Source organism: Pseudomonas germanica, assembly GCF_019614655.1.
Classification (GTDB): domain Bacteria; phylum Pseudomonadota; class Gammaproteobacteria; order Pseudomonadales; family Pseudomonadaceae; genus Aquipseudomonas; species Aquipseudomonas neuropathica.
In genome coordinates this window covers 3,295,981-3,353,159 of record NZ_CP071586.1, presented here as the reverse complement: position 1 = coordinate 3,353,159, position 57,179 = coordinate 3,295,981, and the positions used below count along the sequence as shown (strand labels likewise).

The 57,179-nt window shown below is 58.7% G+C and carries 54 protein-coding genes, 2 tRNA genes and 1 pseudogene (1 of these 57 running past the window's edge); 21 read left to right on the top strand and 36 right to left on the bottom strand.

The features are described 5' to 3' along the window. Positions 1-44, bottom strand: partial view of an MdtA/MuxA family multidrug efflux RND transporter periplasmic adaptor subunit gene (locus J0G10_RS15015; protein ID WP_220558816.1) — the beginning only. It extends 1,264 nt beyond the left edge of the window; only the first 44 of its 1,308 coding nucleotides appear in the window; it begins with the start codon at positions 42-44; the stop codon falls past the left edge of the window. Positions 45-219: 175 nt separating this feature from the next. After that, a complete protein-coding gene (gene tpx, locus J0G10_RS15010; protein WP_007914372.1) occupies positions 220-720 on the bottom strand; it encodes a thiol peroxidase in 501 nt (166 codons plus the stop codon). Positions 721-1,063: 343 nt separating this feature from the next. On the opposite strand from tpx, the gene J0G10_RS15005 reads away from it, so the two are divergent. Beyond that, positions 1,064-1,489: a YciI family protein gene (locus tag J0G10_RS15005; RefSeq protein ID WP_220558815.1), complete on the top strand. Its 426-nt coding sequence runs from the start codon at positions 1,064-1,066 to the stop codon at positions 1,487-1,489. Positions 1,490-2,144: 655 nt separating this feature from the next. Here the strand turns inward: J0G10_RS15005 and J0G10_RS15000 are convergent. After that, positions 2,145-2,513 carry a DUF6124 family protein gene (locus J0G10_RS15000; protein WP_095050713.1) on the bottom strand — a complete coding sequence of 123 codons (369 nt, stop codon included), beginning with the start codon at positions 2,511-2,513 and terminating at the stop codon, positions 2,145-2,147. A 645-nt stretch (positions 2,514-3,158) separates the two neighbouring features. Between J0G10_RS15000 and J0G10_RS14995 the strand changes: the two genes are divergently transcribed. After that, entirely contained in the window at positions 3,159-4,787 is a 1,629-nt protein-coding gene (locus J0G10_RS14995; protein WP_095050712.1) for a J domain-containing protein, read from the top strand. Then, the gene (locus J0G10_RS14990) at positions 4,784-5,779 is read left to right on the top strand and encodes a DUF3829 domain-containing protein (protein ID WP_095050711.1); all 996 of its coding nucleotides are present in this window, start codon (positions 4,784-4,786) and stop codon (positions 5,777-5,779) included. Before J0G10_RS14995 ends, J0G10_RS14990 begins: the two co-directional genes overlap by 4 nt. A 48-nt stretch (positions 5,780-5,827) precedes the next feature. On the opposite strand, the gene J0G10_RS14985 is transcribed toward J0G10_RS14990, so the two are convergent. From J0G10_RS14985 to J0G10_RS14970, 4 genes are all read right to left on the bottom strand, one after another. Next, positions 5,828-6,502 carry a DUF3313 domain-containing protein gene (locus J0G10_RS14985; RefSeq protein ID WP_093433003.1) on the bottom strand — a complete coding sequence of 225 codons (675 nt, stop codon included), beginning with the start codon at positions 6,500-6,502 and terminating at the stop codon, positions 5,828-5,830. A 904-nt stretch (positions 6,503-7,406) separates the two neighbouring features. Beyond that, positions 7,407-8,381, bottom strand: coding sequence for a hypothetical protein (locus J0G10_RS14980; protein ID WP_220558814.1), 975 nt, complete (start codon positions 8,379-8,381; stop codon positions 7,407-7,409). 219 nt (positions 8,382-8,600) lie between these two features. Next, positions 8,601-9,080, bottom strand: coding sequence for a DUF934 domain-containing protein (locus tag J0G10_RS14975; protein WP_095050709.1), 480 nt, complete (start codon positions 9,078-9,080; stop codon positions 8,601-8,603). Continuing rightward, complete coding sequence (locus J0G10_RS14970; protein ID WP_095126248.1) at positions 9,077-10,747, bottom strand: nitrite/sulfite reductase; 1,671 nt, start codon at positions 10,745-10,747, stop codon at positions 9,077-9,079. Before J0G10_RS14970 ends, J0G10_RS14975 begins: the two co-directional genes overlap by 4 nt. A 339-nt stretch (positions 10,748-11,086) precedes the next feature. Between J0G10_RS14970 and ccoN the strand changes: the two genes are divergently transcribed. Both ccoN and J0G10_RS14960 read left to right on the top strand, forming a co-directional pair. Continuing rightward, complete coding sequence (gene ccoN, locus J0G10_RS14965; RefSeq protein ID WP_220558813.1) at positions 11,087-12,514, top strand: cytochrome-c oxidase, cbb3-type subunit I; 1,428 nt, start codon at positions 11,087-11,089, stop codon at positions 12,512-12,514. A gap of 18 nt (positions 12,515-12,532) precedes the next feature. Next, positions 12,533-12,751 (top strand): CcoQ/FixQ family Cbb3-type cytochrome c oxidase assembly chaperone, encoded by a 219-nt coding sequence (locus tag J0G10_RS14960; protein ID WP_095050707.1) that lies wholly within the window; start codon positions 12,533-12,535, stop codon positions 12,749-12,751. Positions 12,752-13,160: 409 nt separating this feature from the next. Here the strand turns inward: J0G10_RS14960 and J0G10_RS14955 are convergent, their stop codons facing one another. Then, positions 13,161-13,652 (bottom strand): hypothetical protein, encoded by a 492-nt coding sequence (locus J0G10_RS14955; RefSeq protein WP_220558812.1) that lies wholly within the window; start codon positions 13,650-13,652, stop codon positions 13,161-13,163. A 212-nt stretch (positions 13,653-13,864) separates the two neighbouring features. Here J0G10_RS14955 and J0G10_RS14950 point away from each other — a divergent pair, with 212 nt between their 5' ends. Then, positions 13,865-14,557: an aspartate/glutamate racemase family protein gene (locus J0G10_RS14950; protein WP_007915496.1), complete on the top strand. Its 693-nt coding sequence runs from the start codon at positions 13,865-13,867 to the stop codon at positions 14,555-14,557. A gap of 1 nt (position 14,558) precedes the next feature. On the opposite strand, the gene J0G10_RS14945 is transcribed toward J0G10_RS14950, so the two are convergent. Next, positions 14,559-15,077 carry a GNAT family N-acetyltransferase gene (locus J0G10_RS14945; RefSeq protein WP_007915494.1) on the bottom strand — a complete coding sequence of 173 codons (519 nt, stop codon included), beginning with the start codon at positions 15,075-15,077 and terminating at the stop codon, positions 14,559-14,561. A 185-nt stretch (positions 15,078-15,262) separates the two neighbouring features. Here J0G10_RS14945 and J0G10_RS14940 point away from each other — a divergent pair, with 185 nt between their 5' ends. Next, entirely contained in the window at positions 15,263-16,588 is a 1,326-nt protein-coding gene (locus J0G10_RS14940) for an Ig-like domain-containing protein (RefSeq protein WP_220558811.1), read from the top strand. A gap of 556 nt (positions 16,589-17,144) precedes the next feature. Here the strand turns inward: J0G10_RS14940 and J0G10_RS14935 are convergent. From J0G10_RS14935 to J0G10_RS14875, 13 genes are all read right to left on the bottom strand, one after another. Continuing rightward, on the bottom strand, positions 17,145-18,125 hold the full coding sequence (locus J0G10_RS14935; RefSeq protein WP_220558810.1) for a LysR family transcriptional regulator: 981 nt from the start codon (positions 18,123-18,125) through the stop codon (positions 17,145-17,147). 187 nt (positions 18,126-18,312) lie between these two features. Then, a complete protein-coding gene (locus J0G10_RS14930; RefSeq protein WP_220558809.1) occupies positions 18,313-19,260 on the bottom strand; it encodes a peptidylprolyl isomerase in 948 nt (315 codons plus the stop codon). Beyond that, the gene (locus J0G10_RS14925) at positions 19,257-19,727 is read right to left on the bottom strand and encodes a YbjN domain-containing protein (protein WP_220558808.1); all 471 of its coding nucleotides are present in this window, start codon (positions 19,725-19,727) and stop codon (positions 19,257-19,259) included. Before J0G10_RS14925 ends, J0G10_RS14930 begins: the two co-directional genes overlap by 4 nt. Before the next feature lie 17 nt (positions 19,728-19,744). Then, on the bottom strand, positions 19,745-20,374 hold the full coding sequence (locus J0G10_RS14920; RefSeq protein WP_095126576.1) for a DNA repair protein: 630 nt from the start codon (positions 20,372-20,374) through the stop codon (positions 19,745-19,747). Between the two features lie 17 nt (positions 20,375-20,391). Next, positions 20,392-22,089 carry a putative porin gene (locus J0G10_RS14915; RefSeq protein ID WP_220558807.1) on the bottom strand — a complete coding sequence of 566 codons (1,698 nt, stop codon included), beginning with the start codon at positions 22,087-22,089 and terminating at the stop codon, positions 20,392-20,394. A gap of 39 nt (positions 22,090-22,128) precedes the next feature. Continuing rightward, complete coding sequence (locus J0G10_RS14910; protein ID WP_007915486.1) at positions 22,129-22,833, bottom strand: energy transducer TonB family protein; 705 nt, start codon at positions 22,831-22,833, stop codon at positions 22,129-22,131. A 3-nt stretch (positions 22,834-22,836) separates the two neighbouring features. Then, positions 22,837-23,262 (bottom strand): ExbD/TolR family protein, encoded by a 426-nt coding sequence (locus J0G10_RS14905; protein WP_220558806.1) that lies wholly within the window; start codon positions 23,260-23,262, stop codon positions 22,837-22,839. 11 nt (positions 23,263-23,273) lie between these two features. Next, a complete protein-coding gene (locus J0G10_RS14900) occupies positions 23,274-25,070 on the bottom strand; it encodes a DUF2341 domain-containing protein (RefSeq protein ID WP_095050698.1) in 1,797 nt (598 codons plus the stop codon). Positions 25,071-25,084: 14 nt separating this feature from the next. After that, the gene (locus tag J0G10_RS14895; RefSeq protein ID WP_220558805.1) at positions 25,085-26,683 is read right to left on the bottom strand and encodes a ShlB/FhaC/HecB family hemolysin secretion/activation protein; all 1,599 of its coding nucleotides are present in this window, start codon (positions 26,681-26,683) and stop codon (positions 25,085-25,087) included. A 56-nt stretch (positions 26,684-26,739) separates the two neighbouring features. Next, entirely contained in the window at positions 26,740-27,351 is a 612-nt protein-coding gene (locus J0G10_RS30305) for a transposase (RefSeq protein ID WP_080750810.1), read from the bottom strand. A 281-nt stretch (positions 27,352-27,632) separates the two neighbouring features. Then, the gene (locus tag J0G10_RS14885) at positions 27,633-28,841 is read right to left on the bottom strand and encodes a DSD1 family PLP-dependent enzyme (RefSeq protein ID WP_220558865.1); all 1,209 of its coding nucleotides are present in this window, start codon (positions 28,839-28,841) and stop codon (positions 27,633-27,635) included. Between the two features lie 74 nt (positions 28,842-28,915). Continuing rightward, on the bottom strand, positions 28,916-30,244 hold the full coding sequence (locus J0G10_RS14880) for a D-arabinono-1,4-lactone oxidase (RefSeq protein ID WP_220558864.1): 1,329 nt from the start codon (positions 30,242-30,244) through the stop codon (positions 28,916-28,918). A gap of 76 nt (positions 30,245-30,320) precedes the next feature. Continuing rightward, the gene (locus J0G10_RS14875; RefSeq protein ID WP_095050693.1) at positions 30,321-30,677 is read right to left on the bottom strand and encodes a c-type cytochrome; all 357 of its coding nucleotides are present in this window, start codon (positions 30,675-30,677) and stop codon (positions 30,321-30,323) included. Between the two features lie 349 nt (positions 30,678-31,026). Between J0G10_RS14875 and J0G10_RS14870 the strand changes: the two genes are divergently transcribed. The 4 genes from J0G10_RS14870 (at position 31,027) to J0G10_RS14855 (ending at position 35,200) form a co-directional block, all read left to right on the top strand. Next, positions 31,027-32,652: an NADP-dependent glyceraldehyde-3-phosphate dehydrogenase gene (locus J0G10_RS14870; RefSeq protein ID WP_095050692.1), complete on the top strand. Its 1,626-nt coding sequence runs from the start codon at positions 31,027-31,029 to the stop codon at positions 32,650-32,652. A gap of 130 nt (positions 32,653-32,782) precedes the next feature. Continuing rightward, a complete protein-coding gene (locus J0G10_RS14865; protein WP_220558804.1) occupies positions 32,783-33,133 on the top strand; it encodes a DUF3302 domain-containing protein in 351 nt (116 codons plus the stop codon). Between the two features lie 5 nt (positions 33,134-33,138). Then, a complete protein-coding gene (locus tag J0G10_RS14860) occupies positions 33,139-34,098 on the top strand; it encodes an HlyD family secretion protein (protein WP_095050690.1) in 960 nt (319 codons plus the stop codon). A 61-nt stretch (positions 34,099-34,159) separates the two neighbouring features. Further along, a complete protein-coding gene (locus tag J0G10_RS14855; protein WP_220558803.1) occupies positions 34,160-35,200 on the top strand; it encodes an FUSC family protein in 1,041 nt (346 codons plus the stop codon). Between the two features lie 3 nt (positions 35,201-35,203). Here the strand turns inward: J0G10_RS14855 and J0G10_RS14850 are convergent, their stop codons facing one another. Continuing rightward, a complete protein-coding gene (locus J0G10_RS14850) occupies positions 35,204-36,097 on the bottom strand; it encodes a DMT family transporter (protein WP_220558802.1) in 894 nt (297 codons plus the stop codon). Between the two features lie 136 nt (positions 36,098-36,233). Here J0G10_RS14850 and J0G10_RS14845 point away from each other — a divergent pair, with 136 nt between their 5' ends. Both J0G10_RS14845 and J0G10_RS14840 read left to right on the top strand, forming a co-directional pair. Continuing rightward, positions 36,234-36,671 carry an Lrp/AsnC family transcriptional regulator gene (locus tag J0G10_RS14845; RefSeq protein WP_095126569.1) on the top strand — a complete coding sequence of 146 codons (438 nt, stop codon included), beginning with the start codon at positions 36,234-36,236 and terminating at the stop codon, positions 36,669-36,671. 57 nt (positions 36,672-36,728) lie between these two features. Next, positions 36,729-37,046, top strand: coding sequence for a YceK/YidQ family lipoprotein (locus J0G10_RS14840; RefSeq protein WP_095126568.1), 318 nt, complete (start codon positions 36,729-36,731; stop codon positions 37,044-37,046). 42 nt (positions 37,047-37,088) lie between these two features. On the opposite strand, the gene J0G10_RS14835 is transcribed toward J0G10_RS14840, so the two are convergent. Together J0G10_RS14835 and J0G10_RS14830 are read right to left on the bottom strand one after the other, a co-directional pair. Further along, positions 37,089-38,444: a hypothetical protein gene (locus tag J0G10_RS14835; RefSeq protein ID WP_220558801.1), complete on the bottom strand. Its 1,356-nt coding sequence runs from the start codon at positions 38,442-38,444 to the stop codon at positions 37,089-37,091. A gap of 405 nt (positions 38,445-38,849) precedes the next feature. Continuing rightward, positions 38,850-39,521: a Bax inhibitor-1/YccA family protein gene (locus J0G10_RS14830; RefSeq protein ID WP_007915443.1), complete on the bottom strand. Its 672-nt coding sequence runs from the start codon at positions 39,519-39,521 to the stop codon at positions 38,850-38,852. Between the two features lie 122 nt (positions 39,522-39,643). Here J0G10_RS14830 and J0G10_RS14825 point away from each other — a divergent pair. Together J0G10_RS14825 and J0G10_RS14820 are read left to right on the top strand one after the other, a co-directional pair. Continuing rightward, positions 39,644-39,731 (top strand) — tRNA-Ser (locus J0G10_RS14825). A gap of 544 nt (positions 39,732-40,275) precedes the next feature. Beyond that, positions 40,276-42,648, top strand: coding sequence for an NERD domain-containing protein/DEAD/DEAH box helicase (locus tag J0G10_RS14820; RefSeq protein WP_220558800.1), 2,373 nt, complete (start codon positions 40,276-40,278; stop codon positions 42,646-42,648). Between the two features lie 119 nt (positions 42,649-42,767). On the opposite strand, the gene J0G10_RS30200 is transcribed toward J0G10_RS14820, so the two are convergent. Continuing rightward, a complete protein-coding gene (locus J0G10_RS30200) occupies positions 42,768-43,007 on the bottom strand; it encodes a YceK/YidQ family lipoprotein (protein WP_095126565.1) in 240 nt (79 codons plus the stop codon). A 330-nt stretch (positions 43,008-43,337) separates the two neighbouring features. Between J0G10_RS30200 and J0G10_RS14815 the strand changes: the two are divergent. Further along, a pseudogene (locus J0G10_RS14815) lies at positions 43,338-43,757 on the top strand (MFS transporter); the annotation flags it as partial. Next, entirely contained in the window at positions 43,732-43,941 is a 210-nt protein-coding gene (locus J0G10_RS29985; protein WP_095126564.1) for a hypothetical protein, read from the top strand. The pseudogene J0G10_RS14815 and the gene J0G10_RS29985, both read left to right, overlap by 26 nt. Before the next feature lie 9 nt (positions 43,942-43,950). On the opposite strand, the gene J0G10_RS14805 is transcribed toward J0G10_RS29985, so the two are convergent. Continuing rightward, positions 43,951-44,364, bottom strand: a complete 414-nt coding sequence (locus tag J0G10_RS14805; RefSeq protein ID WP_220558799.1) for a cupin domain-containing protein — start codon at positions 44,362-44,364, stop codon at positions 43,951-43,953. A 123-nt stretch (positions 44,365-44,487) separates the two neighbouring features. Further along, a complete protein-coding gene (locus J0G10_RS14800) occupies positions 44,488-45,387 on the bottom strand; it encodes a transcriptional regulator GcvA (RefSeq protein ID WP_220558798.1) in 900 nt (299 codons plus the stop codon). A gap of 107 nt (positions 45,388-45,494) precedes the next feature. On the opposite strand from J0G10_RS14800, the gene gstA reads away from it, so the two are divergent. From gstA to J0G10_RS14785, 3 genes are all read left to right on the top strand, one after another. After that, entirely contained in the window at positions 45,495-46,106 is a 612-nt protein-coding gene (gstA, locus tag J0G10_RS14795) for a glutathione transferase GstA (RefSeq protein ID WP_220558797.1), read from the top strand. A gap of 86 nt (positions 46,107-46,192) precedes the next feature. After that, positions 46,193-46,573: a RidA family protein gene (locus J0G10_RS14790; RefSeq protein WP_220558796.1), complete on the top strand. Its 381-nt coding sequence runs from the start codon at positions 46,193-46,195 to the stop codon at positions 46,571-46,573. 204 nt (positions 46,574-46,777) lie between these two features. Then, positions 46,778-48,766, top strand: a complete 1,989-nt coding sequence (locus J0G10_RS14785; protein ID WP_220558795.1) for a peptidase U32 family protein — start codon at positions 46,778-46,780, stop codon at positions 48,764-48,766. A gap of 113 nt (positions 48,767-48,879) precedes the next feature. Here J0G10_RS14785 and J0G10_RS14780 read toward each other — a convergent pair. Further along, positions 48,880-48,954, bottom strand: a tRNA-Gln gene (locus tag J0G10_RS14780). A gap of 319 nt (positions 48,955-49,273) precedes the next feature. Here J0G10_RS14780 and J0G10_RS14775 point away from each other — a divergent pair. Continuing rightward, a complete protein-coding gene (locus tag J0G10_RS14775; RefSeq protein ID WP_220558794.1) occupies positions 49,274-50,302 on the top strand; it encodes an alpha/beta fold hydrolase in 1,029 nt (342 codons plus the stop codon). Positions 50,303-50,506: 204 nt separating this feature from the next. On the opposite strand, the gene J0G10_RS14770 is transcribed toward J0G10_RS14775, so the two are convergent. From J0G10_RS14770 to J0G10_RS14740, 7 genes are all read right to left on the bottom strand, one after another. Beyond that, positions 50,507-50,863: a DUF6124 family protein gene (locus J0G10_RS14770; RefSeq protein WP_099759009.1), complete on the bottom strand. Its 357-nt coding sequence runs from the start codon at positions 50,861-50,863 to the stop codon at positions 50,507-50,509. Between the two features lie 118 nt (positions 50,864-50,981). Then, positions 50,982-51,347 carry a DUF6124 family protein gene (locus J0G10_RS14765; RefSeq protein WP_093433121.1) on the bottom strand — a complete coding sequence of 122 codons (366 nt, stop codon included), beginning with the start codon at positions 51,345-51,347 and terminating at the stop codon, positions 50,982-50,984. Between the two features lie 476 nt (positions 51,348-51,823). Then, the gene (locus tag J0G10_RS14760) at positions 51,824-52,849 is read right to left on the bottom strand and encodes a GlxA family transcriptional regulator (RefSeq protein ID WP_220558793.1); all 1,026 of its coding nucleotides are present in this window, start codon (positions 52,847-52,849) and stop codon (positions 51,824-51,826) included. Positions 52,850-52,899: 50 nt separating this feature from the next. Continuing rightward, positions 52,900-54,021, bottom strand: coding sequence for an agmatine deiminase family protein (locus J0G10_RS14755; protein ID WP_220558792.1), 1,122 nt, complete (start codon positions 54,019-54,021; stop codon positions 52,900-52,902). A 50-nt stretch (positions 54,022-54,071) separates the two neighbouring features. Further along, positions 54,072-55,175, bottom strand: a complete 1,104-nt coding sequence (locus J0G10_RS14750; protein ID WP_220558791.1) for an extracellular solute-binding protein — start codon at positions 55,173-55,175, stop codon at positions 54,072-54,074. A gap of 1 nt (position 55,176) precedes the next feature. Beyond that, entirely contained in the window at positions 55,177-56,085 is a 909-nt protein-coding gene (gene aguB, locus J0G10_RS14745) for an N-carbamoylputrescine amidase (protein ID WP_220558790.1), read from the bottom strand. Between the two features lie 4 nt (positions 56,086-56,089). Then, entirely contained in the window at positions 56,090-57,142 is a 1,053-nt protein-coding gene (locus tag J0G10_RS14740; RefSeq protein WP_099759003.1) for an agmatine deiminase family protein, read from the bottom strand. Positions 57,143-57,179: the final 37 nt, after the last annotated feature.

Below are 57,179 nucleotides of genomic sequence, written 5' to 3'. Positions count from 1 at the left end.
CGACGGGAGTTACGAGGGGACGATTGCATGGAGTCATTAACCATTGGGCGCGTGGGCTTCTTTTACGGGAGGCTGAACGATAAGCACTGGTGGGGAATTAGCAAAGCAGCTTTACCGGCAATTTACTTACACCTTACGTTTCAAGGTGTGAGGCAAAACACTGATACACAAATGAAAACGGCCTGGACAGGGCCAGGCCGTTAACAATTGTAAAAGCGCTTACTTGAGAACGGACAGTGCCGCTTCGTAGTTAGGCTCTTCAGCGATTTCCTTGACCAGTTCGCTGTGCAGGACGTTGTCGTTTTCGTCCAGCACCACAACGGCGCGAGCGGTCAGGCCTTTCAGCGGGCCGTCGGCGATGGCTACGCCGTAGTTCTCGATGAACTCGGCACCGCGCAGGGTCGACAGGTTTTGGACGTTTTCCAGACCTTCGGCGCCGCAGAAACGCGCTTGGGCGAACGGCAGGTCAGCCGAGATGCACAGCACCACGGTGTTGGCGATGTCGTTGGCCTGAGCGTTGAACTTGCGCACGGAAGTGGCGCAGGTCGGGGTGTCGACGCTTGGGAAGATGTTCAGCACTTTGCGCTTGCCGGCGAAGTCTTTCAGGGTGACGTCGGACAGATTGCCGGCAACCAGAGAAAAGGCTGGCGCCTTGGAACCGGCTTGTGGCAACTGGCCGTTGACTTGAACCGGATTGCCTTTAAGGGTGACTTGAGCCATGACTTGAGTCCTTCTGATGTTTTGATTGGAAAGCATGCAAGAGGCCGAAGTTAACCACGAAATGGTCCGACGACCTATGCCCTGTTTGGAAATTGTTGGGTGCCTGCGCGAAAAATTGTATACAAACCCACCGCCGCTCCCCTGTAGGAGTGAGCCTGCTCGCGATAGCGGTCTGTCAGTCAACATCTGCGTGTATGACACACCGCCATCGCGAGCAGGCTCACTCCTACAATTAGATCTGCGGTGTGAAAAATTCTCCGCACTTTTACCAGAGACCCTGTCGATTCAAGTGTGGCCCGTTCGACTAAGCAATGAATCCCACCAAACTCACGGAGTAACCGCCATGCGCTTCATGATCCTTGTAAAAGCCAGCGTCGACTCGGAAGCCGGCATCATGCCCAGCGAAGAGCTGATCACCGCGATGGGCAACTTCAACGAAGAACTGGTCAAGGCCGGCATCCTGATCGATTGCGATGGCCTGCACCCGAGTAGCAAAGGTGCTCGCGTGCATTTCTCCGGTGACAAACGCACGGTCATCGACGGGCCGTTCATCGAAACCAAAGAACTGGTGGCCGGCTACTGGATCTGGGAAGTGAAATCAAAAGAAGAAGCCATCGAATGGGTCAAGCGCTGCCCCAACCCAATGTCAGGCGATTCTGATATTGAAATCCGCCAGATATTTTCTGCAGAAGACTTCGGCGCTGAGTTCACCCCTGAAGCGCGGGAACAGGAAGAACGTGTCCGCGAACAAGCCAAGAAAAACGGCTGAACCGAATAGTCCTGTAGGTGCTGCCGAGGGCAGCGATCTTTTGATGTCACTTTCTAGGCACCAAATGAGCGCGGCCTTCGACAACTCCTTCAAAAACTAGATGACCGTACAGCCACGGCTTCCAAGTGTCCTGACCTAGTTAGAAGTACAACGCACCAAACTCTTTGACCTTCGACAAAAGGCATACCATCTTCAAAAACGCTTAGCGCTATTGTCGCTCGCCCGCCGTCCACTTGTAACGAGTCAACGTACCCGGGGTTCGGATCAAGGATTAACACTCCCCTTTTGCGTTCCACGTCATAAAACTCAATTGTTGCTGGTAATCCTTCCATCTCACCATCCTCCACCGAATCATATCTGCGTTCCCCTTAACGAAGCGCATCGCTCAATCAAACACCCATCACCTTGCACCCACAACTGTCACATCTATCAGGGTGTATATATATTCAGCACCCTTTCTGGAGCAGCCTCGTTTCACTCGACAGCTACTACACCATCAGAAACGGAATATTGATCGTTGCCACGCTCTGCGTGGCAACGCCTCAGGGGACGCTCTGCGTTCCAGCTTGCGAATTTGACGCAGAGCGTAAAGGGCTGCATTCCCACGCAGAGCGTGGGAACTATCAACAGCGTGGGAACGATCATTCAAGAGCGATCAGTTCTTGAGTTCGACGTGATCCAAGGCCTGGTTGACGGCCAGTTCCCCCAACATGACGACCTGTGCGATACCCAGTGCAGTCTTGCGCTGCGAGGTTTCCAGCGAGGCGGCGAAGTTCATCAGCATTTCGCTGGCCGAGCCGAGGGTTTCGCTGGCGTTGGCGAGCAGGGATTCAGTGTTGTACCTGGGATTGGCGAGGTACATGGGTTCCGGCTCGTTGGCGCTGGACATGATATGGGCGCTGGGGTTGAGGTAGAAATCGAGCGCGCGGTCGGCGGCTTCGTGGAGTTTTTTACTGTCGACTGAGGCGTAGGGGGATGTGGTGTCGGCGTCTGATTCTGGGGGATTGGGTGTTGGCTTTTTCATAGTGTTTTCTCTATCCGAACGGTGGAGCTGGTCCATTCGGCTTCCGGTCGAATGGGTGGCAGCTGTACGCAGGCTGGAAACCCGGGGGACAGAGAAACCCGGACGACCCGAAGGTCCCCCACGCACAGCCGCCATAACTAAGTACGCACCAAAAAAGGTGCGCAAGCATACGTCATGAACGGTGCTGTTGCGTTCAGTTTTCCCCCGGGGTTTCCAGTCCCGGTCGCTGATTTGGCAGCGACGAACACAGGCTAGAGACCCGACGTCCGACGGACAACCTGAAAACCTTGTGGGAACGTTCCCCAAATTCCAAACAACGCTTAAACATCCCGAATTGAAATACGCATATGTAGGAGCAGCCGAAGGCTAGAGCCGCGATCGGACGAACCTTTGATTTTGCATTTAAAAAACACGATCAAAAGATCGCAACCTCGTGTCACTCGCCAGCTCCTGTCGCCAGTGCGCCGTCCGCTTGCAGGGTCAGTTGGCGGGTGATGCCCGGCAACGGCGGCAACCCGCACTGCCGCGGGTTTGTCGGCCAATAAGCAACAGCTGAGGACTTTTTCACGCGAAACAGGTAGGGTGCGCAAAATCAAAGTGCCATCACTGGACCGCGTCGCAGGTTTTCATGGAGTTGTACACGCAATGAGTTGCTGGACCGTCCTTGGCCTTACGGCCGACGCCGATACGCGCAGTATCAAACGCCAATACGCTGCCCTGCTCAAACAGACCCGCCCGGACGAAGACGCCGAGGGCTTCCAGCGCCTGCGTGACGCCTATGAGCAAGCCCTGAATTACAAGGAATGGGCGCAGGCCAGCGAGGACCACGGGGCTGATGAAGACGCCTGGGATTTGACCGGTCTGACCGTAGTCGAAGTCGATGCCTTGCAGCAGGCGACGCGCTCGCTGGCCGACACCAGCCTTGCACAATTGCAACAGCGCCATGCCCTCGCCGTTGAGCAGGGTTGCGCGCATATCCTCGAAGAGACCCTGCTGCAGCATTGCATCGAGCACCCGGATACATCGGCGCCGATGGTCGATTGGGCGGTGCAGACGTATCACTGGTTCAGTGCCTGGCAGCGGCTGGAACTGGACGAGGAATCCATCGAACATTTGCTCGATCACCAGCGGGAACGCATGACTCGACCGCTGCGTGATGCCCTCGAACGTGAGGACAGTGCGGCCTTTTTGCAGGCCTACGCACAGTGCGCGCAATACCTCTGGCTCGACGCTGAAGTGCACCGGCAGTGGTTCAACCTGTTCCTCAGTCGATTGCTACTGGACTGCGAATACTGGTCTTCCGCTATTTTCGAACAGGTCTGCGCGGGCCAGGGCTGGCATTCCGGCCCGGCCAACCGTTGCCCGAAAGATGAATGGAAACGTCTGGTCGCGCGCCATGAGGCTCCGATTTTTATCGCGCAACAGCGTCAACTCGCCGAAGAGCCGCCCGCCACCGCCGAACACCGCGCCGCCCGCCTGCTGCTCGGTACTGGCCCGTTCAGCCAGCGTCGAGCATTGGCCCGGCGCCTGCGTGAGAAAGATTGGGAGCATTGCCGACATTTGAGTTCGGCGCTGTATGCCAATCATCCGAAGGTCTGCGCGGAATTGCCCGGTGGCACCGCGTTTTTCTGGCGCGACTGGGAACTGAAACGCGGCGAATGGCCGACCTACGTTGGCGTGGTGCTGGCCTGCCTGATCGGTGCATTTACTCATTTCATCCCGCTGGGGCTGCGCGTCACCGGGCTGATCAATATCGTCATGACCTCAACAATCGTGTTTGGCGTGATCGCTGCGGGCATCAACTGGCTGACGCACGAACTGGCGCACACCCATTGGCTGCTGGATGACCGCCTCAGCGCGCGGTTGTGGCCGGGTTTTGCCAAGGACGCTGCGCCGTTCGGCGTACTGCGCGATCTGATTCCCTGCGCATTGATGGTGGCCGGGCTCAGCTGGTTTTTCGGCCCCATCGCTGGCGTCGTTTATGCGGCCACGCTGGCCAGCGTGGGTTTGATTCGTCGCCGTCAGGTCAAGCCACACACGTCCTGGGAAAAGACCAACCTGCCGGTGAAAATCGGCCTGACGCTACTCGGCGTTGTCACCCTGGTGCTGGTACTGGGTGTGTTCAAAGTGGCCGCCAGCCAAGGCACGGTCAATCGCAATCAGGGCCTGCAACCCTGGGCGGAGCGTTTGTGTAGCCGGTTGCCGGCGAGTTCTTTCGATTGCGGCGCCCCGGCCACCCGCGAGCAGTGGTATCCCGCGGAGGCACGGCCATGACGTCGAGATTCATGTTTGTCAGCGGCGTAGTGGTCGTTCTGGTGGTGATGGGGCTGTCGAGCGCGACCCGACCGTTCCTGAAGCTCGACCTGTGGCTTGATCAGCGCGACTCAGTGGTGACCGCACAGGCCAACGCGTTGAGTCCGATCATTGCCTGCGTCAACCGTGTCGATGTGCACTGGCGCAACGCCTACGACAAATTCGAGCGTCCGCGACCAGCAGGTAATGCATTCGATAGTTATCTTGCTGAGGCTCGGGATTTCGACAACACGGATGCGTACACCGTGCAGAACATCCAAAAGGATCTCTGCCTCAGTCATATCAACGAAAAACTCGAACTCTTGGCCTATCAGCCAGTGCTTTCGCAAAAAGTCCGTGACTACGCGCAAGCACTGCAGGGCGCGGCGGTGATCTTTACGCCGGAGCGACTCGACAGAAGTGCGAACTTTTATGCCACGCCGCTCGCCCGGTTGTCACAGGGCTCGGAGCAAATCCAGGCCGCCAGCAATGCCTACATCAACGCATCGACAGCCTTGCGAGAGGAACTGCTGCCACTTGATGTGGCACAGCGTTCCGAGCAGCTCAAGCTGCTGGAAGCGCGGGTGGGCAGGGAGATTCATTGGTCTCTGCTGGCGTACATGATGCAAGCCCGGGAGACATTGGAGCTGCTCGAAGACGGGATGAAACACCGCACCCTGACCCCGCAAGCCGTGGCCGATACCACCGCCGATCTGCAACAGGCGTGGAATCGTCGCGCGCCCTTCATCGCTCTTCGCGAGGGTGGATTCCGAAACAAGGACGATGACGCGCGGGAGCTGTGGCGGCACATCAGTGCGCCAGCGCAAAGCTATCTCGACGCGCTGAACACCCTGCATAAGGACTGGCAGAACCACGCCGAACCGCAACGCTTGAGCGACGATTACTACGCCGTCACCCATGGCTACGACGCCCTACTCAGCCAATACAACCGCCAGGCACGCGCCAATTTCTGAGGTGTGCACAGGCCGGACGGTCCTCGCGGACAATCCGGCCTCGTGCGCTTACTTGGCTTTCTTGAGCTTCAGATACGACTGACGCAGGTCTGAGGCCCAGCCATCGATGACGGGTTTGACGTCATTGGTGCTCATTGCCTGCGAATCATTTTCCAGTGGCTTGCCGGTGCCTTTGCGCACCACTTGCGCGACGACCTTGTTATTCGCGCCATCGAGGAACACCGCTTCGGTGGCCAACGTAGTTTCCTGATCACGAATACCGCTGGCGGTGCTGACCGCAGCGGCGACCAACGCAATCGGAATCACCTCGTAAGCATGCAGGCCTTCGGTGGAGCTGCTCACGGCGGTGATTGCCGCACGCACCACAATCACGCCCGGGCCAGGACCGGTGGCCAACGGCAAGTCTTTGCCGATCTCACGCTTGAGCGCCTGATCGTAGTAGGAAGTGATGCCATTGAGGGTTTGCTGGGAGATTTTCGCGGTCGGTTGCGGTTTCGGGTAGAGCTGAGTCGGCTCGATGTACACACTGGTGAATTTCCTGACGTCGACCTTCGGATCGATCCAGCGCATCACCTCGGCACCGGACGGGGATTTGGCCTCCTTGAGCTGGCTGTAGTCTTTGAGGAATCCTGAGTACTCTTTCGGGTCGACGGTTTTGCTGGAACAACCCACCATTGCGACGGTGGCAATGCACAGAGTGCCCATCATCACTGCTAGCTTCATGCTGTAACTCCTGTCAGAAGGCCGAAAAACTTTGCCCGGGGGAATTACAGGTATAGCTAAAACTTCAGTAATTGCGATTGCACAGCACAATATTCACGCAAGGCTGCGCGGAGGATCACAAGCGTCATTTGAAAGACGTCGAGCATCCGGCAACGCTGCATCGAGCTCTTGGCCATTGGTGAGCTTCAAGAATCCGCTGCACTGGAACAAGCTGAGCTAGAACGCCCGCAAGTGCTGTTGCAGGGGTGGAAGAAGATGAACATGGGCGATCCGGCGCTTAAGTGACGGGCTGGAAATTGTCTTCCCTCACCCTAGCCCTCTCCCAGAGGGAGAGGGGACCGATTGGGGGATATTCAAGAGTTCCGCCGACTTGAGCGAGTGCCTTTGAATCCATAATCGACTCGGTCTTCCACGTCGGTGTCGCTTGCTAGACACCTCGGTCAGTCCTCTCTTTCAGAGGTAAATAGAGGGGACCGATTCGGGATGATTCGAGAGATACACCGACGTGACCGATTGCCTTTGAATCCATAATCGACTCGGTCTTCCACGTCGGTGCAGGACGCCAGACACCTCGGTCAGCCCCCTCTTTCAGAGGTAAATAGAGGGGACCGATTCGGGATGATTCGAGAGATACACCGACGTGACCGATTGGCTTTGAATCCATAATCGACTCGGTCTTTCACGTCGGTGCAGGACGCCAGACACCTCGGTCAGTCCCCTCTTTCAGAGGTAGATAGAGGGGACGATTGGGGGAGATTCGAGAGATACACCGACGTGACCGATTGGCTTTGAATCCATAATCGACTCGGTCTTCCACGTCGGTGCAGGACGCCAGACACCTCGGTCAGTCCCCTCTCCCTCCGGGAGAGGGTTAGGGTGAGGGGCTTTTCAGGGGTTCACCCCATTACCAGGACGAAGTCTCACCACTGCGCAACGCCATCTCCCGCCGACTGTTGATGTGCATCGCCTTGATCAAGGACACCGTGCCCACCAGCAAAATCGCCGCCCCCAACAGGAAGTCGATGTTGTACAGCTGGAAGTCCTGCACCGGCCCGATCAGCAGCACCCGCACGATCGCGGCGCCCAACAGCGTGGCAAGGAAGTCGATCCCCGGTTCATTGCGGTAAAACACCAGCAGTAACGGCAGGCACAACACCAACAGCAGCAACAACACCACCACCTTGAACGAACCTTTGCGCTCGACGCTGAAGGCACATTCGTGCGGCCCGTACGCCTTGTAATCCTCGTCGCGGATCATCGAGGTTTTCTCGTTGATGTAGTCGACGCGGTTGTACTTCTGGATCGGCGTGAAAGTGTTGGACATCTCCATCAACGTGGTGATGTTCTTGAAGCGCAGGTCGATGCGCTCGCTACCCTTGAGGTAATAAAGCACCGGCTTATAGCCGTAGCGATAGCTGTCGAAAGGGAATTCGGTGACCTGACCCTGGACACCGATCGGCCGTGGTTCAAGTTCGGCGTAGGCACTTTTATTGGTGGCGGAAAGGTTGCGGCTCAGCGGCTGCACCTTGACCTGCTCAAGGAAGATCGGCGTGACGCCGTAGGACCATTGCAACGGTTCCAGACGCAGACGCAGTTCGTTGCGGCTGAGGTCGTAACGGTTGAAGGTGCGTTCCGAAACCACCAGCGAACCACTGAGCATGAACTCGCCGCGCAGATTGTTGGTGACGCGCAAGGTCAGTTGGTCCTTGCCCAGCAACGCCGCTTCCGTGGATGGCGGCGTGCCGCACCACGCGGTGCTTTCGCCGACACCGCCGAGTTGGCCGTCGCGGTTTTCCTTGAATACATAAAAGTAACTGGCCCACAGCGTCACCATTAACAGCAACGCTGTGAGGCCGAGGATTTTTTTGCCCGGACTCACTGATCAGACTCCCTTCTTCGGTTCCATCGTCCAGCCGAAAACCCGCTGGCGACGGCGACTCTACCAAAAGGCCACCACTCACCCAAGGGAAAATGCCCGATTCAGGAGGTTTCTAGGGGTTTCCCCGGTGTACTTCGAAGAACAAAAGATCGCAGCCTGCGGCAGCTCCTACACGGGATCCACTGTAGGAGCTGCCGCAGGCTGCGATCTTTTCAAGCGTCAGCGCCGTCGGAACAACGGACGTGGTTCGATGACTGAGCGGCCGTAGAGCACGCTCATTCCGGCCAATCCTTTCAGCGCATCCTCAGCCGATTTGTCCTCACGCACCGCGAAACTGTCGAACCCGCACTGGCGCATATGGCTGAGCTGATCACGCAAGACATCGCCAATCGCGCGCAACTCCCCTGCCCAGCCGAACCGGCTGCGCAGCAGATACGCCTGACTGTAAGCACGCCCGTCGCGAAAGTTCGGGAAATCCAGGGCGATCAGTGGCAACGAGGCCAACCACGGCACCAGGCTTTCAACCTCATCGTCCGGGCCAAGCCACACCGCATGAGTCGACGGTGATTCCAACCAGTGCGTCAGCGGCAACATCAGCAAACCTGCAGGCCTTGGCGTCGATGGCTCACGCACTAGCGTCCACGGATCGTCCGTCACTATTCGCGCTACGCCCTGCTCCAGCCGCAACAAATTATTCATACCGCCTCCAGCGTTTTCGGATAAACCCGCTCTTTGAACGGCTCCAGGCCAATCCGCGCGACGGTGTCGACAAACAGTTCCTCGTGCTCGCGATAGCGCACAAACGTACCGATGATCCGCTCGATCACCTGCGGCACTTCCGCAGCACTGAACGACGGGCCGATGACTTTGCCCAATGCGCTGTTTTTGCCCTGGGCGCCGCCGAGGGTGATCTGATACCACTCGCTGCCATTCTTATCGACGCCGAGGATGCCGATATTGCCGATGTGGTGGTGACCGCAGGCGTTCATGCAGCCAGAGATGTTCAGGCTGATATCGCCCAGATCATGCAGGTAATCGAGGTTGTCGAAGCGTGCCTGAATCGCCTGGGCAATCGGGATCGATTTGGCGTTGGCCAACGCACAGAAATCGCCACCGGGGCAGGCAATGATGTCGGTGAGCAGGCCGACGTTGGCGCTGCCCAGGTCGTGTTTGCACGCCAGTTGCCACAACGCATAGAGGTCGGTTTTCGGCACATCGGGCAAGACGATGTTCTGCTCATGGGCGATGCGAATCTCGCCAAAACCGAAACGCTGCGACCAGTCGGCCACCGCCAGCATCTGCACAGCGGTGACATCCCCCGGCGGCGCCGCCATGCCCGGTTTGGTCGACAGCACCACGCTGGTGTAGCCCGGCACCTTGTGCGGCTGCACGTTGCGCGCGACCCAACGGGCAAACGCCGGGCTTTCGGCCAGGCGCGTGCCGAAGTCCAGATCGGTGTCGGCCAGGGTGTGATAAACCGGCGGCACGAAGGCGCTGGCGACCCGCTGATATTCGGCTTCGGTCAACTGCGCCGGGCCGTCCTTGAGGTGCTGCCATTCCTCTTCGACTTCCTTGGCAAACGCCTCAATGCCCAGCGCCTTGACCAGAATCTTGATCCGCGCCTTGTACTTGTTGTCACGTCGACCATGGCGGTTGTACACCCGCAGCACGGCCTCGACGTAGGACAGCAAATGCTGCCACGGCAAGCCTTCGCGGATCTGTAAACCGAGAATCGGCGTGCGCCCCAGACCACCGCCGACGATCACTCGTAGAAGCATCTGCCCATCGCGGCCGGGGTAAAGGTAGAGGCCGATGTCGTGCATCATGATTGCCGCGCGATCCTGCTTCGCCGAGCAAATGGCGATCTTGAATTTGCGTGGCAGAAACAGGAATTCCGGGTTGATCGTCGACCACTGCCGCAGAATCTCGGCCAATGGGCGCGGGTCGATCAACTCGTCCGCCGCGACCCCGGCGAACGCCTCGGTGGTGATGTTGCGCACGCAGTTGCCGGAGGTCTGGATCGCATGCATGTTGACCTGCGCCAGACGTTCGAGGATGTCCGGCACGTCGCTCAGTTCGATCCAGTTGAACTGCATGTTCTGCCGCGTAGTGAAGTGACCGTAACCACGATCGTAATCGCTGGCGATGCTGGCCAGCGTGCGCATCTGTTCGGCGCTCAAGGTGCCGTAGGGAATCGCCACGCGCAGCATGTAGGCGTGCTTCTGCATGTACAGGCCGTTTTGCAGACGCAGCGGCAAAAACTCCTCTTCGCTCAATTCCCCGGCCATGAAGCGCTCGACCTGATCGCGAAACTGCGCAACACGCTCGAACACCAGCGCCCGGTCGTAATCATCGTATTGATACATGCCTGCCACCTCATCAGTTATTCCTGTGGGAGCGAGCCTGCTCGCGAATGCGGTGTGTCAGGCAACTGCATTGTTGGCTGACACACCGCATTCGCGAGCAGGCTCGCTCCCACAGTTTTCTTCAGAGCACTATGACGAAGCAGCGCAGCGCGTTACAGATTCACCTGAACTCATAAAAACCATATCAGGGCGCGGCAGAACGCCGCAGTCAGCCCTTTAATCTGATCCGCATAAATCAAAGATTCCTGAGCCTGTTTTGTTTCTGACGGGGTTTCTACAGTGCAGCTCATGCCAGACCGGGTGGCCTGGCAAGACTTTGCAACCGTGGATGAACTGACCATGAGCACAGCAACAATCGGACAGGCTTATAACTACAAGGTCGTCCGCCAATTCGTTATCGCGACGGTTTTCTGGGGTGTGGTGGGCATGGCGATGGGCGTGTTCATCGCCTCGCAACTGGTGTGGCCAGAGATGAATCTGGACCTGCCGTGGACCACCTTCGGCCGACTGCGACCGCTGCACACCAGCCTGGTGATTTTCGGTTTCGCCGGCAGCGCGCAATTCGCCGCCAGCTACTACGCAGTGCAGCGCACCTGCCAGGTGCGGCTGTATTCAGACAAACTCGCCGCGTTCACCTTCTGGGGCTGGCAATCGGTGATTGTGGTCATGCTGATCACCCTGCCGCTGGGCTACACCACCACCAAGGAATACGCCGAGATCGAATTCTCCGGCGCGGTGTGGATGGCTGTCGTCTGGGTCGCTTACGCCATCGTGTTTTTCACCACCGTGGTGCAGCGCAAGACCAAACACATCTACGTCGGCAACTGGTTTTTTGGTGCGTTCATCCTGGTGATCGCCATGTTGCACGTGGTCAATCACCTGTCGATTCCGGTGGACTGGTTCAAGTCGTATCCGGTGTATTCCGGCGCCACCGATGCGATGGTGCAGTGGTGGTACGGGCACAACGCGGTGGGTTTCTTCCTGACCACCGGGTTCCTCGGCATGATGTATTACTTCGTGCCGAAACAGGTCAATCGGCCGGTGTATTCGTACCGGTTGTCGATTGTGCATTTCTGGGCGCTGATCACCCTGTACATCTGGGCCGGGCCGCACCATTTGCATTACACCGCGCTGCCGGACTGGGCGCAGTCGCTGGGCATGGCCATGTCACTGATCCTGCTGGCGCCGAGCTGGGGCGGGATGATCAACGGCATGATGACCTTGTCCGGCGCCTGGCATAAGTTGCGCACCGACCCGATCCTGCGCTTCCTCGTGCTGTCGCTGGCGTTCTACGGCATGTCGACCTTCGAAGGGCCGATGATGGCGATCAAAACCGTCAACGCCCTCTCCCACTACACCGACTGGACAATCGGCCACGTTCACGCCGGCGCGTTGGGCTGGGTGGCGATGATCACCTTCGGTGCGACTTATCACATGGTGCCCAAAGTGTTTGGCCGCGAGCAGATGTACAGCACGCCGCTGATCAACCTGCACTTCTGGCTGGCGACCATCGGCACGGTGTTGTACATCGCTTCGATGTGGGTCAACGGCATCACCCAGGGCCTGATGTGGCGGGCGATCAACGAGGACGGCACGCTGACCTATTCATTCGTCGAGGCGCTGCAGGCCAGTCATCCGGGGTTCATCGTGCGCTTTGCTGGCGGGGTGTTCTTCCTTACCGGGATGTTGCTGATGGCCTACAACGTGTGGCGTACGGTGCGGGTGGCCGACGTTGCACTGGCGCGCAGTGAAGCGCAGATCGCCTGAGGCAGGGAGCCGCTCGTGATGGAGATTTTCTTTGATGTGTTGGGCGTGATGTTTCTGTGGCTGGCGGTTGAGTACTGCTTGCGACGGGAGACGGCGGACAGCCTGGATGAAGCGAGTATGGTGCCGTTTGCCGATGATCCGGAGGTGGCGCGGCGGGTGGAGCTGGCTACCGGGAAAACCGTGAAAGCGGTGGCGCCGGAGGTGGCGAAGCCGGGGTGGGTGAATCTTGATATGTGAGGGGTGTCAGTCGGGCAGCCCTCACCCTAGCCCTCTCCCAGAGGGAGAGGGAACTGACCGAGTTGTTTGTTCAGGGCACGTCGACCTGCAATATCTAAGGTGAATGCAATCTCACAAACAATGAAGATCGGCTCCCTCTCCCCCTGGGGGAGAGGGAACTGACCGAGTTGTTTGTTCGGGTTACGCCGACTTGAAATATCTAAGGTGAATGCAATCTCAAAAACAACGAAGATCGGCTCCCTTTCCCCCTCGCCCCCTGAGGTAGAGGGAACTGACCGAGTTGATTATTCGAGTTACGTCGGCCTGAAAAATCCAAGGTGAATGCAATCTCATAAACAACGAAGATCGGCTCCCTTTCCCCCTCGCCCCCTTGGGGGAGAGGGCTGGGGTGAGGGGGTAGCTCTTGATCTTAACTACGATCGCGAGGAATCAGGCTCTGCAACTGCTGGGCAAGGAAATTGGCGTCAAAGGCAAACGTATCCGGATCCTTCAAACCATTGGTCTTGCGCCACTGCCAGGTGCCGTCCGGCAATCCCACCAGTGAAATGCTGCCATACCGCGCCGCCGTCAGCCCCATCACCGCAAGCGAAATCTGCCCGCCACTGCCCATAACATCCGGCACGAACTCCACCGGTTTGCCGGCAATCACGATGCTCAGTTTCTCGGTCTTGAAGGTCGATGTTTCCACCGGTGTACTCGGCCCGAACGCGACATACGCCTCGCGACTCACCTCCAGCAGATTCGGCGCCTGCACCGGCTCCAGCCATTGCTGAATATCGGCGAACAGCGCGGTAATCCGCGTGGCCCAAGCAGCCGATTGCGTCTCGAACAGTTGCTTCTTGTGCGCTTCGCTCTCGGCGTAATGACGAAGCATCTCGCCCAGTTGCTGTACATCGTCCATAGCGGTGTTCCTCGGAAAGGACCTGCAATACTCGATAGTGGCAGATACCAGCCGCTACGTACGATTAAGCTGCAGCAAGCCCGACGCAGCACCATGACACTTGGGTGAAACTTCAGCAGTACAGTCACTTGCTGCTGGCATCGAAGCATGAAGAAAAGGAAACTCCGGGCAGACCTGAACGCTCGACACTGTCATTTGCCTGAGGACATCCAATGCGCACCATCGGCCTGATCGGCGGCATGAGCTGGGAATCCAGCGCCGAATACTATCGACTCATCAATCAGCAAGTCCGGGATCGTCTCGGCCCGTTGCGCTCCGCGCAGTTGCTGATGCACAGCGTCGATTTCGGCCCTGTCGAACAGGCCCAGCACGCCGGGCGCTGGGACGATGCGGCGGCAATTCTGGTCGATGCTGCGCGCAGGCTGGAAGCGGGAGGCGCGGAATGTGTGGTGCTGTGTACCAACACCATGCACAAGGTCGCCGAGCAGATTCAGGCGGCGATCAGCATTCCGTTTTTGCACATTGCCGAACCGGCCGCACAGGCGGCTCTGAACATAGATGCACGCACGGTCGGATTGCTCGGCACCGCATTCACCATGGAACAGGATTTCCTCAAGCAACGCCTGGTCGCCAAGGGTTTGACCGTGTTAGTGCCGGACGAAACAGAGCGCAAGGATGTACACCGGATCATCTACGACGAACTCTGCGTCGGCGTGATCAGCGATCAGTCGCGGCAAATCTATCAGCGGGTGATTGAATCCCTCACCGCGCGCGGCGCTCAGGCAATTATCCTCGGCTGCACCGAAATCGGCATGTTGGTCAAACCCGAACACAGCGCCCTGCCCCTGCTCGACACCACCGAACTGCATGCACAGTCGGCGGTGGCGTTTGCGCTGGGCGACTGAGTCAGGTTTTCGGGCGATTGCGCAGGCGCGCCATGCTCAGGGTGTCGACCCATTGCCCGTCGCGCACCGCGTAATCGCGAAACAGGCCTTCGGTCTCGAACCCGAATTTGCGGTAGAGCGCGATGGCGGCCTCGTTGTCGGCGTAAACCGAGAGTTCAACGCGGTGCAGGTTCATCCAGTTGTCGGCCACATCCAGCGCCGCCGCCAGCAACTTCGAACCGACGCCTTTGCCCTGCCACGCCACAGCGACTGCCATACCGACGCTGCCGGCATGACTGCGACGAATCCGCGAATAGTTTTCCAGCCCCAGATGGCCGATGACCTGACCCTGATGCAGCGCGACCAGCTTCAATACCCGCTCATTCTCCGCCAGCAGCCGTTGGCGCCAGACGTCGATTGACTGAAACGGCATCTGCAACACCTGCCGGGTGACGGCCCGCTCGTTGTAAAGCGCCGTGACAGCCTCGAGGTGCGACTCGCTGAAGCGTTCGATGTGAATGGCGGCGTTGTGGTCGGGCATGGAGGATCCTTCCTGGATCGATGAGTGGCCAATCACTCTAAACCGCCGGTGATCAGTCTGGCGAGTTTCGGCTTGCTGACCACTCATCGCAAAACCGCCATACCTGTCAGAGTTGACAGGTGACGGCGCCGTCCACCTCGCATTAGATGCAGCAATGAGTTCCCATCTGATGCCTGGAGAATGAAATGAGCCGTGTCCGCAGCATTGTCGAACCGTTCGCACTGTCCTACCCGCATGTTCCCAAAATGGTTGAGCTGGAGCCCACAACTGAAGGCGTTCATGGAGGCGTTTCCATCGCCGATAGCAATGCGGCTGGAGGCCTTCAGATTTTCATGTTGGCGTACTTGGGACAAGCCAGGAACGATAAGCTCAGGCTGATACTGAACGGCGATAAGCAACCCGGCACAATCATCGTCGCTCCCGGAGAAGAGAATGAAGATACGGCTTTGTGGCTGGGCGCCGAGCTTCTGCAAAAAGGTTCGAACCGCATCGAGATCGAAGTAGAACGCACCTCGGGCAACAACGATGTCACCAAAGAACTGGTGCTGCTCTATCGCACCTCCCCACCCGGCGATACGCCTGCGGTGTTGAACTTCAGCGTCAGTCACAGCCGGATCGACGCGAAAGATGCCGACGATGTATCCGTCACCGTCACCTACAAAAATATCAACTGGTACGACTACATTTACGTCGACTGCAACGGCGCACGCGTTACGTATCGCCTGATGCCGGACACCTTACCGCCGCCAGCCACCGTCCCGAAAGAAATCATGATTCCGATTCCGAGATCGAAATTGGAACAGGGTGGCAATGATTCGGACTTTGAATTCAAGTTTCGAGTCGTCGACCACGTAAGCAACCCATCCGGCCCACCGACCTGGTCAGACATTGTGACGGTTGATGTGGATTTGACGCGGACTTCCTCACCGCTGGTCATTGATCAGAGCCTGATGACCCTGGATGGCGTCAAGCTGATGCAAGACTATGGATGGGCGACAAAAGAGGTGGTTGGTAATGTCCAGGTTCGCGAAGCTTCGGGCGGTGTGCCACCGTACCGATACACTTCCTCTGACGACTTGATTGCAAAAGTGACGTCAAACGGCAAAGTCGAAGGTTTGAGAAACGGCACCGCTACCTTGTCCGTGACAGATAGCGCCGGCACCACACTGCGTTACTCGGTTCAAGTCAGCAATGTTTACAACGTTAGAGCCGCCACCCGTTTAATGACCGTCCCCGAGGCAGTAAATTGGATCAGGAGTGAAGCTGGAGAGGCTTATGACAATTTTTTTGTTCCTCCAACGGTAAAAGCCATTCCTTTGAATTTCGTCGATCTTCATAAGATTTTACTGCCAATTCCTAATTCTATCCCGAACGGCTTTTTTAGATGGTTTGGCCGAGGTGAAGGCACCGCTGGTTCCTACGCGGTTTTCAACTCTGGAACCGGTGCGTTTTATCAGGGTATGAGTACAAGTGAGACACGGATGGCTCCAATCGCCTTTATCAAAACCTGAATGCTCTTACTGCTCAAGGTGCGGATTCGCAGCAACTGGCCCATGCCACGACGATATTGCTGCGCGATGGCTGTGTTGGGGCGGCAGATTCGGTTGCGGGTTTGGCTGATGCGGAAACCTTTGTACTGTGCCCGTTCAGTCAGGTTTTCAGCGGCTGATCGGGTGTTATCGCTAGCAGACTCACTCCTACAGTTGGATTGGTTGCATTCAGTGGGAGTATGGTTTTCTGGGCGGGCCTCATCGCTGGCAAGCCAGCTCCCACAGTTTTCCTGGGTGCTCACACAAACCGGATTCTCCGCAAATCCCTGTGGGAGTGAGCTTGCTCACGAAGGCGTCAGCTCAGGCTCCATCGTCGGTGAATGTGCCGGCGTCTTCGTGAGCAAGCTCTCTCCCACTTTGGGGTGTGCTCAGATACCAATTTCCAGCCAGCATTACCCTTGTGAGAGCTGGCTTGCCAACGATGGCGTTGGGTCATTGAGTATCAATGCCAGCCATCAGACCGCTTTCGCGAGCAGGCTCGCTCCCACAGGGGGTTGTGGGCATACAGGGGATTGGCTCAGGGCTGAAACCATTCGTGGCGTTCGTTGAAGGTGTGGTGGATCAGGTCGGTGAGGGTCTGCACTTCGGCCACATTCTGTGAGTCAGCATTGACCGCCAGCCATGCCTGCAATTGCATGGGCTCGGCGAATAATCCGGGTAACGCAATCAGCCCCCGATCGAAGCGGCTCATATACGCTGGCAACAACCCAATGCACGCGCTGCAACGAATCATCTCCAGCATCAATTCATAAGACTGCATCTGCACCACGCCGGCCAGACGCTGTTCAACCAACTCATTCCACGGCCGGAAGCTGTCGATCTGCCGGTCATGCTGCCACTGCACCAGCATGAAATCAGCAAGGTCATCAGGCGTGTCCGGGCGCGCGGTGACGCGGGAGTAGCGTTTGGCGATGTGTGGCAGGTAGTCGAGGCGTGCCAGCGCTTGCGGTTCGCTGGTGGCGAAGGTCGGGCCGGGGTGCGGGGTTTCGCCGTGGGCGAGCCAGAGGACGATGTCGGCGCTGACGGCACGCAGGGACAACTCGCTGTCCAGCGCGATGATTTCCAGGCGTACGCTGGCGTTGCGCCGCAGCAGCGCGATGAGGTCGCGGCCGAGGATGTCGTGGAGGATCGATTCGGCGACGGCGAGGCGGATCAATGGTTGCTCGATCACCGGGAGTTTGCGTTCGTTGGCCAGCGCTATGAGTTTGGCCTGTAGCTGTTGGCCTTCGCGAGTGAGGCTCAAGGCGCTGCCCTGAAAGCTGAACAGGGTGTGTTGCAGTTCTTGCTCAAGCTGGGCCAGTTGTTTGCGCAACAAGGTTGCGCGCACGTTGAGGCTGCGCGCGGCTTGCATGAAGCAACCGCAGCGGGCGCTGACGAGGAAGTATTGCGCGACTTCGCTGTCAATGGTCGCAGCATGTGCGAGCCACGGTTCGCTGTGGTCGTGCGGCCAGTGGTAATCGTGGTTGCCCTGTCGTCCTGCGGGTTCGGTGAATGACATCGATGACTCCCTGTCGATCTTTGTATTTTGCTGGCTTTCAGCACTTTTTAACTATTTCTGAACCCAGTGGAGATCCTGTGGGAGCTGGCTTGCCAGCGATGAGGCCGGAAGATCCAACATCATGGGTGACTGATAAGCCGCCATCGCTGGCAAGCCAGCTCCCACAGGTCACTCAGTGAAGGTGAAATCAGTGTTTTTCCTCCAGGACTTTGTTGAGCTCCGCGCCGTCAATGCTCAGCGTTGCAGTGTTGAGCATGCCGTCCAAGTAGGCTTGGGCGATCTGTTCCTGACGTTGAGCACGCAAGGCCTCGGTTAGCTGATCACGCAGTTCATCGAGGGTTGCGGTACGGGCGGGTTGTTGCTCGGTGAGCTTGATCACGTGGAATCCGGCGGCGCTCTGGACGGGATCAGAAACCGCGCCAACCTTGAGCCGCGCCACTGCACCACGCACCTCCGGGACCAGTTGCTGCAACGGTTGCAGACCGCTATCGCCGCCGCGTTCAGCGGTGACGCGATCCTGTGAATATTGAGTCGCCAATGCAGCAAATTCCGCCGGCGTTGCCTGAGCTTTCTTGCTCAATTCAAGCGCCTGCTTGCGCACCGACTCAAGATTCTGCGGATCATTCACCCCAAGGAAAATCTGACTGACCCGATACAACGCCGGCGTCTGCCAATTCGCCTTGCCTGAGTCATAAGCCTGCTGCAACTCAGCCGCACTCGGATAATCCGCCGGCACCTCACTGACCGAACGCAAGTAATCACGGAACACGATCTGCTCAGTCGCTGCCCGGGTCTGCCGCGCAACCTCGGGACGCTGCGCCCAACCCTGCGCATCAGCCTGCTCCAGCACCGCTTTCTCGGCCAGACGCGTGCGAATCCACCGTTCCAGCGCCTCACGATTACCGCGCAATTGTTCGCGGGTTTCCGGCGGAACTGTAGCCAGCAACGCCTGAAGTTCCGCAGGGGTTACCTGCTGATTACCCAACCGCGCCACCGCCGGCCCCGTTGCAACCGCCGTCACCGACGACGATTGCTGGGCGGCGACCGGGTCACTGCCCGGCCGCACCACCAGCGCCACGGCCACCACCAACAGCGCCACTGCAGCAGCGCTGATCACCATGGCAGGCTTTTTCACAGCGCGACTTCCTCTTGCTCGGCGACAGCCACTTTCGCGGTGGATGCTTGCGCAGCTTGAGTGAAATCACGCAGATAAACGATAAATTCCTGCAACAGGCGATCCCACAATTCCAGGTTGCCGCGCAGGTGATCGTTGCTCACGCCCGCTGCCACGACCACATCCATTTCCATCACCAGAAACTCGCCCTGCAACGACAAACGCGCAAAACGACGGCTCGCGTTCCACTGCTCGGCCACACCGTGTGGCAACTCACCCTGCACCCGCAGCGCACAGCTGAAAGTGAAATCGACGTAGCTACCCTGCTCCACCGCCGGATTGCCGAATCGCACGGCGTAACCAATGCCCTGACTGGCGCTGAGCAACTGAACAATACCGTTCTGCTCGGTTTCGTTGACGCGATAACCCGCAGCTTGCAGGACTTCGGTCAGGGATTTTGGCGATACGTGGCTGATCAATTGAGTCATTACTTCTTCCTTGTCTATCAGTGCGTGAGCGCGGCTTGCGGCGCGTCGAATTGAGTCTTGTAGAGGTCGTCGCCAAACCCCTGGGCCAGTTCATCGAACTTGACCCGGGCACTGCCCGCGAAGGGCTGGCGGATCTTCATCACCTCGGCCACGTCGATGTTTTCGTAGGCAGTGAGGATCTGCTTGGCGACGCCGTACATCTGCTGATTCTTGACTGAACATTGCTGCACTTGTGTGTCACGTTCAGCCAATTGCGCTTGAAGCTTAGACCGTTCTGCTTCTTTGGCACGGGCCAGCACCAGCAACTCGTCATAGGCCTTTTTGAACTTGCCGGTCTGCTCGGCACTGGCCGCTACTTGTGCCTGCGCCTGGCTGTGCAGGCTCTGCTGCTGCCCGGCCAGTTGCTCGGCGACGCCTTTGGCCTTGGCCAGTTCGGCGCTCAATTGCTTGATTTGCGCCTGCGCAGCCTTGGCCTCGTTCTGCGCCGCCAGTTGCGCGGCGCTGGCCTGGGCCTGCTGACTTTGCAGGGCCTGCAACTGTTGCGTGGTGCTGCGCAATTGCGTGCGCAGGCGCTCTTCCATGCCTTCGGCATTCACCCCGGTGGCAATCAACAGCCCGAGCCCGAGCAACACAAATCGCGTTTTCATAACCCTCTCCCGGCGCCTTAGAAGCGCGTGTTGATCTCAAGCTGCAAGACGTCGATGTCGAACGGCGCGCCGTACACCGCTTCGGTACTCATCCAGCGACCGGTCGCGTAAACGTTCTTCGCCAGACCGTAGTTGCCGCCGATGAAATAACCCTTGGCGTTGGTGCCGCCGAGGTGGAACGACGAGTCGTTGAAGCCATCCGGCAAGGCATCCGGCTGGATGTACTTGTAGCCAGCGAACATGTTCCAGTCGCCCTGCTTTTTCAGGTCCAGCGCGCTGCCGAGGGTGAACTGCACCATCCACGCATTGGCGCCGCTTTCAATGTCGCCGTTGCTGTCGAGGTTGTTGACGATCTGCCCGGCCGAGCGCTTGCGCATGTCGCCTTCGTCGTAGGCGAGGTTGTGGATGTAGTTGCCCTGGCTGCGCAGTTTGAAATCTTCTGGCAGGTCAGCATCCCAGACCATGTTCAGATCAAGCAGGTTGAATTCCGAAGCGAGGCCAACAAACTGCGGCTGCGGCGTGGTGGTCGGGTTGAGCGGGTTCGGCGTGATGTCGCGCAGCAGGAACACGCTGTTGCCCTTCTGCATGAACGCTGCGCGGCTGCCATCGCTGTCGCAACCTGGCGCGCCGGCCCACGGTTCGCAAGGGCTGGAGCGCTGGCCTTGAATGTCGTCGAAGCGGTAGTAAGCCAGTGCGCCTTTCAAGCGGTTGTTGCTGTTGATCGCCCACTTGGCGCCGATCTGCGCGCCGTACAGCCACTTGTTGTCGCTCTCTTCCTTGTCAAAGCCGTTGCTGCTGGCGGTGTCGTTGGTGTAGTCCACCGGGAACGCACCGACGGTGCCGAACACACCCCAATCGCGGTTGAGCTTGTGGTCGAAAATCGCTGCCACGCCGTCGAAATTCAAATCGTTGGAATAGAGCATGTCGGTGGACATGAAAGGGTTGGCAAAGCGCCCGCCGGTAAGGGTCAATTCATCCGTAGGCTTCCAGTTGAGGTAGCCCTGATCGAGCCAGATGTCCTTCTTGGCGAAACCTCCGCCGAGGTTTTGCGTGGTCGACACCGGGTTGTTGTCCGAACCGGTGCCGATACGAATACCGGCGGTCCATTGCGGCGAGATCTCCGCTTTCATGCCCAGTCGCGCACGAATGCGGAATTGGTTGGTGCGGTCTTCGCGGGTGTTGAGCAGCGGCGGCAGATTGGTGCTGCTGTTCGGGTTAACGTCGTACGGGCCATTGTTGTTGAGCTTGGCGAAGTCGACGATCTCGTTGCTGTTGCTGTCCGAGTAGTAGCGCGATTCGTTGCGCAAGCGAATGTCGCCGTCGAAACTGATGCGCGCAGCCCATTCCGGGAAGCTGTTGGGCGCGGCCCAGTTTTCCTGTTTGGCGGTGGCCATGACTTCGGCTTTGACCTGGTCGCGGATCTGGTCGCGCACCGCTGCCGGCACGTATTGCACTCGGACGTCGCCCGGCGCAGCGACCGGCCCGGCCGCGACTGCGGTGGATGCGGCGGCCTGTTTGGCCTGGGCCGCTTCGTTCTGCGCCTGAGCGATCAGCGCGTCGGCCTTGTCCTGTTTCAGAATGCCCTGCTCGACCAGCAAGCGGATCAGATTGATCGTGGCGTTCTCCGAGGGCGCAGGCGCTGCCACGGCCTGACCGACCAGGGTCGCAATGACCATGCCGACCGCCAGGGACAATCGATTCACGTTGGAAATCATCTGCACACAACTCCTTTTGGCAAAGCGTAAATAAGTGAATTAACCCGGACGCCGCCCTTGCAGGGACAGGCGCACAGGCAAAGTGATGGAGGCCGGTGGCCGTTCGCTCAGCGCCGGGGCACCGCGCAGCGCCGCCAGCACCTGGGTATCGATTTCGGGATTGCCGCTGGACTTGATCAGCTCGACCCGGGTGATCTCGCCAACGCTGCTCAGCCAGACATCGGCCTGCAGCGAGAACGCGAGGTTGCGCAGCTCAGGGTTCTCACGGAGCAAACGCTGGAAGGTGAACGCCAGAAACTGGCTGTACGTCCCCGTGCCCAGACGCCCGCCGCCGGTCCCGGCCATGCCGCCGCCCTTGCCCGCGCCAATGTTGAAAGCGTCGTTACCGGACTGCGCATCGCCGTCCATTTGCATCGGATTGGCCAGATCGTCCGCCGGTGATGGCGGTGCTTCTTCCTCGGGCTTGACCTCTTCCGGTTCCGGCGTTGGCTCGGGCTCGACGACTTTTTCTTCGACCGGGGTTTCCGGCTCCGGCGGTTTTTCTGGCGGCGGTGGTGGCGGAGGTGGCAACGGAATGATCGTTGGCACCTTCGGCGCTTCGCGGCGGATGCCGCTCATGTCGTTGGCCCACTGCCACAGAAACCACGCAGCGAGCGCGCCGATCAGCAAGCCGGCGCCCCACTTCGCGTAACGCAGCGCTGGCTTTTTCACCGGCAGCGGCTCGATCGGGAGTTGTGCGGTCATGACTCAGCTCTGACTCGGTTTGCCGGTCACAAGACCGACCTGGGACAGTTCGAGCCGGCGCAACAGATCCAGCACTTCGATGACTTTCTGGTATTGCACCGTGGCGTCGCCGCGCACGATCACCGGGAAATCCGGGCTCTGCGCTTTCTCGATGCGCAGGCGTTCTTCCAGTTCGGCCAGGGTCACGGGGTAGGCATCGAGGAACACCTGGCCGCCGTCGTTAACCGAGATCGCCTTGGTCTTGGCCTCGGACAGCGACACCGAAGCGCTGGCCTTGGGCAGGTTGATCTGGATCCCGGAGACCTGCGCGGTGGCGGTGAGGATGAACATCACCAGCACCACCATCAGCACGTCGACCAGGGGCGTGATGTTGATGCTGTCCACCGCGGCATCGTCATCATCGTCGTGGGAGGCATTTACAGACGCCATGTCAGTGCTCCTCAGGCCGGTACGGAGTGGTTGGCGTGATGGCCGCGATGCGACGCTTCACTGAACTGGCTCTCGCCGTGCATCTCCGCCAGACGGGTGATGAACTCGTCGACGAACACGCGCATGTCGGCGCTGACTTCCTTGTTGCGGGTGATCAGGCGGTTGTAGCCAAACAACGCCGGGATCGCGACGAACAGGCCCATGGCGGTGGCGAGCAAAGCAGCAGCCATACCGGGAGCGATAGCGTTGATGTTGACGTCGCCGGCCATCGCCGTGCCGAGGAACACCACCATGATCCCCAGCACGGTGCCGAGCAGGCCGATGTACGGGCCGCCGGCGATGGCGTTGGACAGGGTCGAGAGTTTCGAACTCAGTTGCTGGTTTTCGCGGGTACGCACGCCGTCCATGGAGCAGCGAATGGCTTCGATGGTGGCCGCTGACACCGACGAGGTATCGGCGCCCTGCTCGCGACGGGTGCGGATCTCTTTCACCGCTACCAGATACAGACGCCACAGCGACGAATGCTGCAGACGTTGGGCGAGTTGCGCGTCGTCGGCGAACATCTCCAGACGCGTGCCGACTTTGGCGAACTGCACGCGGAAATCTTCGTTGGCGGCAGTGACACGGCTGAGGCTGCGGTTCTTGCGCAGCATGATGATCCACGACTGGAACATCATCAGCACCAGCACGGCGATGATCACCCAGGCGTCGATGGGCACGGCGTTGAGCAGGAAACCGAGGCTGCCGAAACCGAAACCGGACTGTTCTTCGTCGACACCGTAAGCCACCAGTTTCGACTCGGCACCTTGCGAGGTGGCATCGGCCAGCAACAGCGCTGCCGGACGTGACACTTTCGACAGGCGCAATTCATCGATAGCGCCCACGAACGGCTGGAACGGGCCTTCGTGCACGTCAGCGCCGATGGCCATGACCGAATTGAAGGCCGGCATCGCCTGGGCAAGCGTGGCAGCTTCGCGACCATTGATGAACAGGGTCACTTTGGAACCTTCAGCAGTCAGCGCAACGTGCTGCCATTGGCCCGGATTCAGCGCTTGCGTGGCGACGGCGCGTTGGCCATCGATCTCCACAAACGGCACGCCTTGGTTTGCTCCGATCAATAGACTGTTGGCGCCTTCGCGACGGGCGAGAATCAGTTGCTCGCCACTGGCCTGATCAAGTCGCAGCCAGGCACTGAAGGTGAATGCGCTACCAGCGTTGTGTTGCAGCGAAGGACTTGCCGGCAGCAGCAACGGCTGGCCGCTGAACTGCAAGGCGCGCCCTACTACACCGTCAATCGCCGCGCCGGTCGCGCTTTGTGCGGTATTGCCGTAGGCCGTGGTGTCTTTGGCCGGGGTGCCGGTGGCGCCGTCGAAGTGATACAGCGCGGTGTAATTCGGGTCAAAGGTCAGCTGGCCGTTGCCGGTCGCCGGGGCCTTCTGATTGCCGTAGTACATCCAGATGTCCTGGCGCTGACCGCCCTCGACATTCGGTACATCGACCCAGATCAGCGCCATGCCCATCAGCGCATCAAAACTTTCGACCTGGTGGTTGAGCACGGTTTTGTCATCGGCGGCGACAAAGCGCAGGTCCGCGCCGTCCTCTTTCACCCCATCGAAGGTGAAGTTGCCGGTGTGCAGGCGCACCAGCAGCGCAGTGCGGCCAAGAGCCTGATTGATCGCCGCACCTTGCGGCGTGGTGTCGACGGCGATCTGTTTGCGGTAGTGCCAGTCGTCCTGCCACCAGGCCTGAGCCGTGGCCGGGAGCACGAAGCCCAGGCAGATCAACAACGAAAGGAAGAGGCGCTGCATGAACGTGCTCCTTGTCAGAAAGTGGCTTGAAGGTTGAAGTGCAGGCGCGATTCCTGCTTCGAGGTGTTCGGCCCTTCGAGTAACGGATAGCCCCAGTCGAGGCTGCCGGACAGCCATTTGCTCAGACTGGCGCGAGTGCCGAGGCCGACGCTGGCCAGGGCGTAATTGGCGTCCTGATCCGGCAGTTCGTCGCGCAGGTAAAGTTGTGCGCCTTCGGCAAAGGCATAGAAGCGCCAGTCCTGCATCCACGTGCCGGCGTACTTGGCCAGCGACGGCGTGCGCAGTTCCTGGCTGAGCAGCAAGCCGTCATCACCGGTGCGTTCGGCGGCCAGATAGCCGCGCACCGAAGTCGCGCCACCGGCGGAGAATTGTTCATTGGAAACCAGTGGCCCCGAGGCCAACTGGAAAGCGGCTTTGCTCGCGCTCTGCCAGTCGCTGTCGAAGGTCCAGGTGTAATTGGTGTCGCCCTTGAGCACGGCGAAACTCGGTTTGGCGCGGTAGCGTTTGTAGTCGAAGTCTTCGTCGGAACTGCCGTAGCCGAAAATGCTACGAGTGGCGGCTACCAGGCTCAGACCGAGGCCGAGCTGGCTCTTCTCGGTGTAGCGATAGCCGTTGTAGGCGAAGGTGAACGGCGCGTATTGCAGCGGGACTTTGTCGCTCTCACCGGACAGGGTCAGGCGTTCGTCGAAGTCCTTGAAGTCGATGCCGGCCGACAGCGAGTTCGACCAGTTGCCGCTCGATGGCAGCGTGTAAATCGCCGACACACCATAGGAATGACCCTTGCCGAGCACGTTGCTGCCACCGATGGTGGCGACGTTGCTGTCGGACTGGTAACCGGAGAACTGCACGCTCCAGCGATCCGTCAGCGGCGCGGTATACGAACCCGACCAGACCTTGGCGTTGTCGGTTTCCTGCGGCGCGGTAAAGTAAGTCAGGTTGATGCTGTGGCCGAGTTGCCAGAGGTTGTTGTAACCGAGGCTAGTGACCGTGCGCAGCTTCTCGGTGTCGGCGCTGTAATCGTTGTTGAGGCCAACACTGGCGGTCCAAGGGCTCTGGTCTTCGACCTGCAAATCGACGTCCATGGTGCCGGGGCGCTGACCTTCGCGCACCAGCGGCACCACTTGCCGGCCCGGGGTTTTGTTCAACTGCGCCAGTTCGCCCTGGACCTTGGCGAAGTCCGGTACCTCGCCCTCCTTCAACCCCGGCACGTCGTCGCGGATATCCAGCGGCGAATAGTGTTTGGCGCCGACCACACGTACCCGGCCGACCTTGGTTTCGCTGACTTGCAGGTAGACGATACCGTCGGCCACGGCTTGTTCCGGCAGCTCGACGAACACCGATTGATAGCCGCGTTCCTGATAAGCCTTTTGCAACGCGTCCCGAGCACCTTCGATATCCGTGAGGGCTTTTTGCGGGCCGAGAAACGGGTACACCGCCTCTTCGATCGCCCGTGCATCGAGCACGGTGTTGCCGCGCACGAAGTATTCGTTGACGTCGACCAGACGCTGCGCCGCCGCGTTGTTGGCGGCCTCCTCGGCCAATGCCGGCTGCGCGCCCGCCGTCACCAGCAGCCAGCCCCACAGCGCCAGCCGTGACTTGAAAATCGGTTCCACACTACCCCCTGAATTCGCGATGACCTGTTGGCGTTTCGAACGCCGCGTGTATGGCGTCAATTGCTGGCTGTCGAGGCGCAGGCGTGTTTGCCCAGCCACGTGTGCAAAAGCGCGAAGTTCAACGAGAACTCGGGCATTTGCAGCAACGCGCCGCAGAACACTTCGCCGATGATTTTTTGAATGAGCAGCACCGCGCGCGGCTCGTTGAGCAACGTGGCGATGTCGCGACTGAGGGCGTTGAAGCTCCAGACTTTCTGGTTCAGGCCCAGGCCAACGAACCAGCGGAACAACAGGTTGTAATTGAGCTGTTCATACAGTTGCTGCTCGCTGGGCACCGAATACAGCAGTTGCAGAAGCAGAATGTGCATGACCGTTTGCGCGGGGATCAGCATGCCGGGCTCGGCATTGAGGTCGTGCAGGAGGTCGCGGTGGGCGTCGAGCAAGTCGTCGATCTGCGGGCGCAGCAACACCAGCGAATGGCCCGGCGGAATGTAGCTCGACACCTCTTTCAAGGCGCCCTGCCAGTCATCCTGCGAGACAATCCAGACCCACGGCGCGCCGTAGCGATACACCGAAACCGGCTTCTTGCGCGCGGCTTCGACGATCTTCGACAGGCGTTGATCGAGTTCCTGCATGCCCACTTTCGAGTAGCGTTCCATAGTCCCCATTGCCTCACTCCCGGCGTCCCGCCTCGGCTTGTGAAAAGCGCCCCGTTGGGCCCCTCAAGCGCGTTACATAGGCATGACCGGACTGGCGATGTGCTACCGAACTTTTGTCATAAAAGCTTCATTACAGAATTTGGCAATGAGATGGGACATACATCGAGAACCCTGTGGGAGCTGGCTTGCCAGCGATAGCGGTCTGTCAGCGAAGTAAAGGGTTGCTGACATGACGCCATCGCTGGCAAGCCAGCTCCCACAGGGTTTTGCAGTGTTTGGGTGATTTTGGGTCAGGTGTAGACCGGCCAGGTGTCGACGATTTTGCCGCCGCGCACGGCGAGCAGGTCGCCGAATTGCAGCAGAACGGCCTCGGTCTGGGTCGGGCGCAGGAAAACCTGATCTTCCACCGTCAGCCCCACGGCGTTGGAGCCATTGACCATCTCTTGATTTGAGCTGCGTCCGTAGACGCTGTTGCTCTGTAAACCCTGGGGCGATTCGAACTCGGCCATCCAGTTACCGCCGTAGATGAAATAGGTCTGGCGCTGATTCTGATCCCACCACGACAACAGCTTCGACTTGTCATCCAGTGCCGGAATATTCACCGCGCCTGTGCTTTTCAAGACTGGCGTGGCGATGTAAGTCGCGGGCAAATGCTCGGTCAGCGACGGCAAATCATAGTGCGTCGGTTTGAGCATCGCCGTGCCCACGGAAACCTCGGTACTCAGTTTCTCGTTTTCGTGAATGCGATAACTCGGGCTGCCAGCGGTGTTCAGGCACAAACCGTCATGCCACAACACGGGAAATTGCTGCCGGGTGAAATCGACACAGCGCTGATAAATCACCATGACCTTGGCGAACAGCTCCTCGGGCGAGCCGAGAATCCCCGGCACGCCCATGCCTACGAACGGGTCGTAACCCATGAACCCGGCGAATTCCAGATGCTGCGGGTTGGCGCTGATCAGCGTGAGCATCTGCCCAAGGACATTCACATCACTGACCCCGCCACGATGCAGGCCGACATCCAGCTCGATGTTGATGCGCATCCGTGTGCCCAAACCCTGCGCCAGCGCGAGGTATTGCTGCAATCGCTCTGGCCCGTCGAGCAGCCATTGCAATTGCTTCGCCGGATCGAAAGAGCCTTTGTGGGATTGATAAAACAGCTCGGCCGAGCGTACCGGCAATGGCTTGCCGAGCAAAATGTCGGACTGCGGAAACACCTGTGCATCGTGATTGAGGAACGGCTGATGGAACGACATCAGCTTTTGTGTTCCGGCCCGTTGCCCGATGTAGCTCAACAGTCCCGGTGACGGCAGCGACTTTTCCACCAGCCGCAGGTGTTTGCCGCCGCGTTTGATCGACTGCATCACCACATCAATGTTGTGATCGAGGCGATCCAGATCGATCAGCAGCACCGGGCGCATAGGCCCCTTTTCCTTCAATTCCTTGTTCAGCGCCCGGAAGTATTCGCTGTACGGCGCGCCGCGATCGCCCGGCCGCAGCCACGCGCCAACGCCGACCAACAAAGCACCGCCACCCAACGTGCCGAGCAGAAAATTGCGCCGATTGACCGCCATCAGCTCACCCCCAATATCGACGCCAGATGCGCATTGAGAAACCGTCCACTCGGATCCAGCGCCTGACGCACGTCGACAAATTCACGCCAGCGCGGATACAGCGGTTGCAGGTTCTTCGCGTTGAGCGAGTGCAACTTGCCCCAATGCGGCCGGCCGTTGTACTTCCAGAAGATCGGCTCGACCGCCGCGAAGAAGTTGTGATGATCCATCTGGTAATGCTGGTGTACCGAGATCGAACAGCTGTCGCGTCCCTCGAACATGCTCAGCGCAATGTTATCCGCCTTGACGTAGCGGTACTCGATGGGAAACCAAGTGCGCAGATCCTTGTCCTGAATCAGCTTGAGGATTTCGCGCAGGCAGGCCGGTCCGTGTTCGGCAGGCACTGAATACTCCATTTCGTTGAACCGCACTGTGCGCACATTGGCGTAGATGTCGAAGGAGTCGCCGACGCGGTCATCGAAACTGGCCAGATGGCGCAGGCTGTTGAGCAGCGTGCGGCGCAGGTCGGGAAAGTCGCTGCCGTATTTGTCGATCTTCTCGATCAGGGTGACGAACTCGTTGCCGCCCTCTTCTTCCGGGCTGATCGGCGGCGTCGCCGGGTCGTCGGTTTCGTTGAGGGCGATGGACAAGGCGTAGTCGGAATGCGTGACGACGAGCATTTCCCAGTGCTGGTTTTCACGGGTGTTCTTGTCGAGGTCTTCGAGCAGTTCCTCGGTCTTGGCGATCCACTGGCGTTCGCGTAGGCGGTATGCCTGGCGGTTTTGCAGACGGATTTTAGTGGCGACACCGAGCGCACCGAGGGAGACGCGGGCGGCGTTGAATACTTCGGGGTGGCGCTGGCTGTCGCAGTCGAGCACCTCGCCATTGGCCGTGACCAATTGCAGTCCGCAGACGTGGGCCGAGTAGGATTGGAAGTTTTTCCCTGTGCCGTGGGTCGAGGTGGCAATGGCCCCGGCCAGGGTCTGGTAATCGATATCGGCCATGTTCTGCAGGGCCTGGCCGATGTCTTTCAGTGGCTGGCCCATGCGCGACATGGGCGTGCCGGCGGCGAATTCGGCTTGTAGGGTTTTCGCATCGTGATCGAGCAGACCGCTGAAATAGCTCAGCGACAACAGCGTGCCGTCGGTAGGCACCAATGCACTGAACGAATGCGCCGAGCCGACCGGACGAATCTTGCCTTGCGCTTGTTTGATGACGGCTGTCAGTTCATCGAGATTTTTCGGCGCCAGCCGCGCCGCCGGCAAGCAACTCTGCCCGCCCGACCAGTTGCGCCACGGAATCAGCCGTGGCGCGCGCAGCAATTGACCCAACGCCGGATGACTCGCCAACGCACTGAACGCGCCGACGATGCTTGCCCGTTGCAACAACTGACGCCGTGTCAGATCCATCGTCATGCCGGGCACCTTATTGTGGGAGCGGCTGGTCGGCCATGAAGCCGATCAGTTGCAGGAATTGTTCTTCCGAACATTCGACGCACTGGCCCATCGGCGGCATGCCGTTATAGCCGTTGATGGCGTGGTCGAGCAGCGTGTCGGTGCCTTGCTGGATGCGCGGTTCCCAGGCTTTGTGATCACCGGTGAGCGGTGCGTTGGCGGCGGGATTGGCGTGGCAGAGCTGGCAGCTGTTGGCGTAGATCTGCGCCAGTGCCGGGTCGTTGGGCATGGCGTTGTTGGGGATGGTGACCGGGGGTTTGGGGTCTTCGCCGCAGCCAGACAACGCCATGGCCAACGCCAGCATTAAAGTCCGTCGAATTGCCCGCATAGCGACCTCGCTTATTGTTGTGAACACACCTTACGGCAGCGCCTGCAACGGGTTGAGGGCATTGCAGGCCAGAGAGGGGGGCAAACGGGGCCAGCTCTCCCCCCGATGATCGTTCCCACGCTCTGCGTGGGAATGCCTCAAGGGACGCTCCGCGTTCCAATGGGACGCAGAGCGTCCCGGGCTGCGTTCCCACGCGGAGCGTGGGAACAATCATCAAGCCTGTCCGCTCTGCTGTGCGCCTTTGCGTGACATTCGGGTGACATTTGCGGGTTTAAATTCCGGCGCATTCAGGCGTATAACCTGTGAAGGCTTTTTGATCTGCATACGGACATCAACACGGGGTAGCGACATGACCACAGCAAACATCCTTGGCAACCTGTTCCCTTCTGTCAGCGACATCCCGGAAAAATACCGCCTCGACGCTCAGGTCGAGCAACGCGAATACCTGGTCGACGGCCAGTTGCGCCGCTGGGACGGCCCGCTCGCCACGGTGCGCAGTCCGGTTTATCTCAAGGGCGATAACGGCGACGAACAAGTCATCCTCGGCAGCACGCCGCTGCTCGACGCCGACACCGCGCTCACTGCCCTCGACGCCGCTGTGCGTGCCTACGACCGGGGCCAGGGCCTGTGGCCGACCATGCGCGTAGCCGAGCGCATCCAGCACGTCGAAGCCTTCCTCGGCCGCATGCGCCAACAGCGCGATGCGGTGGTGAAGCTGCTGATGTGGGAAATCGGCAAGAACCTCAAGGACTCGGAAAAAGAGTTCGACCGCACCTGCGACTACATCGTCGACACCATTAATGCGCTCAAGGAACTGGATCGCCGCTCCAGCCGTTTCGAGCTGGAACAGGACACCCTCGGGCAGATCCGCCGCGTACCGCTCGGCGTCGCCTTGTGCATGGGCCCTTACAACTATCCGCTGAACGAAACCTTCACCACGCTGATCCCGGCACTGATCATGGGCAACACCGTGGTGTTCAAACCGGCCAAGCTCGGCGTGTTGCTGATCCGCCCGTTGCTCGAAGCCTTCCGCGACAGCTTTCCCACCGGCGTCATCAACGTGATTTACGGCAGTGGCCGCGAAACCGTCAGCGCGCTGATGGCCAGCGGCAAGATCGACATCTTCGCCTTCATCGGCACCAACAAAGCCGCCAGCGACCTGAAAAAACTCCACCCAAAACCACACCGTTTGCGCGCCGCGCTGGGTCTGGATGCAAAGAACCCGGGCATCGTCCTGCCGGAAGTCGATCTCGACAACGCCGTCAGCGAAGCGGTCACCGGTTCACTGTCGTTCAACGGTCAGCGCTGCACCGCGCTGAAAATCCTCTTCGTGCACGAGGATGTGGTCGATAGCTTCATCGAAAAATTCAACGCCAAACTGGCCACGCTGAAACCGGGCATGCCATGGGACAGCGGCGTGTCGCTGACGCCGCTGCCGGAGTCGGGCAAGGTCGATTATCTGCATGGTTTGGTGGCCGACGCACGCGCCAAGGGTGCCGAAGTGGTCAACCCCAATGGTGGCGAATCCCGCGAATCGTTCTTCTACCCGGCAGTGCTGTATCCGGTGAATCCGCAGATGCGCGTCTACCAGGAAGAGCAATTCGGCCCGGTGGTGCCGATTGTGCCGTACCGCCATCTCGATACCGTGATCGACTACGTGCTGGAGTCGGATTTCGGCCAGCAGTTGAGCATCTTCGGCACCAACCCGGTGGCGGTCGGCCGGCTGGTCGACACCTTCGCCAACCAGGTCGGGCGGATCAACCTCAACGCGCAATGCCAGCGCGGGCCGGACACTTACCCGTTCAACGGCCGCAAGAATTCCGCCGAAGGTACGCTGTCGGTGCACGATGCGTTGCGGGTGTTCTCGATCCGTACGCTGGTGGCAACCAAGTTCCAGGACAGCAACAAGGACCTGATCAGCGAGATCATTCGCGGGCGTGATTCGAGCTTCCTGACCACCGATTACATCTTCTGATCAACTGTCACGCGGATCGTGAATAAGCAAAAAGGCGACGGCAACCGCTTCTGATCCAAAGTCGCCAAGCGCCCGGCAAATCAGTGGCTACACTGATGCCAGCACTGTGCTGGATGCCGGGAGCTTGACCATGCTGGATTACTTTGCGCTAGGGGTTTTGGTGTTTGCCGGGCTCGTACTGTTTTACGGGATCATCGTGTTGCACGACATCCCCTATGAGATTGCCGTTCATCGTAACCACCCGCATCAGGATGCGATCCATGCCACTGGCTGGGTCAGTCTGTTCACGCTGCATGCGCTTTGGCCCTTCCTGTGGATCTGGGCGATGGCCTATCGAGAAGATCGCGGCTGGGGCTTCGGTGACGGTAAATCCGTGCAAAACCATGTCGTTCGCCTGGAGCAACAGGTGCTCGAACTGCAAGGACGCCTCGAACGACTCGAAGCGCTGAATGCCACTGCTCCCAACAACCGGGAGGGCTGAACACCATGGATCTACTCCTTATCCTGACTTACGCCGCGATTTGCGTCGCAGTGTTCAAGATCTTCCGTATCCCGCTGAACAAATGGACGGTGCCCACCGCTGTACTGGGCGGCATCCTGATGATCGGCGCCTTGATTTTCACCATGAACTACAACCATCCCTACTCTGAGGTGGCGCGCACTTACTTCGTTTCTGTGCCGGTCATCCCCATCGTCAGCGGCCAGGTGATCGACGTGCCGGTGAAGGGTAACGAGCCGCTGGAAAAAGGCGACGTGCTGTTTCGCATCGACCCCACGCCGTTTGCCAACCGGGTGAAATCCCTCAAGGCGCAATTGATCGCAGCCAAAGGCGATCGCTACCGGATCACTGAACTGATCCGGCGCAACTTCGGCACCCAGCGTGAATTGGATGCGGCCATCTCCCGCACCGATGATCTGCAGGCGCAGCTGGACAACGCCCAGTTCGAGCTGGACAACACCACCGTCCGCGCACCGAGCAAAGGGTTCGTTACCCATGTCTCGTTACGGCCGGGGATGATGGCGAGCAAGTTGCCGCTGCGTCCATCGATGGTGTTCATTCCAGAAGAGGGCCAATACTTTGCCGCGTGGATGCGCCAGAACAGCCTGTTGCGCCTGACCGTCGGCGATGAAGCAGAAGTCGCGTTCGATGGCATTCCCGGCAAGGTGTTCGCTGGCCGGGTGAAAAACGTCATCGGGGTGATTGCCGAAGGTCAGGTACAACCTTCCGGCACCCTGATCGGCTATACCGGTTCACCGCCGGCCGGGCGTGTGCCAGTGATCATCGAAATCACTGATCCGGCATTCGCCCAGTACAGCAAGCTGATGCCGGGCGGTGCTTACGGGCAGGCCGCGTTGTACAGTCAGCACTTCCATCACATTGGCACGATGCGCAAAATCCTCCTGCGTATGGCAGCATGGATGAATTACATTTTTCCTTTCCATTGACCTGAAGTCCAATCACGAGAGGCCCGCACTGAGTACTTACAGCACCCATCGACTTCCGCCCTTGCTGCGCCGTGTCCTGCGTCCGTTGCTTGATCCTTATCGACGTTACCGGCACGCGCGGCTGATCCATGCGGTGCGCGTTGCCCTCGGCTTGCTGGCGACAATCCTGCTGACCACCGGCATCAATCTGCCCCACGGTGAATGGGCCTCGGTGACCATGCTGGTGGTGATCGGCGGTTTACAGCACCACGGCAACATCGGCAAAAAAGCCGCCGAACGCGCCACCGGCACCTTGATCGGCGCCGGTGTCGGTTTGTTGCTGGTGGCGCAGCAGGCGTGGCTCGGCATGCCGTGGCTGACGTATTTTGCGATGGCGGTGGTCTGCGGTTTCTTCTCTTACCACGCGATTGGCAAAGGGGGTTATACCGCCCTGCTCTCAGCGATCACCGTGTTCATTGTCGCCGGGCATGGTGACAATCCGATCACCGACGGCTTGTGGCGCGGCGTCGACATTCTGATCGGCATCGCCCTCGCCCTGGCCTTCTCTTTTGCCCTGCCGCTCTACGCGGTGTATTCGTGGCGCTACAACCTCGCCGATGCCCTGCGCGACTGCGCCACCGTGTATGGGCGAATCATCAGCGGCCAACCCGTCAGCGCCGATGAGCATTTGAAATTGATGGGGCGACTCGGCGCGGTGATGGTGCAATTACGCTCGCTGATGCCGTCGGTGTCCAAGGAAGTGAAGGTGTCCATGACCGAACTCGATGCGATCCAGCGCAACTTGCGCATGTGCATCAGCACGCTGGAGATCCTTGGCAACACGCGACCGGATGCCAACGACCCAGAAGCCATGGCGCATCTGCAATCAGCGCTGAAGGCCGAGCACCGGCAGATTCGCGTGCAACTGATCGGCATGGCCCGGGCGCTGAAAACCGGCGCTTCGCAACGCCTGGACAAGCCGCTCGAGTTGCCGGAAGCCAACCTCGATGCGCCGGTTTACAGCGCGCTGGATGGCTATCGTTTGTTGACCCGGCAACTGGCAGCGAACATCGGCGAGATGCGCCAGCGCCTGGCGAAAACCGCGCCGCGCTGGAACATTTGAAGGTTACTGCGCAGCCAGTCGCCGCGCTTTCAGTCCCCAACCTTGCTGCATGCCGGCGGCGGCCAACAGGATCGCCGCGACACCGACCCACTGCAGGGTTTCCAGATGATGGCCGAACGCGAACCAGTCGACGAAGATCGCCGCGATCGGGTAGATGAACGACAGTGCACCGGTCAATGCGGTCGGCAATTTCTGGATGGCGCCGTACAGCAACACATACATCAGACCGGTGTGGACGATGCCCAATGTGACCAGGCTGGCCCAGGCACTCGGCTCATGCGGCAATGCGCTGAAATGCGCAAATGGCGCCAGCAACAGAACCCCGGTGCAGACTTGAATCAGCGCAATCAAATGCGGTGGCGTGCCGGTCAGGCGCTTGATGATCAACGCGGCAATCGCATAGAGAAACGCCGCACCCAAGGCCAGCGCAATGCCCATCAGATAGTCATTGCCGCTTTCACTCTGGGTGCCATGGGCACTGACAATCGCCAACATGCCCATGAACGAAATCGCCAGCCAGAACAGCTTTTGCAAGGTGATTTTCTCGCCAAGAAACAGCGCCGCCAAACCGACCAGCATGAACGGCTGCACGTTGTACACCGCCGTGCCGATGGCAATCGAAGCCCTTGAATAGGAGGCAAACAACAACACCCAGTTACCGACAATCGCCATCCCGCTGAGCACTGCAAGCAGGAAGGTGGTTCGGGTCAGAATGCCCGGGCGCAGGAAGCCGAATACCGCGCAGATCAACAACAAGGTGCCGGCGCCGAACACGCAGCGCCAGAACACCACGTCGAGCACCGGTTGCCCGGAGACCAGCACGAACCAGCCGATCGTCCCGGATATCAGCATGGCGGCGGTCATTTCGAATGAGCCGCGCCGCAGGGTCTTGTCCATCATCAATCTCCTCAACAATTGAACAAAGTATGCCAAGGCGTCCCGGCGGCGCTCCAGAGCAAAAAGCAGGCTAAACTCGTAATCTACCTTTTTTATCGCGGGTGGTTTTCATCAATCGCCTAATACTGGAGTTTTTATGACTGATGACATTGATCAGATCCTCATCGGCGCATTGATGGAGGATTCGCGGCGTTCGCTCAAGGCGCTGGCGCAGATCAGCGGCTTGTCGTCGCCGAGTGTGGCCGAACGCTTGCGCCGGCTGGAGGAACGCGGCGTGCTCAGGGGCTACACCGTGGAGATCGATCCGAAGTGTTTCGGCTATCAGTTGCAGGCTATCGTCCGGGTTCGGCCGCTGCCGGGACAACTGCAGGAGGTGGAGCGGCAGATTCTGGCGATTCCCGAGTTCACCGAGTGCGACAAGGTCACCGGCGAGGACTGCTTCATCGCTCGCCTGCATGTGCGCTCGATGGAACAACTGGACACCCTGCTCGACCGCCTCAATACCCTTGCGGAAACCAATACTGCGATCGTCAAGAAGACGCCGGTCAAGCGCCGTTTGCCACCGATGGCCTAAGTGCTTTTTCAACACGTTTGACGTAGATTGAGGTTTTTCCGACGAAGGATTGGCGGTATGAAAGTTCAGGCAATGATGCTAAGCGCATTAGTGTTGAGTGGTTGCGGGACAGTGCAAACGGTCATGCGCGACGACCAGGTCGCCGTGGACGATTTGAGATCGAACAAATCCTATTGCGGGGCGGTGCCGAGAATCTACAGCGGCGTGATGTATGACTTCTGCAGTCTGCATGCGCCGATAGACGAGGGTAACAAATACAACGCCGCCCTGCCCGGCTGGGCGATTGATGCTGTGGCGTCCGGGGTGCTCGACACGTTGTTGTTGCCTTACACCATTTACAAACAGCAGACTGACGGCAGCATCGTGATCAACTGAAAAAGCCTGCGCACGCCGAAACGTGCGCAGGCTTTGCGCTTCTTACTCCAGCAGTTGCTGCAGGCTCGGGTCACGAATGACTTTCTGCAACGGCTGCGGCGTGGCGTTATTGGTGGAATTGAGCATTTTCAGTTTCATGTCCGACGCTTTGCTGCACGCGTTCTTGCCGTCGGCGTAGATGCCGCTCATGTCGCATTTCCACTCGAAGTAATTCACCAGGCCGCCGGACAACTGCAGGCTGTAGTCAGTGCTTTGAGTGCCCGGCGTGAAAGCATGGCCGGCCGGAATGTTCTGGAACCACTTCATCCATTCAGGCGAACCCGGCTTCGGCGCATTGGCCTGGAACGTTGGATTCATGATCGCCACTTGCGGCGTTTCGGCGGTCGCATGGCAGCTCAGGCAGGAACTGTTGGGGTTGTCCACCGGACCATTGAGGCGACCGTTCCAGCCCAGATGGGTGGGTGGCAATTCCTGGGTCTTGGCGTTGATCGCCGTCTGTTGCAGCGCGGGATTGATCTTGGTTTGCGTCGGTTGCGGGTTGGTGAAGTCGTTGCCAGTTTCTTCCGGATCGTTGCCCCACATGATCCCTACCGGGACGAGGTTGTCCCAGCCCGGCTTGCCGGTTTTCGCGCCGTTGTACTGAAAGGTGCCGAAGATCCAGCCAGTGGCGCTCATGCGCTTATCGCGCACGGCGATGTCCATCTGGATCAATGCGACATCTTTGACCTTGCGATTGGCCGAGGTGAACGTTTCGGTGACGTAGCCCTTCCACAACACCGGGTTCACCAGGAACGGCACGGTGCTGCGATCGATATCGGCGAACAGGGCTTTGCAGACTACGGTGCCGTCGGGGAAGCTGTTGGGCGCCGATGTGTATTTCGGATCAGGGTTGTTCGGGTCTTTCCAGACCTCTCCGATGGTATACGCACCGATGTCGTTATAGATGCCCACCGCGTATGTCTGGCCAGTAGCGGTCTGCGTGGCGGCGAGTTGCTTGACCTGGATCTGCGCCTCTTTGGTCAGGCCGTGAATCCCTTCGCGTCCCAGCGGGCCATAGTGCTGCCACGGCATGTGATACCACTGACGTTTTTTATTGTTCTGCACGTACCAATCAGCCTCGACGTTGCCATCAAGGCAATAGGTTTTGACTTCCTCCATGTACGCACGCCAAGTCTCAAAATTGTTATCTGGCTTGGTCGGTAGATTCTTGAAAAAACCGGGTAGCGGTACTTTCGGCGCTGTGGCCGGGTAATTCTGGCTCAACTCAAACAGTGGGCCAGAGTATTGGCTGGAAGGTGGTTGATAGCCGAAGTCAGGATAGACGCCGGCGAAGGTTGACGCGCTGAACAGCGCGGTGGTGACGGCCAGTACAGCCAGTTTTCCTTGGGGCTGGTTCATCGATGATCTCCTTGATTGGGACAACGCCTGCAATGGCAGGGCCTCCATTATTTTTTTCTGGTATCAGGGCCCCGGTCGTTCGCCGGGATACGGTCACGGTGCATGGCATTTGGCGTGGTTCACCTCCCGGTTTTCACTGGACGAACGAATACAGTCGCTCTCGACCAAATGGCCTGGCGATCAACAGCAAGGGAAGTGAATGCGAGGGACGCAGGAATTACACGAGGGGTGCTGGTTACCGACTCCTGTCGATCAGGCTACTGCTCTTCCTTGGTAATTAGGTGTAGGTGATTTCCAAAAAGACGCCACTATTTTCAGGTCATTTTGTAGGTAAAAGGCCGCTACGCTTTTCGGCGAGCAACAAAAAACCCGCCGAAGCGGGTTTTTTGTTGAAACGACTAATGATCAGTCGTCGCGGCTCATGATGCCGAAGATCTGCAACAAGCTGATGAACAGGTTGTAGATCGATACATACAGGCTGATGGTCGCCATGATGTAGTTGCGCTCGCCGCCGTGGATGATGGCGCTGGTCTGGAACAGGATGCACACCGACGAGAACAGCACGAAACCTGCGCTGATCGCCAGTTGCAGGCCGCTGACCTGGAAGAAGAAGCTCGCCAGCGTCGCACCCAGCAACACGAAGAAACCAGCGGTGATGAAACCACCGAGGAAGCTCATGTCCTTGCGGGTAATCAGCACGTAGGCCGACAGACCACCAAACACTAGCGCAGTCATCGCGAACGCCGAGCTGACCACTTCAGCGCCGCCCTGCATACCCAGGTAACGGTTGAGGATCGGGCCGAGCAGGAAACCCATGAAACCGGTCAACGCAAAAGCGGACACCAGGCCCCACGCGGAATCACGGAGTTTGTTGGTGAGGAAGAACAGTCCGTAGAAGCCGATCAGCACCACGAAAATGTTCGGGTAGCCAACACGCATCTGCTGGGCAACGAAAGCCATGACGCCGCTGAATGCGAGGGTCAGAGCCAGTAGGCCGTAAGTGTTGCGCAGGACGCGGCTAACCTCTAGCTGCTCAGCCTGCACGCTGTTATTAACTGCGTAATCCTGTTCGCGCATGGCGACACTCCTGTTGGTTTGAAACGTTCAGTCGCAAAGATCATAACAGACGCTCTGTAACAAGCCATGCAGAGAGTTTGACAGTGTGTTTCATTCAGGTATTATGGCGCCCGCAACGCAACGGAGGTGTGGCCGAGTGGTTTAAGGCAACGGTCTTGAAAACCGTCGACTGTAACAGGTCCATGAGTTCGAATCCCATCGCCTCCGCCATATTTGATACGACAAAGCCCTGATTATTCAGGGCTTTGTCGTTTCTGGGATTCGGGAATCTTGCTCCTCTTTTTGTGGATCGTTTCCACATTTTTCCGGTTATTGGCGCATCCCTGCCCTGGCGACACTACTACGCTTGGGCGAATCGAATCACTCGAAGCAGAGCGCGTTGATTGCATTGACTTTGGTCAACGGGCAGCTTTCGGGCAGAAGCAGGCGCTCATGTCAGTAAAGCCCCACAGGCAAATGTCGACAGCAGCTCCTGGTTGCAACGCTATCGGTCAAACGCGAGCACGTCACCTGAGGTCCTCTAGGTTGAGCAAACACGGCCCCCTTAGCCAGAATAATCGAAGCCTCCCACTACTTCAGGCTCCAAACAACTAAACTGTAGCCGAAGCGAGTCTGGAGCCTTTATGTTTGCAAATCCAAGCTCTCTGAAACGCAGTTATTCGCCTCAGCTCTGCGAAGAGGTGTTTGAACCTACTATGCCCACAAGCCGATAACATACTGAAAACTTTAAACGGACTTAGTATTTCCCTCATCCATGGCCAGATTTTTTCCAGCACTAGACCATGCGGAATTCCGCAGCGAAGGCGAATTCACCCTCTTTCAAGAGCTAGCGGCACTTGACGATGGGTTCGTCGTCATTCACTCGCTACCTTGGCTGCGTGGCAGGACCAAGCGAGTGTACTCGCAGCAGTTGCAGGAATACCTGAAAGTCTCATTGGACAGGAAGCACCTGTCCGGCGAGGTGGACTTTGTGATCCTGCATGCAGATCTTGGCATGCTTTGTATTGAGACGAAGTCGGGGACGTATCAGCCCTCAGGGGTTCGATTCATTCACGAGCGTGACAAATACGAAATCGATCCCCTGAATCAGGTCAAGGACAATGCTTTCGTCCTAGTAGGGATGTTGCAGTCGTGGCAAATGAAGTGCCCTGTAGGATACGCAGTACACTTCCCAGACTTCGATCTTGAGCGCTCGAAGATCGCCAGTGCGTATGTGCCGTTCGATCGGCAACTGCCCGACGGCATTCTAATCTTGCGCAAGCATCGTCAGGATATGCCCGCGCGCATCATGCAGTTAATGGTGCACTGGAAGTCCGCACTGAACTATGGCAGCCAAGACAACTTCAGCCATGAAATTGAACAATTCCTCGATTTAGTCTGGCCGCAGGAGATGCAAGAAGGGGCTCTTGGCCGCAAAATCGTTGCGGACGGCCAGTTGTGGCTTCAATTAGACAAGAAACAGGCAAATCAAGTAGCGTCGTGCGTCAATTCTGATCTCAGACTGATCGCTGGGTTCTCGGGTAGTGGCAAGACGTTGATCGCACGTTCTCTTGCAGAGCAGCTTGTTGCGCGGGGCCTCAAAGTACTCGTTCTTTTAAAAAACCGTAAGATTACGAACAAGGTGGCCTCTCAATTGAGCCAACTCGGCCGGGCGGTTACGGTTCAAACCTTCCACTCCTACTGCGAATCCCTAGGTACTCGTAATCAAAAAAGTAGCAACGGCGAGCTCAACTATGACGAGCACCACCAAGCCTTGCTTGGTACAGTGGACAATCAGTACGCGGGGTTAATCGTTGATGAGGCCCAAGCGCTCAATGAGGCCGATCACTTGGCACTGCGCGACCATTTCGCCAACGCGCGTAAGTTCGTTTTTGCTGACGAGCTCCAGGTACTTCCCGGTATCGAAAAGGGCTGTTCTTATCAGTTCCTGGAGGAAACTTATGGCGAGCGATTCTTCTATCTGGCGACGGTCTACCGAAATCCCGGAGTCATCACTCAGACGATGATGGAGATACTACCACCACGACATGAGGTGAACTGCCCTCGTCCGGTATCCGTAGATGACTTTTTCAGAAGCATTACCTGGGATGTCTCCAAGACACTCAAGACCATGATGACCGATCTTTTTAAAGCGGGTGTCATGAAGGAGGACTTGATTGTCCTAAGCCAGTTCTCCTCGTCGCTTGAAGGTATCGATGTTCCACGCTCAACGATCTCGGCGTATCGCGGCATGGAGACGGCAATCGTCATCGTTATCGCGGGGTTCGAAATGGACGACGTCACATTGGCTTGCGCTCTAGGGCGGGCTACCACTCGAGCTTATATCATCGTGCCTGTCGAACTGCTCGTGGGTCAGAAAAGCGTAAAGTCAGATTTCCTACGTAAAGGCTTGGAAAAGATAGATCGCACGTCAGTGCTGGAGAAGGACTCCCGTGTTTTGGCACCACGATTTATCGTCAACAGGATGGAGAAATACGCAGGTACTGTTGGAAGACACGAGGTCTTTGGCGAAGCATTCGCTTATGCAAGCCAATGGAAACGATGGGTATATCAAGGCGGCGCTAAGTGGAGCAGTCGCGGTGTTCAGCTTTGGGGCTGGTGGGTCTCACTAACGACAGGCCTTCCTATCAATGGCATTGACTCTGTGCGTAATGAGTTGACGGAGGGATCTCTCAAGCACTGCAAAGAATGCGTAACGATGACACCACATAACATGTACGGCATGTGTCTTAGTTGCCCCGCCGCCCCATTGGACCAGCTCGTTGTCTCTGAGATCGTCCTGCAGGCATCTCAAATGGGAGACAAACAGTCAAATTTACGATGGCAGTCTTTGATTAACGTGGCGGTACTGATCGGCAATTTCCAGTTTCCGCGTTCTAATGACAGTGTGTATGGAATTATTGAATTCCCAGTCCTATTCCTCGCCACCACGATCGTCGAATTCCGGATGCGCAACGAGGCTGCAGTCGCCACAAAATCCCAAGTAGTGCATTGGCTGCAAGAAGTACTGGTAGCCCGCGAACTGAACGTTTCCATCGAGATTCTCGCGCGCAGCACGATTAATAGCCTCTGCGCACAGAAATTGATGGTGAAGATCGAAACCGGAACGTACCGGCTAAGCGAATAAACTCCAGAGGTTATAGTAATGCTCGAACGTCCGTTCTTGGCCGTTTTCTGCCTGTCACTTCGCCGAATGCGGGTTGAGCCCCGGGCAGAGCAAACCTCAACACGATCGCCAACAGCAGCTTAGAGATTGCAGCTGTATTGATATTCGATGGGAAAAAAGACCGTGTCGACTACCAAGGAAAATGGCGCGTCGATCAGTAAAAATGGAATCAGTTTTCCTTTGGATGTGCCTACCAACCACCAGTCAAACCGAATACCGATGTAGGGGCAACGGTGCTTGTCATAATCCATACGCATGGCGGTTGCCATACACCCACTCAGACTGGCTGCCAGCACTAGTAGAATCGCCTTTCGAACCACGTAATGTCCTTATTACTTCTTTGCGCAGACTTGCATAGACGCTGTTGTACAGAATGGGTCACCCCACCTGCGACAGCCCCGTACCTGTTTACTCCCGATCAACCGTTGAATTGCCACGCTGTTTGCCGAGAAGCCTGCACATAATGCCAAGTACCCGTGTCGCGAAACCCGGCGCGGCATAGTTGTGGCGGGCGTTGTCATTGAATCCGGAATCACGAATTTTCGACTGAGCGCCAACAGAGATCATCTATCCCGGAACACGTAGTATCCAGAAGGTGACGCCAGACCGTCGACAAAAAGGAGCTTCGTTTTGCGCAAGGACTACCTGGCCTTTTTTACCTCGCTGTTTCTGTCACGGCTGGCAGATCAGATACTGCTGTTCATTGTGCCGTTGGCGGTATCGCCGCGGGTACCCTCATCAGTGCACTGAGTCCGAATCTGGCCGGCTATGTGCTTGGGTTCCTGCTGATCGTCGGCTTCGACAAGATGTTCAACATCTACATGCGCAGCATCCGTCAGCGGGTGATTCCGGCCAAGGACTTCGGCAAGACCGTGGGCGTGATCACCTTGCTCAATAATCTCTCGCAACCTTTGGCGGGGTTGCTGGTGGCGCTGCTGGCCTCAAGCCTGGGTACGCAAGGAGTGATCCTGATTCTGGCCGTGCTGACTATGCTGTTGGGCGCCGCAGCGGTATGGTGGTTTGCCGTCAGCAGAGGAACCCTGAATGCCGAAGAAACCACCGGCCCCTGAACACAAAGCCACCGCCGCAGACATTGAGCGTTCGATCCAGGCCTTAAACAAAATGGCCGAGCGCCTCTGGGGCGAAGGTCGCGAAGCCGAGGCCAAAGCGCTTCTCGATGCCCTTGACGCGTTGAACCGAGCGCTGGACCGAATCAGGATTGGCGAAAGTCGCCGAGCGGCGACGCTCCATTGAATCGCGGACCTACGGCTTGAGAATCAGCACCGGTTCACCCTTTTTGACGATGTAAGTCGCCAGCTCCGACCCCTTGTCCGTACCCACGTTCTTGGCCACATGCGTCACCCCTTGCGGAATGAACAGCGAATCCCCCGCCTTCAACGTCACCGGCGCCCTGCCCTCCAGTTGATATTCGAACGTGCCGCTGATCACGTAAGCGACCTCGACACCCGGGTGTGCATGCCTAGGCGAAGTCACGCCCGGTTCGAAATCGACTCGCGCCTGAATCACTTCGCGCTCGGCAGCGCCGAGGTCCTCGCGCACCAGATCGGTCCGGCTCAAACCTTGTTGCCAGCTTTTGGCTGGCGCGTCAGCCGCGTCGACGATGCCGATCATTGAAGCGAGTAGCGCAGCGCTGGCCAGTAACAGTGGACGATGCATGATGTTGCCCTCTCAAACGCAGTGGTGGTGTGACCGCTACTTTGGGAGTCGCGTGTATGGCTGATGTGTCGTAAACCCCGGGTTTATTGTTCGCGTGTGTCTGCGCGGCAACTTGATACACGTTTATACAAAATTGTCTTTGCCCGGTGACAGTGCCAACAGCCATGTCCTGAACGCCACGATCTTCTTCGATTGCGCCGTTTCATGGGGCGCTACCAGATAAAAGCCGAGTTCATCCTCAAGGCGCAGATCGAAGGGAGCCACCAGACGGCCGGCCCGCAGATCGTCCTCGACATAGGTTGAACGGCCAATGCACACACCCTGCCCGTCAACCGCTGCCTGTACCGCCATCAGCGCCAGATCGAAGGTCAGGCGCGGGCCTTCAGCGAGTTGCGGCGGCTGGCCTGCGGCACGCAACCAGGCGCTCCAGTCACCGGCCGTCGCGCCACTGACTTGCAGCAATGCGTGATTGGCCAGGTCTGCGGGCGTTCGCAACGTCTTCGCCAATGCCGGACTGCATACCGGGAAAACATCATCGGACATCAGAAAATCGCCACGCAACCCCTTCCAGTCGCCGCGCCCATAACGGATCGCCGCATCAATCGTGCCCTTGCGAAAGTCGACCAGCTCAGTGACCGCACTGATTCGCACATCGATAGCGGGAAACGCCTGCTGGAAGGACGGCAAACGCGGCAACAACCACTTCGATGCAAACGACACCAGCGTACTGATCGTCAGCACGCTTTTATCGCGAGACGCGAGCAACTGCTCAGTCGAATACCGCAGTTCATGAAACGCTGCACGCACACCCGGCAAATAGGCGTGCCCGTCCTCGCTCAGCACCAACCCCTCGTTGAGCCGCAAAAACAGTGGCCCGCCCAGCTCGGCTTCGAGTCGGCGAATCTGGTGACTGACAGCGGTCTGGGTGACATTGAGTTCTTCGGCAGCCTTGGTGAAGCTCATGTGCCTGGCGACCGCTTCAAAGGCGCGCAAGCCATTCAGCGAGGGAAGTCGGACCGTCATGGTTCTGAGTGCTCATGAGATTTTGTCATACGCTAGCACCGTAAATGACCTTTGCGAAAGCCGCTTCGGCAATGGAATCTGGCGCTCTCTCTCAGCAAGGAAGTGCCATGAAACTGTATTTTGCGCCCATGACCTGTTCGCTTTCCCCGCACATTGTGCTGCGAGAACTGGGTTTGCCGTTCGAACTGGTTCGCGTCAACAACCAGAGTAAACGCACCGCCGATGGCCATGACTTTCGCGAGATCAATCCGAAGGGCTACGTTGCAGCGCTGGTTCTGGATAACGGCGAGGTACTGACGGAAGGGCCGGCGATCCTGCAGTTTCTGGTCGATCAGGTGCCCGGCAACACGCTGGCGCCACCCTTGGGTTCATGGGAGCGCACGCGCTTGCAGGAACATCTGAACTTCATCAGTACGGAAATTCACGGGGGCAGTGCACCGCTGTTCAATGCGCAGATCCCGGAATCGGTCAAAACGATTTTCCGCCACACACTGTTCAAGCGCCTCGACTACCTGAATCAGCAACTGTCGGCTCGGGACTATCTGATGAGCAGATTCGGCGTCGCCGATGCTTATCTGTTCACCGTGCTGAAGTGGCTGCCGACCTTTGCCATCGACATACAGGACTGGCCGGCACTTGCCAGCTACATGCAGCGCATCGGCGCCCGCCCCTGCGTTCTTGCAGCCATCGCGGCGGAAGCCGCGACGCAGCCGGTCTGACCGGCCTCTGTTGCCACGGAGCGGGCCATGTCGACGCTGTATCTGTAAACTGCGGCCATCTTCACTCGCTCAATCAAAGGATCAGCATGGCTAACCAAGACATCACCTTCACTCCCGATCCGGACGCCGACTCGATTTCCTCGGACGTCGCCACATTCAACGGCATCATGGTTTCCACCCAGATTCCAACCCGTGCCGACGGCAGTCTGGAACTGGGCGATATCACCGCGCAAAGCGAATGCACCCTGCAGGCGCTGAAAGTTGCGCTGGAAGGTGCCGGCAGTTCGATGGATCGGGTGATGCACTTGACGATCTACCTGACCGACATGGCGGATCGCGCCGCATTCAACGAGGTTTACAAGCGTTTCTTCGCCAAGCCTTGGCCGGTGCGTGCGGCAGTAGGTGTGGCGTCGCTGGCCGTTGAAGGCATGCGCGTGGAAGTCACTGCGATGGCGGCCAAGGCCTGACACACCACCCCAGCCCCTGTAGGAGCTGTCGAGTGAAACGAGGCTGCGATCTTTTGATCTGAGCTTCAAGATCAAAAGATCGCAGCGTGCCGCAGCTCCTACAGGTCCGGAGTGGAAGTTCACCATCGGGCAGCACAGGCGTGCCGGGCGCGCGTTTCACGGGTAGAATGCGCGCCTAACCGTGACAGCCTGACTAAAAAAACTATGTCCTTGCCCAAGCATCACCTGGAATTGCTCAGCCCTGCCCGCGATGTCGCCATCGCCCGTGAGGCGATCCTGCACGGCGCCGACGCCGTGTACATCGGCGGCCCGAGCTTCGGCGCGCGCCACAACGCCTGCAACGAAGTCAGCGAAATCGCCGAGCTGGTGGAATTCGCCCGCAAGTATCACGCGCGAATTTTCACCACCATCAACACCATCCTGCACGACAACGAACTGGAGCCGGCCCGCAAGCTGATCCATCAGTTGTACGACGCTGGCGTCGATGCGCTGATCGTTCAGGATCTGGGCGTGATGGAGCTGGACATTCCGCCGATCGAACTGCACGCCTCGACCCAGACCGACATCCGCACCCTTGAGCGGGCGAAGTTCCTCGATCAGGCCGGTTTCTCGCAACTGGTATTGGCCCGCGAGCTGAACCTGCAGGAAATCCGCGCCATCGCCGACGAAACCGACGCCGCCATCGAGTTCTTCATCCATGGCGCGTTGTGCGTGGCCTTCTCCGGCCAGTGCAACATCTCCCACGCGCAGACCGGGCGCAGCGCCAACCGTGGCGACTGCTCGCAAGCCTGCCGTTTGCCGTACACCCTCAAAGATGAAAAGGGTGGCGTGATCGCCTACGAAAAACACCTGCTGTCGATGAAAGACAACAACCAGAGCGCCAACATCCGCGCCCTGGTTGAAGCCGGTGTGCGCTCGTTCAAGATCGAAGGTCGCTACAAGGACATGGGCTATGTGAAGAACATCACCGCCTATTACCGCCAGCGCCTCGACGACGTGCTCGAAGATCGCCCGGACCTGGCCCGCGCGTCCAGCGGTCGCACCGCGCACTTCTTCCTGCCTGACCCGGAAAAAACCTTCCACCGTGGCAGCACCGACTACTTCGTCACCGATCGCAAGATCGACATCGGCGCGTTCGACTCGCCGACCTTCACCGGTCTGCCGGTTGGCACCGTCGAGAAAGTCGGCAAGCGCGACATGCAGGTCGTCACCCAAGAGCCGCTGTCCAACGGCGATGGTTTGAACGTGCTGGTCAAACGCGAAGTGGTCGGTTTCCGCGCCAACATCGCTGAAGCCAAAGGCGAGTTCGAAGAAGACGGCGAGAAGCGCTACCGCTACCGCGTCGAACCGAACGAAATGCCGGAAGGCCTGTACAAGCTGCGCCCGAACCACCCGCTGAATCGCAACCTCGATCACAACTGGCAACAGGCACTGCAGAAGACCTCTTCGGAGCGTCGCGTGGCCCTGAGCTGGGTCGCACGCCTGCGTGAAGAGCAGCTGGAAGTCACCGCCACCAGTGAAGAAGGCATCAGCGCCAGCGTCACCCTCGCCGGTCCGTTCGGTGTGGCCAACAAGCCTGAGCAAGCGCTGGAGCAATTGCGCGATCTGCTCGGCCAGCTCGGCACCACGCAGTACCACGCCACCGACGTCAAGCTGGATGCGCCACAGGCGTTCTTCATCCCGAACTCGCAGCTCAAGTCGCTGCGCCGTGAAGTGATCGAAGCGCTGACCGCCGCTCGCGTCGCCGCGCACCCGCGTGGTAGCCGCAAGGCTGAAACCAGTCCGCCACCGGTGTACCCGGATTCGCACCTGACGTTCCTCGCCAACGTTTACAACCAAAAGGCGCGCGACTTCTATCACCGTCACGGCGTGAAGCTGATCGACGCCGCGTACGAGGCTCACGAAGAACCGGGCGAAGTGCCGGTGATGATCACCAAGCACTGCCTGCGCTTCTCCTTCAACCTGTGCCCGAAACAGGCCAAAGGCGTGACCGGCGTGCGCACCAAGGTTGCGCCGATGCAGTTGATCCACGGTGATGAAGTACTGACGCTGAAGTTCGATTGCAAGCCGTGCGAAATGCACATCATCGGCAAGATGAAAGGCCACATCCTCAACCTGCCGCAACCGGGCAGCGTGGTCGGCCACATCAGCCCCGAAGACCTGATGAAAACCATCCAGCGCGCACCGCACTGAGTGGATGACGTGCGCGGTGCTTCGGCGCCGCGCACGCCTGCCCTGCACCACCGGGCCAAATCGCAGGCATAAAAAAACGCCAACTTCTTGCGAAGTTGGCGTTTTTTCGAATATGGCAGGGGCGGCTGGATTCGAACCAACGCATGGCAGGATCAAAACCTGCTGCCTTACCGCTTGGCGACGCCCCTACTGCTCTTCCCAGCTACTTCGTTAGGTTCGCTGTGAGAACGGGGCGCAATTTACCAAGGTTTTTTGGCTTTGGGAAGCGCGAAGTGAAATATTTTTTGTTTTAAAACAGCGACTTATTATTTTGGCCTGAATCAGGTCCAGGGGGAGTCGGTTTCGCCGCCGTGTATCACACTGTGTACGAACCCCACCGCGACACATCGACTTTCAACGAAGCCGTTCTTCGACACAGGCCAGATACGTCTCCGCGCTCAAATGCACTCAAGGTTTCAGGTGTTCATTCAGAACCCTTGGCCAAAGGCTCGCAAAGGAGACGTCACCATGAAGATGGCACTGCACACCCGCAAAACTGCATTCGGCTTGTCGATTCTGGCTGTGGCGCTGCTCGGCGCTTTTGGCAGCGCTCAGGCGCAAACCACTGAACCGGCCGCCGTCAGCTATTCCGCGCCCTCACCCTTCGGCCCGCTCAAGCATGTGAAGGCTGGCGTGCTTGACGTCGCCTATGCCGAAACCGGCCCAGCAGACGGCCCGGTGGTGATCCTGTTGCACGGTTGGCCCTACGACATTCACAGCTACGACGAAGTCGCGCCGCTGCTCGCGGCCAAGGGTTATCGGGTGTTGATGCCGTATGCGCGCGGTTATGGCGATACGCAGTTCCTCTCCAAAGACACCTTGCGCAATGGCCAACCAGCGGCGCTGGCCAGTGACGTCATCGACTTCATGGACGCGTTGAAAATCAAGCAAGCGGTGCTTGGCGGCTATGACTGGGGCGCGCGTTCGGCGGACATCGTTTCGGCACTGTGGCCGGAACGCGTGAAGGCATTAGTTTCGGTCAGCGGTTATCTGATCGGCAATCAGGCCGCTGGGCAAAACCCGCTGCCGCCCAAGGCTGAATTGCAGTGGTGGTATCAGTTCTACTTCGCTACCGACCGTGGTAGTGCCGGTTACGAGAAAAACACTCACGACTTTGCCAAGCTGATCTGGCAACTGGCCTCGCCGCAGTGGAAATTTGACGACGCCACGTTCGATCGCAGTGCCAAAGCGCTGGAGAACCCCGATCACGTCGACATCACCGTGTTCAACTACCGCTGGCGTTTAGGCCTGGTGCAGGGTGAAGCGAAATACGCCGCGCTGGAACAGAAGCTCGCTACCGCGCCGTCGATCAACGTGCCGACCATTACCCTCGAAGGCGATGCCAACGGCGCGCCGCACCCGGCGCCGGAGGATTACGCCAAGCGCTTTACCGGCAAGTATCAGTTCCGCTTGATCAATGGCGGGATCGGGCACAACTTGCCCCAGGAAGATCCGCAGGCGTTTGCCAAAGCGGTGATTGATGCGGATCACCTGTAGAAACAAAAAGGCAGTCAGCCGCTCAGGCTGACTGCTTGATTATTTGAGGGTGGAGGGATGGTCACGTTTTGCAGATGCTTTGCCTGAACGGACGCCATCGCGAGCAGGCTCACTCCTACAGGGGGAACGCATTTCAAATGTAGGAGTGAGCCTGCTCGCGATCACGCCCGACCAGACACCCTCAACCCCGACTAACGTGCGCGATCACTCGGTTGGCACAACCAGATCCAGCGCCTTGTTCACCGCCAACTCCCCCAACATGACCACTTGCGCAATACCCAGCAGGGTATGACGATTTGCGCCCTCCAGCATTCCGGCAAAATTACCGAGCATGACCGACGCGGACGCCAGGGAGCCGCAAGCATTGGTCAGCAGCGACTCCGTGTCTGCTTGCGGGTTGGCCATGAACAGAGCATTGGGCGTATAGGGTGTGGCCATGATCGCGGCAGGCAACAGGTAATGGTCGAGTGCACGCTCTGCCGCTTCGTGGAGCTTTCTTGAATTGGGCGAGGCGTACGGCGATATCAGGTCAGTGACCGGTGGTTCGGGTGGCTGGGACATCAGCTGAAACTCCAGACAAGAACCGTTGGCGGCTCTTTGATAGAAGGCGTGAAGCGCCGCGATTACGGACGCTTCTGTGCAATGAGGGAGCGAGCCCCCTCACCCATCTGCTCCGCGACTAGTGCGGCAAGCGCTGGTTGTCCAGAACTCGGCCGACCACCAGCTCGCTGAGCATGATCACCTGTTGCAGGATCAGCATCTTTTTGCGCTGTGAGGGTTCTATCGAATCGGCGAGTTCACGGGCCATGTCAGTGGCGGAGGACAAGGTTTCAGTGGCTTCGACGAGCAGGGTTTCGTTATCCACTGTGGGGTCGATGAGGTAGATCTTGCCGGTCTTGCGGGTGGGTACTGAGGTCTTCAGCGCTGAGGGGTTGAGATAGAAGTTGATCGCGCGGTCGGTGGCCTCTTTGATGTTTTGAGGTTCGAGTGCGGCGTCGTAGGGGATTGGATCGGTTTCTGGCGGGTTTGGCGTAATTTTGAACATAGATGACACTCGCTTAGCAAAAAATAAGGAGCCATCACTCACGCTACCAAACGAGGTGGTGACCATTGCGCAGGTTGGTAGACCGGTCTAAGCGAGTAAACCCCGGCGCTCCCGAAGGAGCCCCACGCATGGCCACCATAAAAAACCGAGCCCCGAAAAGAGACTGCATATAGCGGCGCATAACGCTTAGAAAACGGGCTACCAAACCCGATCACTGTTTTGCAGTGACAGGGAAACGATACAGCCCGCCTCAAGGCGCGTAAGCCGGCGGATTCTGGCGTACGCGTAGGCAACGGCGCAAGGTGTTGTAGCCGTTATGGCGTAACAGTGCGTGTAAGTTAAACGTGCGTGGGTGATAGCGTTTAAAAGCCCCTCACCCTAGCCCTCTCCCAAAGGGAGAGGGAACTGACCGGCTGTTTGGGGGAGGTACGCCGACGTGGGATACCGAGGTGAACTCAGGTGGGTGACGGCTTGGGTTATTTGACCAGGCGTTTTTCTTTGGAAGGTCTGTAGCCGAAATATGAGCTGTAGCATTTGCTGAAATGACTCGGCGAGACGAAGCCGCATGCGACTAGCACTTCCACTTGTGACAGCTCCGTATGTTGCAGCAAACGTCGCGCTTCGGTGATGCGCAGTTCCAGGTAATAGCGCTGCGGCGTGGTGCCCAGTTGCTCCTTGAACAAGCGCTCCAACTGCCGACGAGAACGGCCGGCATACACCGCCAGTTGCTCCAGCTCCAGCGGCTCTTCCAGATTGGCATCCATCAGCTTCACCACTTCACGCAACGGCGCACTGACGCAGATGTTCTCGTCTGGTTTGATGCGCCGGTAACGCGATTCCTCGAAGGCGAGGATGTCTTCGATCCCTTCGACCAGGGCTTTGCCGTGCAGACTCTTGATCCAGTCCAATGCCATGTGGAAAGCGCCGGACGGACTCGATGCCGTGAGCCGGTCGCGGTCGATCACGTAAGGCTCACTGCTGACGTGGGTGGTTTTGGCGATTTCAGTCAGCGCCGGGCGGTGCTCCGGGTGGATCGCGCAACGGTAGCCATCGAGCAGCCCGGCGCGGCCGAGAAACCACGAACCGTTCCACAACCCGGCGAGGCTGATGCCCCGCTCCGCTGCAACCTGAAGCAAATGAATAAACTCCTCACTCGCCCGCAACTCGGTGCGATACCCGCCACACACCACCAGCAGATCCAGTTGCTGAAGCGCGGCTGAATCCAGACGTGCGTCAGGGCGGATGACCAGCCCCAGATCACTGATGACTTCGCCGTCGCCCAAACCAAACGTGCGCGAGGAAAACAGCCCCGGACGCAGCAGGTTGGTGGTGACAACGGTGTCCAGTGCTTGGGTAAACGCCGGTAGCGAAAAGTGTTCGAGCAGCAGAAAACCGGTGCGGGTCATGCGCGTTTCATCCGCGCTTTGCTCATTCAGATAGCGGAGGTTTTTCCCCTTCATGCCTCCGCTGAATTGGCGTCGTTCGATCAAGTTGTGGTCCATCGGTCATGTTGTTGTGCGCCGATAGTTGGCTTGATCCGCGTCAGAGTCAATCACGCCTGTGGTTGATGGCTGGTCACGCAGTGAATTCCACCGCCACCGGCGGCGATTGCATCGATGTTGAGCTGGACGATTTCGCGCTGCGGATACAGCTGCGAGAGCAGATCAAAGGCCTTCTTGTCTGCCGCTTTATCGCCAAATTCCGGAGCGATGATTGCGCCGTTGATCACGAAGTAGTTGATGTAACCGGCGGCAAAGTCCGGGTTGTTCTGGTTGAACTTGCTTTGGCGCGGTTTCAGCGGCGGCGACATCGTGTGGATCTGTAATTTGCGACCGTCAGCATCGGTGGCGTTCTTGAGGATTTCCAAGTGCGCCAGGGTGACCTTGTGATCGTAGGATTCAGGGTCGGTGTCGAGGTTGGCGATGACCACGCCGGGCTTGATGAAGCGCGCATAGAAATCGACGTGAGCGTCAGTGATGTCCTTGCCCTTGATCCCCGGCAGCCAGATGATTTTGCGCAGGCCCAGACGCTCCTTCAGTTCGGCTTCGACATCGGCCTTGCTCCAGTCCGGATTGCGGTTGCTGTTGATCCAGCTGCTCTCGGTCATGATCCCGGTGCCGTGACCGTCGACCTCGATGCCCCCGCCCTCGCCCACCAGATCGGTGCGGATGTACGTGGCTTGCGCGTCGTCGGCGACCAGTGCGGCGATCTTCGCGTCTTTACTGTGCTGTTGTTTGCCTCCCCAACCGTTGAAGTTGAAGTCCACCGCGCCGAGACCACCCTTGTCGTCGATGACGAAGTTGGCGCCGATGTCGCGCATCCAGATGTCATCCAGCCCGGCAGTGACGTAAGTGATATTGCGCGTGCCGCAGAATTCTTCGGCGATGCTGCGTTCGTTCTTGCGGCAGAACACGGTGACTGGTTCAAACCGGGCGATGGCGCGGGCAATGCGGCCGAGCGCTTCCTGGACGTCTTCGGTGAAGTCTTCCCAAATCGCATCCTGCGCGCCGAAAGCGATGTAGGCGCGCTCATGTTTATCGCCCTCGTCGGGCATGAACCAGCGGCCTTGCGCGGCAGCCAGGACTTTGCCCGGCGACAGGCCCAGGCCTGTCACCGCAGCGCTGACAGCGGCGACCACCGAGGCCTGTTTGATGAAATCGCGACGAGTCGTCATGTGGGTTTCCTGTCTTTCCGTGAAGGGCCGACGCGTACGCCGGCCGTTGATCATTTGCCAGTGGCAGTCTTGAATTTGGTCCAGGTGCGCATGCGCGCGCGCATGTCGGCCTGGGGAATATCCTTGCCCGGAATCAATCGAGCATAGGTCGCTTCGTCGAGGTAGATATCCGGGTTGTCGCGCATGCTTTCATCGACACTCGCCCGCGCCTTGGCGTTGGAGGTCGGGTAACCGGTAAAATTGCTGATCGCTGCCATGTTCTCGGGGCGCATGACAAAGTTGATAAACGCGTAGGCGTATTCCGGGTGTTTCGCGTCGACCGGAATGGCCATGGTGTCCATCCACACCGTGGTGCCTTCGCGCGGCACGCGATACTGAAACTTGGTGTGCTTACCGGCGCTGTCCGAAGTGCGTTGCGCCTGGGTCATGTCGCCGCTGTAGCCGAGCGACAGGCACAGGTTGCCATTGACCAGGTCAGTGACCGGTTGCGACTGGAACTTGCGGATGTACGGCCGCAACTTCATCAGCAACTCGCTGGCCGCTGCCAGATCTTCGGCTTTGCCGCTGCGCGGATCGCGACCGAGGTAATTGAGCACCACCGCCAAGGCTTCGTCCGGCGAATCGATCATCGAAATCCCGCAATCGGCGAATTTCGCCGCCAGCTCCGGTTTGAACAGCATGTCGAGGCTGTTGACCGGCGCGTCGGCCATGCGTTTTTTGATCTGTTCTTCGTTGTAGGTCAGGCCGATGGTGCCCCAGGTGTAAGGCACCGTGGCTTTGCTGGAGTGCTCGTAATGACCGCGCAGCTTCTGCAAACCGGGTTCGATGTCGGCCAGTTCGGTCAGCTTCGCTTGATCCAGCGGCATCAGGCTGCCGGCACGCATCAAGCGCTCGGCGACGGTGTCGCCGGGGAAGATCAGGTCGTAGCCACTGCCGCCGGAGAGCATCTTCGCCTCCAGTGTTTCGCTGCCGTCCATGACGTCGTAGATCACCTTGATCCCGGTTTCGGCAGTAAAACGGCTCAAGGTGTCTTCGGCAAAATAATCGGCCCAGTTGTACAGCCGCAGGGTTTTATCTTCGGCGTGCAGCGACGGTATCAAGCAGATCAACGTCAGACCGATCGCGCCGCGCAAGCGTTTGTGGTGGATAGCCATATCAAACCCCTTGAGTATTCCAGCGCGCGTGAAGTTGGCGACCATCCTGACTGAGAAGCGGCCCGTACATCTCCGGACGACGATCGCGGTAGATGCCCCAGCTCAAACGCTCCTCGCGCATGGCTACCAGATCGACGCTGTGCAGCAGCACACCGCTGCTGTCGCGGTCAGCGCTGGCGAGCAATTGGCCCTTGTGATCGCTGATGAACGACGAGCCATAGAAGCTCATTTGCAGGCTCGGATCGGTAGTCGCGACCTCTCGCCCGACCCGGTTCGCCGCCACCACCGGCAGCAGATTGGCAGCAGCATGGCCGCGCATGGTCATCTGCCAATGGTCACGAGAATCCAGCGCCGTGCAGCCGGGTTCAGAGCCGATAGCCGTCGGATACAGCAGCACTTCGGCGCCCATCAACGCCAGGCAGCGGGCGGTTTCGGGGAACCACTGGTCCCAGCAGATACCGACGCCGAGGCGGCCGAACGCGGTGTCCCAGACTTTGAAACCGGTGTCGCCGGGACTGAAGTATTCCTTCTCCTGATAGCCGATGGCGTTGGGAATGTGGGTCTTGCGATACACACCCAACAGGCGCCCGTCGGCATCGGCCACGCTCAGCGAGTTGAAGTAGGCGTTGCCGGCCTTTTCGAACCAGCTCAGCGGCAATACCACGCCCAACTCGCGGGCCAGTGCGGCGAAGCGCGCGAGCACATGGCTGTCGCGATATTCCTCGGCCAAAGCCATGTGTTTATGGCTTTGTTCGATGCAGAAGTACGGCGTGGCGAACAGCTCCTGCAACAGGATCACTTGCGCGCCCTGCTGCGCTGCGTCACGGACGAGCTGCTCGGCGCGATCAAGGTTGCCGGGTAAGTCCCAGGTGCACGGCATCTGGGTGCTGGCGATGGTCAGAATGCTCATGCGTTCAACCTCTCAGCGGCCAGGCTGGCTGTTGTTGCGTGATGCAGTGCACCCCGCCGCCGCCATGGGCCAGATGATTGATGCGCACCGGCACCACTTCGCGGCCGGGGAAGGCTTGCTCCAGGACTTTGGCGGCGACGTTGTCAGCCTCGATGCCATACGCTGGCATGATGATCGCGCCGTTGGCGATGTAGAAGTTGGTGTACGAGGCGCAGAACACTTCGGCTTCAGTGTCGACAGCGTCGGTGGCTTCGAACAGTTCGATCAGCTCGAATTTGCGGCCCTGCGCATCGGTGGCCAGTTCCAGCGCACGGCGGTTTTCCCGCGCCACTTCGGCGTACACCGAGGATGTGTCGTGAGTGGCATCCACCAACAAGACGCCAGGCCGGGCAAAGGCGCAGACGCCATCGACGTGGCCGTCAGTCATGTCGCCGGTGACGTAATCCGGATCGCCCGGCAGCCAAATGGTTTTCTTGACGCCGAGCAAACGGCTGAAGATCTCTTCCATCTCCGCTTTGCCAATGCCGGGGTTGCGATTGGGGTTGAGCAGCACCGATTCAGTGGTGATCAGCGTGCCTTCGCCGTCGACATGAATCGCCCCGCCTTCATTACTCAGCGGCGTGCCGAAGCATTCCAGGCCAAGGTGATTGAGCGCACGGCGAGCCAGGCTTTCATCCAGTTCATGCGCCGACTTGCCACCCCAGGCGTTGAAGCGCCAGCTGACACCGGCCAGGCCTTGCTGCGGATGGCAAACAAAGGTCGGGCCTGAGTCGCGGCACCAGCTGTCATTCACGGCCAGCGCAATCAGCTCGATGTTCGGCCCGCACAACACCTTGGCGCTGGCGACGGCGGACGGATCGACCACCAGTTTCACCGGTTCGAATCGGGCGATGGCGTTGGCCACGCGAGCGAAATCTTCCTGCACTTGTGCAAGGGTCACACCCCAGCCCGACTCCCACAGCGCTTTGTTGTGCGGCCAGACCATCCACGTTGCGGCGTGGGTAGCCCACTCTGCCGGCATCATCCAGACGCTGTTTTTATTATCGTTGTGCTGCATGATAAGCCTCGTTAGTTAAGCCAATGTGTTCACGCCG

Bases quoted from the DNA above. Each gene is read 5' to 3' on its own strand.
- J0G10_RS14740 (WP_099759003.1), bottom strand. From the start codon at position 57,142: ATGCAGCACAACGATAATAAAAACAGCGTCTGGATGATGCCGGCAGAG.
- J0G10_RS14835 (WP_220558801.1), bottom strand. From the start codon at position 38,444: ATGAACCAGCCCCAAGGAAAACTGGCTGTACTGGCCGTCACCACCGCG.
- J0G10_RS15005 (WP_220558815.1), top strand. From the start codon at position 1,064: ATGCGCTTCATGATCCTTGTAAAAGCCAGCGTCGACTCGGAAGCCGGC.
- J0G10_RS14920 (WP_095126576.1), bottom strand. From the start codon at position 20,374: ATGAAAACGCGATTTGTGTTGCTCGGGCTCGGGCTGTTGATTGCCACC.
- J0G10_RS14850 (WP_220558802.1), bottom strand. From the start codon at position 36,097: ATGGACAAGACCCTGCGGCGCGGCTCATTCGAAATGACCGCCGCCATG.
- J0G10_RS30305 (WP_080750810.1), bottom strand. From the start codon at position 27,351: ATGGGGACTATGGAACGCTACTCGAAAGTGGGCATGCAGGAACTCGAT.
- J0G10_RS14870 (WP_095050692.1), top strand. From the start codon at position 31,027: ATGACCACAGCAAACATCCTTGGCAACCTGTTCCCTTCTGTCAGCGAC.
- J0G10_RS29985 (WP_095126564.1), top strand. From the start codon at position 43,732: ATGCCGAAGAAACCACCGGCCCCTGAACACAAAGCCACCGCCGCAGAC.
- J0G10_RS14910 (WP_007915486.1), bottom strand. From the start codon at position 22,833: ATGACCGCACAACTCCCGATCGAGCCGCTGCCGGTGAAAAAGCCAGCG.
- J0G10_RS14790 (WP_220558796.1), top strand. From the start codon at position 46,193: ATGGCTAACCAAGACATCACCTTCACTCCCGATCCGGACGCCGACTCG.
- J0G10_RS14865 (WP_220558804.1), top strand. From the start codon at position 32,783: ATGCTGGATTACTTTGCGCTAGGGGTTTTGGTGTTTGCCGGGCTCGTA.
- J0G10_RS14935 (WP_220558810.1), bottom strand. From the start codon at position 18,125: ATGTCATTCACCGAACCCGCAGGACGACAGGGCAACCACGATTACCAC.
- J0G10_RS14975 (WP_095050709.1), bottom strand. From the start codon at position 9,080: ATGAATAATTTGTTGCGGCTGGAGCAGGGCGTAGCGCGAATAGTGACG.
- J0G10_RS14770 (WP_099759009.1), bottom strand. From the start codon at position 50,863: ATGTCCCAGCCACCCGAACCACCGGTCACTGACCTGATATCGCCGTAC.
- J0G10_RS14915 (WP_220558807.1), bottom strand. From the start codon at position 22,089: ATGATTTCCAACGTGAATCGATTGTCCCTGGCGGTCGGCATGGTCATT.
- J0G10_RS14995 (WP_095050712.1), top strand. From the start codon at position 3,159: ATGAGTTGCTGGACCGTCCTTGGCCTTACGGCCGACGCCGATACGCGC.
- J0G10_RS14765 (WP_093433121.1), bottom strand. From the start codon at position 51,347: ATGTTCAAAATTACGCCAAACCCGCCAGAAACCGATCCAATCCCCTAC.
- J0G10_RS14845 (WP_095126569.1), top strand. From the start codon at position 36,234: ATGACTGATGACATTGATCAGATCCTCATCGGCGCATTGATGGAGGAT.
- J0G10_RS14820 (WP_220558800.1), top strand. From the start codon at position 40,276: ATGGCCAGATTTTTTCCAGCACTAGACCATGCGGAATTCCGCAGCGAA.
- J0G10_RS14970 (WP_095126248.1), bottom strand. From the start codon at position 10,747: ATGTATCAATACGATGATTACGACCGGGCGCTGGTGTTCGAGCGTGTT.
- aguB (WP_220558790.1), bottom strand. From the start codon at position 56,085: ATGAGCATTCTGACCATCGCCAGCACCCAGATGCCGTGCACCTGGGAC.
- J0G10_RS14985 (WP_093433003.1), bottom strand. From the start codon at position 6,502: ATGAAGCTAGCAGTGATGATGGGCACTCTGTGCATTGCCACCGTCGCA.
- J0G10_RS14950 (WP_007915496.1), top strand. From the start codon at position 13,865: ATGCGCACCATCGGCCTGATCGGCGGCATGAGCTGGGAATCCAGCGCC.
- J0G10_RS14830 (WP_007915443.1), bottom strand. From the start codon at position 39,521: ATGCGCGAACAGGATTACGCAGTTAATAACAGCGTGCAGGCTGAGCAG.
- J0G10_RS14775 (WP_220558794.1), top strand. From the start codon at position 49,274: ATGAAGATGGCACTGCACACCCGCAAAACTGCATTCGGCTTGTCGATT.
- J0G10_RS14800 (WP_220558798.1), bottom strand. From the start codon at position 45,387: ATGACGGTCCGACTTCCCTCGCTGAATGGCTTGCGCGCCTTTGAAGCG.
- J0G10_RS14840 (WP_095126568.1), top strand. From the start codon at position 36,729: ATGAAAGTTCAGGCAATGATGCTAAGCGCATTAGTGTTGAGTGGTTGC.
- J0G10_RS14945 (WP_007915494.1), bottom strand. From the start codon at position 15,077: ATGCCCGACCACAACGCCGCCATTCACATCGAACGCTTCAGCGAGTCG.
- J0G10_RS14785 (WP_220558795.1), top strand. From the start codon at position 46,778: ATGTCCTTGCCCAAGCATCACCTGGAATTGCTCAGCCCTGCCCGCGAT.
- J0G10_RS14925 (WP_220558808.1), bottom strand. From the start codon at position 19,727: ATGACTCAATTGATCAGCCACGTATCGCCAAAATCCCTGACCGAAGTC.
- J0G10_RS14955 (WP_220558812.1), bottom strand. From the start codon at position 13,652: ATGGACGATGTACAGCAACTGGGCGAGATGCTTCGTCATTACGCCGAG.
- J0G10_RS14805 (WP_220558799.1), bottom strand. From the start codon at position 44,364: ATGCATCGTCCACTGTTACTGGCCAGCGCTGCGCTACTCGCTTCAATG.
- J0G10_RS14760 (WP_220558793.1), bottom strand. From the start codon at position 52,849: ATGGACCACAACTTGATCGAACGACGCCAATTCAGCGGAGGCATGAAG.
- ccoN (WP_220558813.1), top strand. From the start codon at position 11,087: ATGAGCACAGCAACAATCGGACAGGCTTATAACTACAAGGTCGTCCGC.
- J0G10_RS14960 (WP_095050707.1), top strand. From the start codon at position 12,533: ATGGAGATTTTCTTTGATGTGTTGGGCGTGATGTTTCTGTGGCTGGCG.
- J0G10_RS14905 (WP_220558806.1), bottom strand. From the start codon at position 23,262: ATGGCGTCTGTAAATGCCTCCCACGACGATGATGACGATGCCGCGGTG.
- J0G10_RS14860 (WP_095050690.1), top strand. From the start codon at position 33,139: ATGGATCTACTCCTTATCCTGACTTACGCCGCGATTTGCGTCGCAGTG.
- J0G10_RS15000 (WP_095050713.1), bottom strand. From the start codon at position 2,513: ATGAAAAAGCCAACACCCAATCCCCCAGAATCAGACGCCGACACCACA.
- J0G10_RS14900 (WP_095050698.1), bottom strand. From the start codon at position 25,070: ATGCAGCGCCTCTTCCTTTCGTTGTTGATCTGCCTGGGCTTCGTGCTC.
- J0G10_RS14875 (WP_095050693.1), bottom strand. From the start codon at position 30,677: ATGCGGGCAATTCGACGGACTTTAATGCTGGCGTTGGCCATGGCGTTG.
- gstA (WP_220558797.1), top strand. From the start codon at position 45,495: ATGAAACTGTATTTTGCGCCCATGACCTGTTCGCTTTCCCCGCACATT.
- J0G10_RS14750 (WP_220558791.1), bottom strand. From the start codon at position 55,175: ATGGCTATCCACCACAAACGCTTGCGCGGCGCGATCGGTCTGACGTTG.
- J0G10_RS14755 (WP_220558792.1), bottom strand. From the start codon at position 54,021: ATGACGACTCGTCGCGATTTCATCAAACAGGCCTCGGTGGTCGCCGCT.
- J0G10_RS14990 (WP_095050711.1), top strand. From the start codon at position 4,784: ATGACGTCGAGATTCATGTTTGTCAGCGGCGTAGTGGTCGTTCTGGTG.
- tpx (WP_007914372.1), bottom strand. From the start codon at position 720: ATGGCTCAAGTCACCCTTAAAGGCAATCCGGTTCAAGTCAACGGCCAG.
- J0G10_RS14940 (WP_220558811.1), top strand. From the start codon at position 15,263: ATGAGCCGTGTCCGCAGCATTGTCGAACCGTTCGCACTGTCCTACCCG.